The organism is Vibrio genomosp. F10 str. ZF-129 (assembly GCF_000287055.2).
Taxonomy (GTDB): domain Bacteria; phylum Pseudomonadota; class Gammaproteobacteria; order Enterobacterales; family Vibrionaceae; genus Vibrio.
Map to the genome: position 1 here is coordinate 62,792 of NZ_AJYQ02000064.1, position 42,939 is coordinate 105,730.

Genomic DNA, 42,939 nt, shown 5'->3' on the forward strand with positions numbered 1-42,939 from the left:
TTATTCGAAAACAGATGTTTGAGCCTAGGGTTAATTGTGGATCGGTAGCCAGTTGGAGATCAGTATGTTGACATCCCGTGTTCTAACAAAGGTTGCGATTGTAGTTATCTTCACTTCACTAGCACGTCCTCTGTATGCTCAAGAGACTGGAGGCATACGTTCGGTGTCAGCAATGGGTTTAGAACAATCAGAGCAGAGCGCTAATAATTATATGATTGATTTTACGAATCAAGATAATCGTCATCTTTGGCGAGTCAGTAACGACAATGTGATGGGTGGAATTTCAAAAGGCGCGGTGGTCTTAACATCAAAGAAGACTCGATTTTCAGGCACCATTTCTTTAGAGAATAACGGTGGCTTTAGTGCGGTTTTCCATAAAGTTGATGTCATTGATGCAGATCTCACTCAGTTATCACTCGACATAGCAGGAGATGGTCAGCGTTATCAGGTCAGAGTCATTGCTAACCACCGTAAGGGCAGTTTTGGCGAAGAGCGCATTCATTACTTTCATGAATTTGATACTCAAGAGAACAAACGACAAACGCTGACGTTTAATTTGATCGATTTTCAAGCCACTTTTAGAGGAAGAAAAATAGACAATGCCCCCGCTCTCAGTTCGGAAGACATCGAAGAGATTGGGTTCTTATTCAAGAAAAACAGTGAGGATGATTTTACTCTGGATCTGTTTTCAGCCACATTTTCAAACTAATCAACTAATCAACTAATCAACTAATCAACTAATCGCGTTATCAGTTAGACGAGGCCAGCAGTGAACAAAATTAGCCCTAAAACACTATTGAACAGCAAATGGACGCATCTACAAGTGAGCAATAAAGAAAAACACTTTATGGTGACCTTGGTTGAGTTTGATGAAAACCAGAGCGTCATCAAATGTGTTATTGAAGCTGTAATGAACAACAACGAGTACGAAATAGACTGGCGCGAGCTGAAATTAAACAACGAATGGCGTATGGGGTGGAAATAGCCATTTCCCTTAAACGCATACGTTAAAGTGCACACCTTGATAATCAGTTGGCCGACTATTTTTTGGGGGAGGATAACGAGGCGATTTCGAACATCTTATGGTGGTAAACCGTGCTTACATAGGCTTACATTCCTCATGGCCTAGAAATTATATACTCAAGTATTGTTACTATAGATTTAAAGTATGTTTCTCCCGCAAATAATGACTTGGATGTATGGTTGTCAATTATGCATAATGGGTTATAAGGGCAGTTTTTACTGGGAGTCGGCATGGATCTATCTCATACACATGTTTTGATCGTTGAAGATGATAAGCGTTTAAGTCGCATGATGGCTGACATGTTGAAAGCGGAATCTTATCAAGTCAGTTGTGTTTATGATGGGCTACAGGCTATCCAACAAATCAATCAAGTTATCCCTGATATCGTATTGTTGGATATGATGCTGCCAGGGTGCGATGGATTGCAGGTGTTAAAAGAAATCTCTCCTGATTTTTTAGGCATCATTATCATGATCACGGCAAAAAAAGATGAGTTCTTAGAGGTATCAGCTCTAAATCTTGGTGTTCATGATTACATCACCAAACCACTTCGGCCTCATATTTTGTCGGCTCGACTTCGTGCCCTTTCTCGTCTTAACCATAATCACGTTCAAACCGTCAGCGATAAGAATCTGTTAAAAGTGCAAGATCTTACCCTGAATGTTAACTCTCGAGAATTTTGTTTAGCGAATGAAAGTCTTCAGCTTAGTGCAGCAGAATTGGAAATAATGAGTTACTTTATGCATCATCCAGGCGTGGTGTTAAACCGAGATATGCTGGTCAGTGAAGTGCGCAATTTAGAATACGATGGTTTTGACCGTTCGATTGATATGCGCATTAGCTCTTTGAGAAGAAAGCTAAAGGATAGCCAACCTCCTTATAAATACATCAAAACCGTGCGTGCTAAAGGTTACATCTTGGTACAAGAATAATCTTAAAGGTTAATCTAACTATGTTTCGTTCCCTTTTTATCTACCTATCAGCCACCATTGTGTTTGCTATTTTTTTTGCTGCTATTGTTTTAGACCCATTGTACATTCAAGCGATTAAGCAGGATGAGCTAGCCTACACGCGTGGTATTAACCAAGTTGTTTCTGAGGATGTCTTTAACCACCAAGACAAACAAGCTCGCTTAAGTTATTGGGCTGAACGTTTTAGTTACCGCTTTTCTTTAAAGACATACGCTGATATTGATTTACCAGAGCCTTTGTTGAATCAGCTAAAGGGCCGTGAGGTATTTGCTGACATCAGTAGCGGTTGGGCTATTGATAATATCAATCTGTACTATTATCACCCAGGTTGCGATTGCTATCTGATCATGACAAAAAATTACGGTAGCCATGGATTGCTTCATAAATACCTGCTGAGTTTTTTGGGCATCGTTATCCTGTGTATTGCGGTATTTATTTTTTGTTATGTTTATCAACATAAAAAGCAGGTGAGAAAACTCAGCAAGGTATACAAGGCTTATGGGAAAGGTTTATTTAGTGTCCGCGCTGATATTTCAACCGCCGCGCCTTATTCTTTGCTGGCTAATACTTTCAACCAAATGGCGAGCCAAATCGAAGCTCTGTTGCAAGAACAACGTACGCTAGTTCATGGGGTATCTCATGATTTACGTACCCCCATCGCACGTTTGCGCTTCGCACTCGATATGAGTCGAGGGTGCCAAACGGTTGAACAATACCAAGACAAGCTACAGGACATGGATTTAGATTTAGATGAGCTGGATAGCCTGGTCAATGAGTGGCTTTTTTATGCTCAAATGGGCAGCCAACCCGCATTAATAGATCGGGAAAATCTGCAACTCAGCGAATTGTTAAGCAACACCGTTAACAAAGTGAAGGTTTTGTACCCAAGTATTGAAAGCAGTCTAGATTTGCAATCTGGTTGGATAGATGGCGATACGCAACTGTTAAATCGTTGCTTTGAAAATCTCATTATCAACGCGTTTAAGTTCGCTGACAGCCAGATTAAAATTAGCCTGATTAATCGAAATCAGCAACGTGTGGTGTTGATTGAAGATGATGGGTCTGGCATAAAAAAAGAGTCTCAAGAGCAGATAATGCAACCTTTTGTGAAGCTTGATAGTAGCCGAAGTAATGAAGGTTTTGGGTTAGGACTTGCCATCGTTAAAAGCATTTTGGATAAACACCATGCCCAGTTAACCATCAAAGATAGCTCACTGGGCGGTGCGTGTTTTATGGTGATATTTAAAAGCTGTAATAAACACCAAGGCCAGAATACAAAGTAGTATCGGTATCCACCAGAGGGCTATCAGTAATGCCCTCTGAAAATTGAACAATATCTGCCATCATAAACAGTGACCAGTTTTGTGCGAAACTGTAAGTGATATTGATACCCGCACCATAACGTAGCGCAGACCTGCCCTGATAAGATGTTCTCCAAGCTTCTACTTCATTGCTTCTTACTCCGTAATAGTAATCCACTAATTTATCGCTTTCATGCTGTACAAAAATGGAGGGGGTAATTTCCCATGCTTGTAGATTCAAAGGGTACTGGTAAGAGAGTTTCACATCATAACCTTGGTGAGTATCGCTAACATCGTGCATCACATGGAGCCGCACTAGCCCTAAGTATTCGCTTAAGTAGTTCGCTGCAAAACCTGCATCAATACTCGATTCTCGTTCCGTCAACCCTTTGGTATAAGCGCTTAATGTTTCGTCAAATCCCTGTAAACGCAGGGCCGCGGTTGCATCAAACCAAAAAGAGTGTGACAAAGGCATATGATAACTGGCAGAGAGAGTACTGGCTGAGAATGTCTCGCTGTCATAAGAAACAAAAGGAATCGTATAAATCTTACCTTTTGTTTGCTTGTATTCGCTGGCTCCTTTAAAAGCGCCTAGACCAAGGCTAAAAACGCCTTCAGCTTGCGTTGTTACTGGGCTGCTAAGTACGGCAACGAGTAACCATTGACCGCTATTTTTTACGCTTAGTTTCATTGGATTTCCTTATGGTTTAATGGTGATTTGCTACGTGGTCTTTTTGGAAGAGGTACTTTGCGAAGAGTTGGGCCGATTAGAAAATGTTTAAGGTCACTGCTGATAAGCAAGAGAATTGGAATAAGAAATAGCGAGATGAGCGTAGAAAATAACAATCCGTAAGCCATTGATGCAGCAGCAGGAATGAGATACTGAGCTTGTTCAGATTCAGCGCTCAGTAACGGGTACAAACCTGCAAACGTGGTTAACGTGGTTAAAAAAATAGCTCGGAACCGTTCTTGGCAAGCTGAGCATAAGTGACGGATTAGATGGTTATTTCGTGCGTTATTTTTCAGACGGTGTTGATTATAAGCATTCACAATAAGCAGGCTGTCGTTAACCACAACGCCGGATAGAGCAAGCATGCCTAGCCAAGAGTAGAGACTAACGCTTAAACCGAGGTACTGGTGACCAAGAATCGCGCCCACAAGTCCAAAGGGAATGGCGGCCATGATGATCAGAGGCTGACCATAACGCTTGAGCGGCAAGGCTAATAGAACATAAATGGCTAATAGAGCAATAATGAAAGCTTGGGCGAGACCTTGATTAGCGCTTTGTGTCTCGGCTAGTTGCCCCGATCGTTGACTATTAAATTGTGGGTACGACGCCTTTATTTTTTGGACAAACTGGTCTTCAAAATATTGGTAAACCAGCTCTGGCGACGTGACAGATTTATCGATTTCCAATAATAAGTGACGGCTTAGCAACCCATTAACACGTTGAATGGAATTGTTAATGTAGCGAGGTGTTATCTCTGCTACCGCCAGAAGTGGGAAGCTTTTTCCTTGGTCATTGAAAATCAGCATCTGTGAAAAATCACTGCGAGAATCTCGCAAGGCGCGTTCTAACTGCAGAGTCACTTTGATGTTATGGCCATCTCGGTAAAAACGATCCACCTCCAAACCGCCATAAGCCGCGGCCAACTGGTCGGTCAGTGATTTGTGTGTGAAACCTAAGGTGAGTGCTTGTTCTTTTAGAGAAAAGATAAGCTGCGGCATGGGCTTAGCTTGCTGCTCTTTTACATTGCTGATCGCCTCCTGCTGTGTAAACCAATGCTTGGCCTGCGTTGATATTTCTTTGAGTATGTCTTTATTGGGGTGTTGTAGAACGATTGAGGTAGCATTATCGCCCGATCCACTTAAGGAAATCATAACTTCACTGCTTTTTACCCCTTCTAATAGACGGATGGGGGCTCGCCAAGCTTCTGCAATACTCTTGAGGCTGGTACCAGGGCGTTTATCTCTGTCTAGAGGTTGTGCAAAAACGGTGATGCTGCCTTGTTCGTCCATCACTAATAAGCTTTTATCGATCACGTCACCCTTAAGGTTATATTCAGTCCGGTAATCCTGATTAATTTGGTCTCTCACCGCTTCAATGTTGTGTTGCGCTTGTTGGATTAAAGTAAGGGGAGCGTTGTTCTCTAATTCAACAGAGAAAATAATTAGGTCTCCCGGGACATCGGGAAACAGTACGCTGCGGATTTTTCCTTGATAGAGTGCACCCAACACAGCGATGCTCAGTGCAATGAAGCCGGTTAACCAGGCATAACGATAGCGTAAACTTAGGGTGAGAAGCCGAGCATAGATATGATGATTAAACGCATGTAAGAGCGTTTGTGGCAACCATCTGAGTTGTTGAAGATAGGTTTTTATCCGGTTGTTATTGACAGTTTTAGGCACCGTAATGTTACGTAAATGCGCTGGCAAGATAAGCTTTGATTCCAGAAGTGAAAACAGCAACGCGATGATCATTACCCATGCAAAACCGGCAAATAGACGGCCCGTTTCTGAGGGGAAAAAGGTCATAGGGAAGAGCGCTGCTACCGTGGTCAAGACGCCAAAAATAGTCGGTAGCGCGACTTTTTTAGCACCAATGATCGTCGCTTGACATTGATCAGACAGGGGTGATGGGTCTGTGCTTTTTTGTTGATGGGTACTTTTCTGTTTCTGGTAATAAATGCTTTCACCGACAATGACGGCATCGTCAACTAAAATACCTAACACCAGAATAAACCCAAAGGTGGTCACTTCATTGATCGTGTATTGAAAACCGAGAGGCCCAAGCACGATAAAAGCGCCGGAAATGGCAATGGGTAAGCCTAATGCTACCCAGAGTGCTAAGCGTATTTGTAAAAACAAGCTAAGAATAATGAACACCAAAATAAACCCTTGTAGGGCACTGTCTTCAAGCAGGTCTAAGCGTTGTTCTACGTATTGGCTGGCATCAAACCAAAGGGTAATGTGTAGATTATTGGGTAAGCTTTTTTTGAATTGTTCGACAACAAGGTGTGCTTGCTCCGATATTTCCAATACATCGCTTTTTGCAGACATCTTGATGGCAAAAGCACGGCTTAATTGGTTGTTAAAACGCAGTTTACTGTCGTGCTCAACAAAACCATCATTAATGGTCGCGACATCTTCTAGGCGAATCTTTTGTCCATTATCGAAGGTTTGAATGATGAGCTTAGATAACTCTCGTTGATGGGTGGCTAGGTGGCTGGTGTAGAGTAAAATCTGTCCATTGTCTGTTTTTAATAACCCATCTTTATTTCGAGTCGATTGCTGGCGAATGGCATGTGAAACTTGAGCGAAAGTAAGCCCCAATTCACGGACTTTATGTGGGTTGATATTGATTGAAATGGCGTACTTATTCGCGCCATATTCCTCAATTTTGTGGATCTTTGGGTTGGCTAAAAGGGCTCGTTTAAGCTCTTTGCCTATTTTGATTAAACTGTCTTTATCACTATCACCAGATAACTGGACAATTAAGGCATCAAAACTGTCTTCTTTCCTTTGTACCTGTGGTTTTTCTGCAAGCTCAGGCCAGTCATAGATGTTATCCACGGCAGACTTGATGTCATCGAGTAACACTTGCATGGGGTAATCTAGCTGCTTTTTAATGGCAACGTAAGCGCTACTTTGTGACGACGAAGACTGAATATCTTTAATACCCGCAATGCCTTGTAAGCTTTGTTCAATTTTTTGGGTTATTTCAACATCAACTTGTTGTGCATTGCGCCCATCATAAAATGCGGTCACGCTAATTTCATTGGCGGGTAATTTAGGAATGATCTCTCTACGCATATTATTCGCAGACAAGATGCCACCGACTAATAATATAATCATCAATAAATTTGCAGCGATCGGGTGACGAGTAAACCAAGTGATCATGATGACCTCCTATAATTCTGCTTTGAGGCGCACTTGCATGCCCTGAGAATAAGAATTGCTGGGGTACAGAAGAGCATGCTTAGCAACGCTTTCAGCAACAGAGAAGTACACGCGTTTGTTATCTATTAAGTAGTTTTCTAATGAGGATTTACTTAGGCGCTGATGTTGGTCAATCCACCAGACTTCCCCTTTTAACGTCAGTGCACTTTCTGGCAGGCTAACGGTGTGGTGCCAACCTTCAATGGGTAAGTTGGCGTATAAATACTGACCATAAATAGGCGATGCGGTTTCAGCGACTTGCAAGTAGAGTGTTCTTTGCAAGTTACTCGCGTGCTGGCTTACACCAATGATGGTTGCCGACCATTGTTGCTGGCCGTCTAAACTGTCTAAGGTGATCGTTTGTTGCATGAGCTCATGACTTAACAAAGCAAAGTCATTAACGCTTATTTGGACTTTTATCTCTTTATCTTTGGCGGCCAATACACTGGCTACACTACTACCCGCGCTGATAAATTCCCCTAACCGAGCTGAAATTTCCCTTATTTCCCCAGAGAAAGGCAAACGTACCGAGGTGGCGCTCAGGTCTTTCTGGGCGTGTTTTAAGCGTATTTTTGCGAGTGCTAATTGTGCTTGAGCTTGTTTGATCATTAAGCTACCAGGGACAAAGCGTGTGCCCGCATTTTTTAACGCGATCTCTGCGTCAATTAGGCCAGATTGAGCTTGTGCCAACGTGATTTGGTAAGGTAGCGGATCAATTTTCAGCAGTGCCTTGCCTTTCGGTAACAACATGCCTTTTCTAAACGCTTCCGAAATTTCGATGATGGTGCCCGAGACTTGCGGGGTAATTTGGCTGACTTTTACCGGCTCAACAAACGCCAAGCGTTGTAATGTTGGCATCTGCGTAATAGGTTCAATCGCCACTGCTGAAACCAAGGGAACGCTGGTTGAGCTCTTTATGGGAGCAGGAACAATCGTCGATTTTTCTAGGTCATCTAAGACCACCAGCAAAATGAACATTGCCATCGAAAAAGCAAAAATTTGTCTGACTCTTACATGGAAGATAGTTTTGAGCATGCTAATAACGCCTATTGCAGGTTGAGAAACAGCTGAGCTTTGGGGCTACTAAATTCAAATCGGCTTTGTAAATAAGTAGGTTGGTTATTGTCTGCGAGGTCGACAGCACTGATCGCTAATTTTTCTGTAGGAGAACCTAGAAAGTTATAATTTAATGTTTGGTCTGAATTTTGGTCGTGAAAGGCAAAAATAGCGTAATCACCGTAGGGTAATGATTGAAAAGAACACTGCGCTTTTAGGTTATTAATTGCTGTATGGCAAACCGAATAGGAAGGGGATTTATTATTAAATTGGTCAGTGCTGTTCATTAAGTGCAGTTCAATATGGCCTTGATCGTTTCGGGCGCTATTGATGATCACGATGAGTTCCCCAGTCGCTTTATTTTGTTGCTCTTTCTCTGCTGCGTTCAGTATTGCGGAACATAAAACGCAACCCGTCATCCCCACTGTAAAAATCCAATTTCTCATCTTCATCGCTGACTCCCTAAATAATGCGAATTATCTTAGGCAGTCCAATTCAATTGTTCAGTAAGGCTCTGTAAGCCGTGACTTACAGAGCCTTACAAAAGCGGTGGAAGCTTTGCATTACTCTATTTGTTATCGAATTGACGGATAAACGGAGTAAGCATGAAAGCCAGGAATACAGGGTTAGATTTATCGAGAGCAGTGGCTGTTTTTGTGATGATTTTTGTTAACTATAAAGTGGCCATGGAGGTAGAGTTCGGACATCCATTAATGCTGTCATTGAGTGCTCTTTTTGAAGGTCGAGCCGCGGCTTTATTTGTCATTTTGGCGGGCATTGGTATCACTGTCGCGACCAATAAGGCTCGCATAGCAAAGGAGGGTCGTTCATTAAAACAAGCGCGCATACGTTTAGTAAAAAGAGGCATGGCGTTAATCGTGCTTGGGCTCATGTTTAGTTTGGTTTGGCCAGCCGACATTTTGCATTTTTATGGTGCTTATTTTATGTTATCTGCTTTATGTTTTACCCTAACGAACAGGCAGTTAGCCTCCATTGGTGTTTTCTGTATTGTTTTGTTTCCTGTTTTATTGATGATGTTCAATTATGACGAGGGTTGGGATTGGTCGAGTTTAACCTATGTGAACTTTTGGTCCTTCGATGGGTTTCTAAAACAACTGTTCTTTAACGGTTTTCATCCGGTTTTTCCTTGGTTTTCTTTTCTTTTACTCGGTATGTACTTAGGGCGATTAGATTTATTCGATAAGACCCTAAGAAAGAAAATACTGCTTATTTCATTATCGCTATTCATCGCTGTTGAAGTCGGTTTCTTCATGTTACGTGAACAGTTGATGGGGGCGGGTGAATATTTAACCGAATTAGAAATTCAAGAACTCTTGCTGCTGCTCAGTAGGGAAATGATACCTCCGATGCCGCAATACATTATCTCAAGCAGCGCCAGCGCGTTAATAGTTTTAATGGCATGTTTACAGCTTGCTGACTCAGGAAGAAATAGCATAGTCGTTGAATGGATAGCGAAAACCGGACGCCTGGCATTGTCACTTTACATTGGGCATATTGTCGTGGGGTTAGGGTTATTAGACATACTGGGGTTATTTGATAAACAATCACTGACGGTGGTATTTTTCAGTACGTTACTCTTTATCGACTTTAGCATTCTTTTTAGCGTGGTATGGTTAAAACGCTTTGATACCGGCCCACTTGAGTGGCTATTTAGAAAAGTAACGAGTTAAGGGTTCGTTACTTTTGCTTACTGCTCTTTATGATGGCTTTCTTTACGATTTGGCGACTTACCGTAACAGGCGTTCGTTGAGCATTGTTCAGCGGTTACGCCAGGCAGCCTCGACAAAACAGCAGACACCTGATGTCGGTATTTTGCAATAGCCAAATATACCCAGTGACTGACTGTTTTGATGACAGGCCAGTTCAACGGAGCGACCCAAAATCCTTTCCCCACTAGCGTCCATGCGCGGTGGGTGACTTGGAGACCGAGTAACAGTTCGCCTTTGTACGTACCATGTAAAATCTTCATTGCTTTTGAAAAATCAATATTGGGATAACGAGCTGCAAAATTGTCTTGGTGGATATTGACAAGCTCGATGAGATCATCGGAATCGTGTTGTTTCAGGTGGCGCATTTCTGTGGCACACATCGGACAGTGCCCGTCATAAAAAATCGTTAACATGTTCGCTTTCCTAATCGGTATCACCGGTCGAATTATTCTAACTCGTGGTTGCTGTTTTTGCGCCATCGAGCGCAATGGATCGAGGCATGCTGTCTGTCTTCGCGTAACTCAAACGAGAGAGTCGGTGACTGGTATGGTAATTATCTAACCCAGATATGCTGGTGGTTTTGAGTGACTCGATGTCGATGTAACCATCTTCTTGAATCACTGTTTCTGGGCACAGAATGTCGGTGATTTCTCCAATCACAAGTTGAGTATTATTCAATGCAATGGGCACTATCTCTCTTAACGTTAGCGCGTATTTCAGCATGCTCTCTTTAACGAATGGGGCGTCATAGCCGTGGATGTATTGTTCTTGTAATCCTGTTTGTTGGAATTCACTGTGTTCTCTAGAGTACCGAGCCGAGGTTTGATGCGCTTGTATGTAAAACTCTTCGCTAACCTGATTGATGGTGTATTGCTTAGTTTCCAAAATATTGTCAAGCGTATGGCGAGGAACACTGGCTGGTCGAATAATGAAGCCCACTAACGCAGGCGAAGCGCCAAGGTGAATCACTGAACTAAACATAGCAACATTGGTTTGCCCCTGAGTATTAACCGAGCCAATGAGGTTTGCGCTTTTAAAACCTGACAGGCTGTTAATTAAATGGGCTCTGTACCGGTTGTTCATTTCGGTAAGTTGCTGCGTATTAATGTGTTTCACTGCGGTTACTCATATGGCGATTGGTTTGTTACTAATACGTTCCTTGCTCAGATTTAGATCAATCGCTTTGGGTTATTCGTCTTCAGCTATTCGCTTTCAGTTCCTTGCTTTATGTTATGGACCACCAATTCAGTGAAGCCTGTGTTGGCATCTTCTTCGCGTGTGAATGAAAGGTTCGAATAGTGATGAACGATAAGCTCGGCGGTTGTGTCAATAATGTTCCCATCAAGCAAGTGCCCACCTAACACTTGCCCTGTGTTATCCGAGACTGAAATATGAATATGTTGGTGGTCTGGCGTCAGTGTCCCCATGACAGACACGATTTCAAACGGTGCTGTCATTTGGAGTCTTTCTGTTGCACCAGCCAAACGAAGATGGATAGAAGACAAGCAACCCACACATGAGGCGATGCTACCCGCTTGAATGTTGTGTTGGGTGATAAGCCGCTGAATGGCTTGTTTCAAGTCGGTTCCTTGAGTCAACCTAACTGCGATGGGAGTAAGCATAAAATGATTCCATAAGACGGCTTGAATAGCCCTGAAAGTAACTTTAGTTTATTTGTTCAAAGCGAACGTATACACTGCCGATCATATCACTTTAAGACAACCAGATTAATTTAGCGATCACACTATGAATCATGACCAACACGACCAAGATCCAAACTATCAAGAGCCTGATTACGATGACGCCTCTCACGAAGAAGAGTATGACGGTGAAGAAATTGAAATAGAAGCGATCGGGATTGATGTCTCTTCTCATCCCATCGAGCTATATAAAGTGTTTAAAATTGCTAACTTAGTCGGTGGTGGTGGAGAAGCTAAGCACTATATCTCTGAAGGTTATGTGGCCGTTAATGGTGAATTAGAAACCCGTAAACGTCGTAAAATGTACAACGGTGATTTTTTCGAATTCAACCAAGAGTATTATGTGGTGGTGTGTGATGCGCCAGTCACTGAACCTCAAGAGAAAAAAGACAAAAAAGAGAAAGCCGCAGAGCCAAAAGCGAGTAAGACTTCAAATAAGAGCAAGACCCCGGCTAAGAAAAAATCGTCAAAGCCAGCGAAGAAAGAGACCAGTAGCAGCCTTTCAATGAGCAATCGATCCGCCAGTAAAAAAGCAGACAGTAAAAAAACGGACAGCAAAAAAGCAGAGCAACCGACGCAAACCAAAGACGACAAAAGCGGTCGACACTCTATCGATTTCTTCTAAGTATTGAAAATGCCAAGCCTATGACTTCAAAAATAGGCTTGGTTTTCAATGCCAATCTGTATTAATTCAGATGAGATCTGACACATCGAGTCAACCGCACTAAAACGAACGCACTAAAACGAAGAGTTAGGCTGGGTAAGAAACTCGACTTCTTCCTCGGTTGATGTTCGACCGACAATGGCATTCCTATGCGGATAGCGGCCATATTTTTCAATAATATTGCGATGCTTTATTTCGAATTCAACATTCGCGTCAATCCCATTTTCTTTGTATAACTCAACGGCAATATCATGAATCGCCAGTGACTCACTGTGCATGTAGGGCATGTAGAGGAAGCTTCGCTCAATCGCGCTCAGTTCTTGGTCTTGTCCAAGTTCAATGGCGGTTTGTGCCAAGGCTAGGGCTTGTGAGTCAGAGGCAAACGATTTAGCGGTGTCTCGAAACATGTTTCTAGAAAACTGGTCTAACACAATGATTTCAGCCAAACGTCCTCTTGCTGAGGATCGCCACTCGAACAGCTCCCCTTTTACTGCTTGTTCATGAAGAGACAAAAATCGGCTCGTAATCAGAGTATCGATTTGCGTATCTTTTACCCACCATTTAGATGGGCCTAATTCATCAAACCAAAATAATAGAACGTCATTGTATGTCATAGAATATTTCCTAATAGTCCATTAATGAAAGCGGTTAGCTCTCTAGGTTTTTGTCATGTTATCGCTGTTAGCCTTAAACTTTAGATGACTGATGTACTTGACGTTAAAGAGCCAGTATCGCATTAACCATTACATTATTTTGAGTTACTATCAATACAGATCATGACCGCATCGGGGCGCCAGTATTCGAGTTCACAATCCATGATTTCGCCATCTTGCTTGTAGTTGACTCGTGAGATCTTTAGTACAGGTTGCCCTTCTGCAAGGTTTAATGCTTTTGCAACATGGTGAGGAGCAGAGGTAGGGATGACATCAAATCGAGAACGCTGTGTCTCGTAGCCGTATTTTTCACGGTAAATACTGGTCAGAGAATCGGTTAAGTTCTCATCTAGGATATTAGGAAACAGCTCAGAGATGAGGCAGTTCTCTACATAGAGAACGACACGTCCGTCAATAAATCTTAGCCTTTCAATGATCTGAATTGGCGTGATCTTATCGATGGCAAGTGCGTTTGCATAGTCGCCACTGGCCAATTCACTTCTTATACTTATCAGCCGAGTTTCAGCGACGCGGTCTTGATCGCTAATCATATGGTGGAAGTGGCAACGTGAAAGCGGGTTGTAGCGAATTCTTTTGGCTGACACAAACCATCCCCGTCGTTTTTCCCGATAAATTAGCCCTTCGGTTTCCAGCGAGGTAAGCGCATCTTTAATGGTGATCCTTGTGGTTGCAAATAAATCACTCAGCTCTCGTTCTGAAGGCAGCTTTTGCCCAGTTCGTAAAACTTTACTGCGTATTTGCTCGCGGATACTGCCCTTTATTCTCGATATCTGCGTGGGCCGATTGATCCCCTGTGGTGGTGATAGCGAGGGTGATTGAGCAGGTACTTGCACACTGAGTAAGGAATCGGAAGATGAATTTAATTGAGTTGTCATTGACCTAGTCCATTGATTTTATGGGGTCTACGTTAAGTGCAACAGGTAACACTTTCATGACAGGCGTATAGTTAACCTCTCTTCTGCTGCGCTTTCTTTCTGTGAAATCAAAACGTCATATAAATTCAATAAAAGCGTCTTTATAACCAAGCGAATTTGTAACATTCACTTAATAGTATAAAACACGAATTTACTGACCTAGTCCAGAAGGATAGCGACAATGAACACTATGTTTACCTCCGCAACGACATTAGCACTGGCAACAACGCTTGTTTCTGCCCCTGTTTTAGCAAGCGACTCTGATGTACAACAACTTATCAAAGCCGCGCAAAAAGAAGGCGCGGTGTACAGTGTCGGCATGCCAGATAGCTGGGCAAACTGGAAAGATACCTGGCAAGATATCAGTGCTAACTACGGGCTCAAACACCAAGATACCGACATGAGTTCAGCGCAGGAAATCGCAAAGTTTGATGCAGAGAAGAAAAACGCAACTGCGGATATCGGTGATGTTGGGTTTGCCTTCGCTCGCGTTGCGGTTAAGAAAGGGGTGACACAGCCTTACAAACCAACAACATGGAATGACATTCCTGATTGGGCTAAGGATAAAGAAGGGCACTGGGCTCTGGCTTATACCGGAACGATCTCTTTCATCTCAAACAACAACCTTGTGAAAAATGCACCAACATCTTGGGACGATATTCTCAAAGGGGATTACAAAGTCACTGTCGGTGATGTGGGTGTTGCAGCGCAAGCAAACAACGCAGTACTGGCGGCAGCATTTGCCAATGGCGGGGACGAGACGAACTTGGAACCCGCGTTAGAGTTTTTCTCGAAGCTGGCGAAACAAGGCCGACTGTCTTTTACCAACCCAAGCATTGCTAATCTTGAGAAAGGAGAAGTTGAAGTCGCGATTCTATGGGATTTCAATGCGCTCAATTATCGTGATCAAATCAACCGTGACCGATTCTCGGTAAACATTCCACAAGATGGCTCTGTCATTTCTGGCTATACCACCATCATCAACAAATTTGCGAAAAATCCTAATGCTGCAAAGCTGGCGCGTGAACATATCTTCAGCGATAAAGGACAAATTAACCTTGCTGAAGGCTACGCACGTCCTATTCGTTCATCGGTTGTTCTTCCTCAATCGGTACAAGACAAGCTGATACCGAATGATCAGTACAGCAATGTTCACCCAGTTAGCGACTTTACTGCGTGGGAAAAATCCGCACGTAAATTGCCACGTCAATGGCAAGAAAACGTCCTCATTCACCAGCAGTAAGAAGTCACTATGAGCAATAAGGTTATCCTTGTTGTTCTTGATGGACTGAATTATCAAGTAGCCCAAGAATGTATGGGCTACTTAAACGGTTTAATAGAACAGCAAAAATCAACATTATACAAACTGCGGTGCGAGTTACCTTCTCTTTCAAGACCTCTGTATGAGTGCATTTTAACGGGGGTTGTTCCGGTACTTAGCGGTATTGTGAATAACAACATCGCACGCCTTTCGACTCAGGAGTCTGTGTTTAGTCTGGCACATTCACAGGGAAAAGTGACGGCCGCTGCGGCTTATCATTGGGTGAGCGAGCTCTATAACCAAGCCCCTTTTGATGCAGTGCGAGACCGTCATACTAACGACGAATCACTGAATATTCAGCACGGGCATTTTTATCACTGGGATCACTATCCAGATGAAGCGTTATTTCTTGACGCTGAATCACTAAGGCAGCGTCACCAGCCCGATTTCTTATTGGTTCACCCAATGAACATTGATGATGCTGGCCACAAATTCGGATTGGATTCTCCCCAATACCGAAATGCTGCGAGAGCGGCCGATAGCTACCTCTCGAACTATATAGATTCATGGTTAAGCAGCGGCTACCAAATAATGATCACGAGTGATCATGGAATGAACAATGACCGTTCTCATGGCGGTATCTTAACTGAAGAGCGCGAAGTGCCATTGTTTGTGATTGGTGACCGATTTACCTTACCAGCATCACCACAACAGCTCGACATAAAGCAAACAGAACTGTGTGGCATGTGTTGTCAATTACTTAGTCTGGATCATGACAAACTTTACTCACCGGAAGTATTCGTATTATGAGTCACACCGTCCTACCACATCAGCCACATTCTACTGAGCTTAAAGGAACGACAAGAAAAACAACATTATGGCGAAAATTAAAACCTGCGTTGTGGTTTGTTCCGTTTGCACTGTTCTTTTACTTATTTCAATTGGCTCCCATGGTTTGGGTACTCATCAATAGCTTTATTTATGAAGAGTCGTTTGGCTTTGAAAACTATTTTGATGTGTTTGATTCAAGTTTCATGCTGCAAGCGTTCGGTAACAGTCTTTGGCTATCTATCTGGTCGAGTGCTATTGGGTTAGCCGTTTCTGCCCTTTTGGTGACCTCATTAAGAAGAGTCGATAGCAAAATTCGCGATGGTGTCATTGCCTTTACCAATATGAGCAGCAACTTTTCTGGTGTTCCCCTCGCTTTTTCGTTCATCATTGTTTTGGGCATGAATGGCGCCGTCACTTTGCTGCTCAAGCAATACGGCTTGATTGATGATTTCAATCTTTATGGCCAATGGGGGTTGCTGGTTATCTATGTCTATTTTCAAATCCCGTTGGGCGTGCTGCTGCTTTATCCTGCCTTCGATGCATTAAGTGATGATTGGCAAGCCGCATCAGCACTGCTTGGAGCGAAAACATGGCAGTACTGGGTTCAAGTTGCGTTACCTGTTCTTTCCCCAGCGCTACTGGGCACGTTGATCATTCTGATTGCTAACGCTATGGGTGCCTATGCCAGTGTGTACGCTCTGACCGGCGGTAATTACAATGTCATCACGGTACGAATAGCGAGTCTGGTGTCAGGTGATCTCTTCCTAGAGCCAAATCTAGCAGCGGCCATCTCGGCCATACTCATTGCTATTCTAGCGTTTATCACGGTGATCAATCAGTGGTTACTTTCAAGGAGTTATCATGCTGCAAAGTAATGCGAATATGCTCTACCACAAGAGCGTGGTTTACTCCATCGTTGGCATCATGCTAATCCCGATTATAGCGACACTTGTGTACTCACTGTCATCGAGTTGGGGCGCCACCATTCTACCTGACGGTTTTACTTTCGATTGGTATTTGAAGCTGATCTCCGATCCGCGTTTTTTGGCAGCATTTGGGCGATCTCTGTTTGTGTGTTTTTCTGCGTTGGCCTTGAGTGTCGTGTTAGTCTTGCCTACGATATTTGTGGTTTTTTACTATTTCCCCAAACTGGATAAGCTACTCAATATTCTGATTTTATTACCATTCGCTGTACCGCCTGTAGTCTCATCGGTTGGGCTTTTACAACTCTATGCGGACAGCAGTGTGCCTCTTGTTGGAACACCATGGATTCTGATTGGCACTTATTTCACTATTGCACTGCCTTTCATGTATCGAGCGATTGCGAATAGCTTTGAAGCGATAAATCTTAACGACCTGATGGATGCTGCCCACTTGTTAGGAGCCAGTACCCCAAAAGCTTTTTTGTTGGTGGTTGTCCCCAATCTTAAAAAGGGGTTACTTGCATCACTGTTTCTCTCGTTCTCATTCTTACTCGGTGAATTTGTCTTTGCCAATATTCTTGTAGGAACACGCTTTGAAACATTACAAATCTATCTCTATAACATGCGCCAAACCAGCGGGCATTTCACTTCAGCATTAGTGATGACTTACTTTTTATTTATTTTTTTACTGACATGGCTCGCGAGCCGATTAAACAGAAAACAGGGTGAGGAACAGCAATGAGTTATGTCGGCGTTAATCAACTTACAAAACGATTCGGAGACAACATTGTCTTTGAAGGGATTGATTTTTCGGTGGAAAAGGGTGAATTCATCACATTGCTTGGCCCTAGCGGCTGTGGCAAATCGACATTGTTACGAAGCCTAGCCGGTCTTAATTCAGTCGAAGGGGGAGAGATATGGGTTGAGGGTGAAAACATTACCGATCTTGCCCCTCAGCAACGTGGCATCGGTATGGTGTTTCAGTCTTATGCTCTGTTCCCAAACATGACCGTTGAGGGCAATATCGCTTTTGGTTTAAAGATGAAACACATGGGCAAAGCAGATATCACCAAAGAAGTCGCTCATGTCATAGAGCTTGTCGAATTAAAAGGTAAAGAAAAACAGTATCCTCATCAGCTGTCAGGGGGGCAACGTCAGCGTGTTGCCTTAGCGAGAGCCTTAGTAGTAAAACCGAGAATATTGCTATTGGATGAGCCTTTATCGGCGCTCGATGCAAAAATCCGCAAGCACTTACGACAGCAGATAAGAGACATTCAAAAAGAGTTAAACTTGACCACTATTTTTGTAACCCACGATCAAGAAGAAGCGATGATCATGTCGGACCGAATTTTCTTGATGAATCAAGGTGAGATTGTCCAGCAGGGCGCGCCAGAATCGATCTATACCCATCCAGCCAACGAATTTGTGGCCGGATTTATGGGGCATTACAACTTGGTCGATGCGACGACGGCCAAAAGTCTCTTCGATCTAGACGTAGAACAGAAAGTCGCGATTCGTCCAGAATCTATTTACGTCAAAGAATCGGGAAGAAAATATGGCTCGCATATTTCAGCGCCGCAACGAGCGACGGTCAAAAATCATCAGTTGCTTGGCAATATTATCCGTTACCAAGTTGATGTAAATCGTTGTGAGCTGACGGTCGATCTTCTTAATCGGTCATCGGAACGATTATTTGCCGATGGAAGCCAGTTAGAGCTACTGTTTAATCTTAACGAGATTCAACCTGTGAGGGCTTAAGGTGTCGAAATCTTTGTATGTGTTTGATATGGATGAAACGCTATTTTCTGCAGATTGTTCTATGTTGTGGAATGCGTTTCTTGTAGAGCAAGGAATTGTTTCTTCAGATGATTTTATTAAAGAAGACCAGCGTTTGATGGCGCTCTATTCGGCAGGGGAACTGGACATGGAAGACTACCTTGCCTTTGCTATGTCGCCACTACTCGATATGGATAAATCGGAGGTGAATGAATTGGTTGAGAAATGTGTGACCGAACAAGTTATGCCGCGCTTTTATCCCCAAGCTAAAGCACTTATAGAACAACTGAATAATAAGGGGATAAAAACCATTGTCATTTCTGCCACGGTCAACTTCATTGTGAAAGCAGTGGCGAAGCGAATTGGTGTGAATACGGCGATGGGCATTGATTTAGTGGTGAAGGGGCAGTGCTATACCAGAGAGATTGAAGGCATTCCCACCTATCGTCAAGGTAAGGTTGAACGCCTCAATCAATGGCTTCTAGAACAAGAGACATCCTATGATGATATCCATTTCTACACTGATTCAATCAATGACCTACCGTTATGTGAGCGTGCCGATAGGGTCTATCTGGTCAATCCATGCCCTCAGTTATTAGCGCACGCTGGACGTCCCAATTGGCAGACGTTGAACTGGACACTGTAAGCCGAAGGCAAAATAAGCGTCGCATACTAATCACAGGGATCGTGATAGGCGAAATCAAATCAGTTGCAAGTTATAGCAACACAACAGAGTAACCCCACTATTGGTTGAGCTTAGCAATGCGTTGTTTTCGGTACGAACGCGGCGACTCTCCAAAGTACTTTTTAAATCGATGGCTAAACGCGTAGGGATCTTTATACCCGAGTCGTTGAGCAATCATACTGATACTCCACTCTTTGTGGTGGAGTAGCTCAGCGGCTTTTTCCATACGTAAATGAATCAGGCGCTCTTGAGGTGTTTGACCAAATAATGCTTTGGTTAAGCGATTAAGCTGCTCTTCACTTAAAAAGCATTGTTTCGCTATCTGTTTCACGCTCCAAGCGAGGTGAAGTTGAGATTCGATCAGGTTAAACACACTTTGCACACGCAGTGTTGAGTTCGAAGGTGACGCTTCCATTCGGCTTAATAATCGAGCAATTTCACTGCTGAGCAACTTTCGGTAACTCGAACGACCGGATATCTCATGGTGAAGTAAGCTCATTAGCGACCACACCTGTTCGCACTGATGAAAGGGCACAACGGCCTGACCGCCAGCAATGACCGACTTCCATTTGTCATTGGGAGAGAGCAATAGCCACACCATTTTCCAATCATTACTCTTGTTACTGAGTTCAAAACGGTAGGGTAACCCTGCCGGTAAAATAACCAATGAATTCGGTGGGATGGTTTGGCGCTGGTTAGCCAAGGTCAGCAACCCTTCACCTTCAAGCGTGAACAGAAGTGTGTGCACGTCTACACGCTCTCTTTCGACAATATAACCATCCACTAACTTAGCCATCCCCGCCATGAAAAAACCGATCGGCTCAAATTCAGGAACTTCGGAAAGACCAAGAAAACGCTCTCGGCATTTATCTGAGAGATAAACCTGATCCTGCCAACTGTTTTTAGTGTGATCTTGATCAATGACGGATTCAAACAGGTTTTGGCTACTTTCTAACATGTTTTATTTTTCCTTAGAACTGTATATTCCTTACTCAGAATGAGGAATAACTATGAACCATACCACGACCACTACAAATCACTCCACTTCATTACCAAGCAACATGATGTCTACCATGGCGAAGCTTGCTTTTCCGGTGGCAATCCAAAGCGCACTCGTTGCTGTTTTGTCGTTAGCTGACGTTTTGATGGTGAGTGATCTGGGTATGGAAGCGACAGCCGCTGTGGGAATTGCCTCAAAATGGCTGTTTGTCGCGATTATGATCGCAGCGGGCGTTGGCTCGGCGAATGGAATATTAGTGGCGCAATATTGGGGAAGAAGTGACCGTTCTTCGGCTAAAACCGTGACCATGATGGCGCTCAAATATGGTGCAAAGCTGATTGTGCCTGCGACGGTGATCATTACTCTGTTTTCAAGCTCAATTATGCTGTTGCAAACGACGGATGTGAGTGTGATCGAATTGGGCTCTGAATATTTATGGTATGCATTGCCCGTGTTACTGCTCACTCACATCATTATCGTAATCGAATCAAGCTTACGTTCTAGTGGCAATGCGATGCTACCATTGATTCTGGCGGCGATCACGATTGCGATTAATATTGCATTGAATTATTTATTAATTAACGGCGGCTTTGGCATACCAGCGTTGGGAGTAGCAGGCGCTGCGTTGGCGACCAGCATATCCAGAGCATTGCAAGTGGCGATGTTTGTTTTCATCTTATATCGTCGCCGCCATTGGTTATTAACCGCAGAGACACTGGAGTGTGGCGCTCGACTGATGAACTCATTTAAGTCGTTAGCGGTTCCTACTATGTACAATGCCGTATTGTGGGCAATGGGGACGCTAAGCTACCAAATGATATTTGGGCACATGGGCACCACAGAATTAGCTGTGTTCAGCATGTTAGGGCCTTTTGAACTGCTTTGTTACTCGGCGTTTTTTGGAATTTCTACAGCCTGCTCGGTACTTTTAGGTCAGAGCCTTGGGCGTGATGATTTTCAACAAGCCGTAGCTATGACTCAGTTTTTTATCAAGTTTGTTTTGAGTGTCGGTTTGGCGGTGAGTTTGGCCATCACTTTAGGAAAAGAACAGGTCATATTGTGGTTGAACCTAGATGATCCATCGTTATACGCACTGGCTTCTCCGGCACTGGGTTTATTTGCGATGATCATCTGGCTGAGAATGCTAAACATGGTGATCATCAACGGTATATTACGTGCGGGTGGTGAAAACAAGTTTTGCTTAAGAATGGACTTTATTTCGATGTGGATGATCGGTATTCCGTTAACCACGATCGGGGCTTTTGTGTTTGACCTGCCGTTTGCCTCTGTGTTTGCATTGATGCTGGTGGAAGAAGTAGTGAAGTTTGGTCTGTGTTTCCAACGATACTTACGACGCACATGGGTAAACAACTTAACCATCAGTGCGTAATACAGTTAGCGTGCAATAAAGTTAGTACTTAATGTTCAAAAGCTTGCTGGAAAGATGAATAAAGCGGTGGTCGTCGTTATTCACGACATTAGCTTTGCCGACTGCTATTCCGACATCATCATAGCGTTGAAGAAAGGTAAAGTCGTCGCCATTGGCCTAATAGAAGAGGTGATTCAGGCGGATGTGCTCGCGGATATATACGAAACATCGTTTAACATTGTGGAAGTCAATGGCCAACGGATGTGCACGTATTATTAAAATGGACTTCATCGACTTACTAACGATTATTCTTTGTCAAAGCTGTCGACGATAATCGCTCCCATTGATGCTGGCATTGTAATCACAATGATCCGATTCATAGCAACGCCAGGATCGACGAAAAGAGGCAATTTATCAATACAATACAACACCAAGGCAACGACGAAAGCCGCCATGACATAGGCGGTCACAATACGAAAAAGAAAGACGATTTTTCTGTTCTTGATATCTCGCTGAAATACGCTTTCATAGGTATATAAGGCTAAAAATATTACCGACAATGAAAAGAGCATCAGTAAGTTTTTGAAAGGTAGGATTTCACCTAGTCGCCACGCTTCTTCGGAAAAAGAAATCGGGACAGCAAGCGCGAATGCGCCAACAAAAATCTGGCTGGCATCTTCTAGATTAAAGTTCAATTTCATATGTTTATACCTCAAATTTCCCAAGAGCCTACCTAATCAGTAAAGCCGGTAGTGCATTCTGACTATGATTTTGTTGGTATGAGATGGTTACTTAAACCTACCGTTTATCATTCTTACAAGACGAGTACTCTTAAAAGACGAGTACTCGTAAAAGACTAGCACTCACATGATTTCGCCAGTACTGCATTAATCTTCAACCCTCTTTTCACCGCATTTTTTACAAACAAGATGACGTTCAAATTCATCCATAGAAGCCACAAATGCACCGAGAGCACTGCCTTTAATAAAACCGGCGAAAAATTCTTTAATTTTGCTGTTTTTTTGGCCTTTAAATGCACTCTGCTTTCTGACCAGAACAACGACATGATCGGTATCCGCACTGCACTTGGTGCAGTGATGCTTTTCTACTTTATGGGACATATTTTCTCCATCCAAGAGGTCAATGCTTTAGCGCCTGAACATTACTATAGTAAATCATTTCCATATAAAAATCAGCGCATTGTCAGCCTGATAACCTAACGTTCATCACGAAGTGTAGGACCGACTAAGCTCACTTTTCTCATGAAGTTTTATTGGTGTATTTCAAAATTCGTCGTTCTCTCAACACAAGAAAAAACCGGAACAGCTATACGGGGGATTGAATAGCGGGAAACATCTAAACAGGATGAGCGAGAATGTTAAAAAGGGTAGTGATTGAACACATCTTCAATCATCTCATTGAGTGGTGCCTGGCCGTTATGGGTTTTCGCGTAGGTCCTTAGCCCAGTTATTTGAATTTGCACATGACGTGCTAGTTGAGCTGTACTTTTTTGTGCGTCAACTTCACCGATTTCTTGAGCTTCAATAATGAGCTTTTCTATCGCTTTTTCCATTTCAATGACCGATTTTCTCGCTTCATCTAACAGCTCTTTGTTTTCATCTGTCAGTTCAGCCACTGTTTTGGCGAGCATGCAAAGGCTACTTGGTGAGCCGCTCAGCGTATCAAGAATGAGTTGACGCATGAATAATTTAAGCGCTGCGATAGGGGTTTCACTCTCTTCTCGGCAGTGTGCTAATCGCGCTAAACCATTCTGTTTATAATGACGTAACGCTTCTTTAAACAGTTCGTCTTTACTGCCGAAAGCCGCGTAAATGCTACCAGGGCGCATATCAATCACATCTTGCAAATTACGCATAGAAGTCGCGTGAAAACCTTTTTCCCAATAGAGAGCCATCGCTTTGTTTACGACGTCTTGGCGATCAAATTTTGCGGTCTTGGCCATAGGAGAGAACGAAAAGTAATAATTGAACGATGGTTCAAATTATAGGTTTGATCTCAATTGAGGTAAAGAAGAATGTCTACTTCGTTAAACTAAAAGTCAGAATTTCATTAATAATCAATGAGTAAAACCAATGCTGTAAATAATTGAGCGATCGTTCAATTATTTAGTTGAACGATCGTTCTAATTGGTTTAGAGTTTCGTCATACCGCATAAAAACTGAGCGGACAACGAGCATACTTATTTTTATAACGTTGTTTTATAAATGGCGAAAGCATATAAACGAAAGGGACACAACAATGACAGATTTTACAAAACATACACTCGAGACCGCGCCACAAGGTTCAAAGCCAGTATTGGAAGGGGCGATCAAAAATATGGGTAGAATTCCTGGATTATGGTCTGTCATGGCAGAGTCACCAGAAACATTACAAGCCTATAGTCAACTGCATCAGCATTTCATGAATACGTCGTTTGATGCTGAGGAGCTAACCGTTGTATGGCAAACGATCAATGTGGAGCATGAATGCCACTACTGTGTTCCAGCACATACAGGGATCGCACACTCTATGAATGTTAATCCAGAGCTTATTGAAGCGTTAAGAAATGAAGAACCTTTGCCTACGGCCAAACTTCAGGCGCTTAGAGACTTCACACTGAGCATGGTTAGAAGGCGAGGAAATGTAACTGAGAACGATCTAGACGCATTTTTTAGCGCAGGATACGAACAGAAACAAGTACTTGAAATCATTCTTGGTCTATCTCAAAAAGTGATCAGCAATTATGTTAATCATATTGCTGGTACACCAGTTGATGAAGTCTTTGAGAAGTTTGCTTGGACCAAAAAGGTGTAATTCAAATTACGCAGTAAGCCGACTATATCGTCGACATTGAAGAGCCTGTTATTGACTATGATGGCTATAACAGGCGAGTCATATTTTTGTATCGAACAGAGAATTCAGAGAACCCAGAGAATCATTGATTGGAATTCAATGGCAAACGTGAGTACCACATGAATGAGCGTTTAATCTCCAATCCAACTTAATCGTAAAAAGGCGCGGTATCAACATCGAGAGAAGACGGGGATATCGCTTTTTCAATCACCAATTTACTGCTTTTTAGGTCGATAAAGCCCACATCGCAAAAGCGGTTGTATTTATTGGAATAAAAGCATTTTACTTCTGGCTTGAGCGGTTGAGTTGGGTTTGATGTCCACACAATACCGACTCGGCCATCAGAAAGCTCCACCAAAGAACCGACAGGGTAGACGCCGATGCAGTTGATGAATTTATACACTAAATCAGGATCGAGGTGGAATGGCGTCAATTTCAGTATGATCTTAAATGCTTCAGACGAACTCATGCCTTTTTTGTAACAACGATCGGCGGTTAAGGCGTCATAAATATCAATAATGCAAACCATTCGAGCATGTAAAGGTATCTCATCACCTTTTAAGCCGTGAGGATAGCCGTTTCCATCCAGCTTTTCATGGTGCATTAAACAAACGTCTCGGCTGATATCACTCAGACCTTCAATGTGTACAATCATTTTATCTGCAAACACCTGATGAAGTTTCATATGTTCAAACTCTTCAGGGGTTAATTTAGCGGGTTTGTGCAACACTTCATCTTTCACTTTGGTTTTGCCAATGTCATGAATGATGCCACCGACGGCCATTTGTTTGAGCGTGTTTTTGTCTAAACCCAAGTGTTTACCAAACGTCACCAATAAGCAGGCAACATTGACCGAGTGTTCTAATAGGTAGGCGTCTTTTTTCCTCAATGCCGATACGCACCGCAACGCATCGGAATCAATTAGTACCGATTCGATCATGTTATCAGCCCAGTCATCAATTTCGTCAAGCTCGATGATTTTGCCTTCAAAGGTGTGGGACATGAGCCGATTGGCTAACCCTTTTGCTTCCGCGATGAGCTTTTTGGCTTTTTGTTGGTTTGCATGTCGACTGGTTGGCTTTTTAGCCGTTTTATGTGCATTGGAAGAGATCGCTGCTGGTTTAGGCGTGGGCGCTGCTTCTTCGGTTGATTCAGCTTCTGGTTTTACTGGTTTAAAAATGCAGTTTTTTTCTGACAGTTTAGAGTCCACCCAAACGAACTTTACTTCGCTTTTTTTAAGCTGATCGATGGCGGATTGTGAGGAAACTCGCCCCGCGTGCGCTAAATTGACGCATTCGGTATGTTCTATCGCCGTTACAAACATGCCAACGGTCAATGTGTCGATAGAAATTTTAATGGAATCTTGAATCTTATACTGCATTCTGGCGTTATCTGTATGTTTATGTGCTCCTCTTACAGTGTAACAGCAATATGGATAACCGATAAAAATTCTGGTTACATTTGTTACAACTATCAATAGTTAAATTCGAACAATCACACGTTCACGATAGGCGTATATCTATTAGCGCTGTTGATGGAAGAGTATTGAGCTTTTTCCTTGGTACGAGATGCTAGGTTTATAGCTATTAGGAAGTACTGAGCGGCTTCGATGATGCTCTCCAATCGTTGGGACTAAAAAGGCCGTTTGAGAAGATAGCAGCTCAAACGTCCTTTCGATTTATTTTCGTTGAAGCTTTACTTGAAGCCGTACTTTAAGCGACAAGCTTATCACTCAAAGATAGGTGTTTACTTGTTTAGCTGCTCTTTAGCGGCTTCTACTTTTGAAAAGTCTAACCCTAGTTCAGTAACGGCTTCTTTAATCAGCGCTGGATTCTGCATGACCTGGCCCATTAATGCCTGAAGTTTTTCTTGAGGTAAACCCAGTTGGCTAATGGTTGTCATCGCTGCCAAAGGGTTTTGAGTCAGCACTTCAAACAGCGCACTGATCTGTGCATCGTCAATATTATTTTCTCGTAACATCGCAAGAATCGGGTTCATTACATTACCTTTGAATACTCAATCAATTAGGTGGACAGTCTATCATTTGCCTTAAACTGAGTGAATGGGTTTACCTGAATGAAACTTAAAATCCTCATCTTCACTTGAGATCAGTTCCGCTTCGGCTTGAGCAAAAACGGCGATTCTATCGGTAATGTCCGTGCTAGAAATACTTTGAGCCAGCTTTAGGTAGTCTTGGTAGTGTCTTGCTTCTGATCGCAACAAAGAAATATAGAACTTGCCCAATTCATCGTCTAAGTAAGGCGCTAGCATCGCAAACCGTTCGCAAGAACGCGCCTCGATAAAGGCACCTATAATGAGCTTGTCAACGAGTGCTTCGGGCTCGTAGGTTCTTACCTGCTTCATCATCCCTTTGGCATATCGAGACGCTGATATAGGTTCGTAAGGGATGTTCTCTTTTTCCATAATTTCGAGCACTTGGTAGAAATGGTGTAGCTCTTCTCGAATCAACATGATGAGCTTATCGATCATGTCTAACCCATAGTTACAATTAGGCTTAGGCTGAATCATCTTCGAGACATTGCTCTTTCCTTTTAACGTGCTGAGATTACCGATTCGCTTGTACGCAAACTCTTCATAGGGTTTGAGTAGCTCAGTCAGTTGTTGTTTGCCTTCTTCGTCAACTGCGTATCGTTTCAGTAAGAACATGGCACTTTGAGCGGCTTTGAGCTCACACAACAAATGATCCCGGAGTATGACCGGTAAATTGGTGCTTTTCTTGGCTTGCTCAACCCACTCTATAGGGGTTGGGCATTTTAGAAAGGATTGAATCGGGGCTAAGAGTTCTTCGTACATGGTGTTGTTCTTTTCGATGATATTGCTGCGATTTTATCATGAAGTGACAAACGCTATTTAGTTAAATCTTCAATGATGGGGCATTGGCTATTATTATCCCCTGGGCATGCAGAAACCCAGCTTTCTAATTGATTCTTAATTTCGGTTAATTCGCTGATTTTTAGTTCTATTTCGTCAAGTTTCTCTTTGGTTTTTTCCTTGACTTCACTGCTTTTTCTATTTGGGTTTTGAGCTAACTGGACCAGCTCTTTACACTCGATAAGTGAAAATCCAGCGTTTTTGGCTCTGGCAATTAGGCTGAGCTCTTGAACGTTCTTTGCTGAATACTCTCTGTAGCCAGCTAGGCTTCGAATCGGTGGGGTAATGATGCCTTTGTCTTCATATAAGCGGATAGACTTGCTCGATAGCCCCGTGAGTTTGGAAACTGTGCCTATGTTCATGCTGAACCTCTATTCGTATCTATGTGATTCTTGAGCATTAAAATTAATTGCTCTCATTTTTATTGTAACTCACACTTTTCTTCCAGTAATAAAAATTTGAACGAACAATACCGATTGGTTCACTGCGTTTATTAGCCTAATACTGTGCTCTATATTTCCGATGTTGAATATGTTTTAACGATATCGATAGTGCAACTAGGCCAAGCTCGATGCGAGTTACTCATGTTCTTGGGTTGAATGTACGATTTGTACATTACGTGACCATATAATTCGATATGAAAATAAATAATAACATTGACCTAGATCAAGCAAATAGATTTGTATGACAATAATTGTTTAAAACAAAGTTGAAAGATTAAAAAATTATTGAATAATAGGCCTATACAAAATTGAAGTATTTGCTTCATCTCTTAGGTTTAAACAGGATGCATATTAAATGTCGAATTCGTTTGTTTTAGTCATCAATTCTGGAAGTTCATCTTTAAAGTTTGCTGTTATTGATGCAAATAGCGGCGATAACATCGTCACTGGACTTGGTGAGTGTTTTGGAATGCCAGAAGCTGTGATCAGCTGGAAACACAACGGTGAAAAAACAGAAGAAGCGATTACAGCACCTGACAATCACCATCAGCACGCTATTGACCGTATTGTAACACTGATTGAGACGCTAGGTTTTAATCAAGATTTAGTGGCTGTTGGGCACCGCATCGTCCACGGCGGAGAAAAGTTCACTTCTACTGTCCGTATTGATGAAGAAGTCCTCGCTGAAATTGAGAGCTTGTCTGATCTTGCTCCGCTCCACAACCCTGCAGGTGCTATTGGTATTGAAGCCGCTATGAAAGCGTTCCCTGAGCTTCCTCAGTTTGCTGTGTTTGATACTGCTTTCCACCAAACCATGCCTCAAAAAGCGTTTACTGGTGCCATTGCCAAAGAACTTTACACTGACTTCGGCGTACGTCGCTACGGTTTCCACGGAACCAGTCATTACTTCGTCAGCCGTGAAGCGGCGAAAATGCTCAACAAGCCAGTGGAAGAGTCTAATTTCATCTCTGTTCACTTGGGTAATGGCGCATCGGTATGTGCGATTAAAGACGGTAACAGTGTTGATACGTCAATGGGCTTCACGCCACTTTCTGGCCTAATGATGGGCACTCGTTGTGGCGATTTAGACCCAGGTATTATCGAGTACCTACTGAAGAAAGGTTGGTCACAAGAACAAGTCTTCAATTCCCTTAATAAGGAATCTGGCTTCCTCGGAGTGTCTGGCCTTACGAGCGATGCTCGTGGCATTTTAGAAGCGATGGAAGAAGGCCATGAAGGCGCGAAACTGGCGTTTGAGGTATTTACTTACCGCGTAGCAAAGTACGTTGCTTCTTACCTAGCCACACTTGATTCTTTAGATGGCATTATCTTCACTGGTGGTATCGGCGAGAACTCTCTACCAATCCGTCGTGAAATACTCAACAACCTTAAAATTCTTGGCTTTGTTGAAGATGTCGCGGGCAACGAAGCCGCTCGTTTCGGCGCTGAAGGTGTGATTGCCAAATCAGAGATGCTGGGTGCGGTAGCGATGGTTATCCCAACTAATGAAGAGTTCGTTATCGCTCAACAGTCGGTAGAACTTCTGTAATAGATTCTAAGAAAATCAGATAACGAAAAGCGAGCCAAGTGGCTCGCTTGTTTGTTTTATATGTTTGGTTCAACCATCACGAACGATGTTTTTTTCATCTAGCAGATCTTCGAGTCGACGAGGCTCGAGCTGACTCATTTCTGCCCCGAAATGAGTTTAGAGGATTGCACTTCGAAGTATAACCCCCTTAGTTTGACCAAAATTCCTAATCTAAATATGTGAGCAAATTCGTCAGTCTTCTACAGGTTTGTTAGTGATAAATTTGGTATTTACACTCTATAGTACTCTTAACCCTGTATGAAATGGTATCTTTGCTAAAGTTGGATAGCGATAAAAACATCCAATGTGGCTAATACATAACGGCCTACCGATTTGCTAGACCGTTTTATGTGTTAGTCATGGACCTTTCTAGTTACCGAATGGTTCTCTCTAACTCTTCGATATGAGCTACAATCTGTTTTGATAGTGGCTCGATGTTTTGGTATAGCTGATGTGCTTTATCACTGTCACCAGACTCGTCGGCATCCATTATTTTGACGATAGTTTCATGCAGCTCTGCATGAGGTTGCTCCATCGCCTTAAAGGCATGGTTGCTGCCATATTGTTTAATACCATCCTTGTAGTACCAACGTCCTAATGCACACTCTCTGTGTGAACAGGCTTGCTCACGAGTTAAAACGTTTGTATCACCATCGAGAAAAGAGCGTACCCGAGTCTTCCATGCTAAGTGACCTTGTTTAACCGTGACAAAATCAAGGGTGGCTGCCTCTGATAGATCTAGTTCATTGAGCTGAGCCTGAAGATCCATTGCACGAGAGTTCACCAACATAGCATGCTGCTGCAGGTTCTCACCCTGGCTTTCCGTTAGGCTAGCCTGCGAGCTAATACTTTCAATGTTATCAGCCATCTCTGCGACCACAGTACTTTGCTGACCAGCTGCTGTTGCAATCTCTGCGCTCATGGCATTGATTTTCTCCATACCTGACGTAATATCGGCAAACTTTTCTCGGGTTAAAGTCACTTTATCTAGCGTGATTACTGCTGATAGGCTATTTTTTTCTATGGTATTGGCCGAGTTATGAATTCCACTTGATACCAGCTCTAACATAGAACGGATCTCTGCAGTCGCATCCTGAGTTCGGCTTGCCAAGCTTCGCACCTCATCAGCAACTACAGCAAACCCACGCCCTTGCTCACCGGCTCGAGCTGCCTCAATTGCGGCGTTTAGTGCTAGCAAATTGGTCTGTTCGGCAATATCACTGATGGTATTTGTGATACTAGTAATTTTTTCACTTTCTTTAGATAGTTCATTGATCGCTTGGGATGTTTGTGACATTTCATCGGCAAATACTTGCATTTGTAGCAATGTATCTGAAATAAGAGCGTCACCACCTTCAACCACTTGAGTCAGTTGCGTGGTTGTATCTGCCGTGCTCTGCACATTGCTCGAGACACCGTCAACCGTTACCGTCATCTCACTCATACCAGTGGCGACTTGGGTCGTATGACTGCTCTGCTCACGCATCGCATATAAAACATCATGACTGGTTGCAGAGAGCTTATCTGCTGTAGATAGCAACTTGCTGACAGATTCCGAGGTCTGCATAAAAATGCCTTTATAGCGTCCTTGAACCATTTTCATTGAGGTTAGCACCATAGACAGTTCGTCCTTTCCCTCAACCTCTATATTTTTCGTAAAGTCACCAGCGGCAAGGTAATGATTATGCTCTATGATGTAAGTAAACTTTGAAAACACCCTTTTTTGGTTGGTAAAAAGCATCACAAGCACAACCACCACAGAGACCAAGGCAATGAGTTGTAGCATTGGCTGATCTGAAAGTAGACCAATCAAGCTTGCGCACAAAACTAGAACGGTGCTTAGTATATGGTTGATGGCCCGAGTCGTCAGCCGTCTAAACCAACGAGGTTGAGGCAAAGTCTTCGACGAGTCTTGCTTCATCGATTTATACAGTAATTCAGCCTCATTAATCTGGCTTTCGCTTGGTTTACTCCTAACCGACTGATAACCGACGGTAGCACCATTTTTGACGATCGGAATGACAAAGGCATCCACCCAATAGTGGTCACCATTTTTGCAGCGGTTCTTTACCATCCCCCGCCACGCCTGACCTGACTTTACCGTTTTCCATAGATCAGTGAATGCAGCTGGCGGCATATCTGGATGACGAACGATGTTGTGATCTTGGCCAATCAACTCCTCATAAGTAAACCCGCTGATCGCGACAAACGCATCGTTGACATATTTAATCTTGCCCTGTAGATCGGTGATCGATACAAGGTCTTCATTACTAGTAAACTTTTGTTCCCGTTGTGTTACGGGCTGATTGTTTCTCATAAAGCTCCCTTTCTATTCCTTGAAATGTAACTTTGTTTTTTATAACTGTAGCAAAAAATACAGTGGAAGTTTCCTTGCGTGGTAGTTATCTTGATACAGATTAATCATTTACTGCTAAATCGAATATCCAGAATAACAAAACCAACATCACCATTACTACCCGACCCAGTAGTCGGTTGAGCTACTGTAATTTACTTTAAAAACAGATGGTTAAAAGCGAGCTTAGTGCTCGCTTTTTTTGTGCTCATATTGTTGGATAGACCATCGCAAAGCACGCGAATGGCGAGCACTCATCGCTCACTACATTGACTTCTGCTATTCATTTTTTTGCTATAAGTTAGCGAGGTTAGTGTTGGATTGTTTCTGTCCCGTTACTGGTTAGGGTAAATACTCATTCGCACTTTGTTAATACGATTTTGCCTTACTAAAGGTAATATTTTTCTGTATAGAGAAGTATTTTGATTAGATGATCAACAGAACCAATGGTTTGTGATTAATGATGATTCTGTAAATGGTTATCGAAACTTTTTAGCCGAACGTGCTTTCTCCTGAACGGAGTTCACCATCTTCGTAAACGTACGATCTTTCGCTCTTCTCTCCGCCAATGTCGCACTGTTGTAGGCTTCTTCGCGCAGCAGTTTTTTGTAGTTATCTAACCGCCTAGAGGATAGCTCTCCGCTTTCTACTGCCTCTCTAACCGCACAACTTGGTTCATTCTCATGCAGGCAGTCACTAAAACGACATTGAGATGCGAGGGATTCAATATCGGCAAAGGTAAGTTGAATCCCTTCTTTGACATTGCTCAGTTGTAACTCTCGCATTCCTGGCGTGTCCATCAACAGACCACCTCTGGGTAACCATTTAATCGCACGATGGGTAGTGGTATGGCGACCTTTGCTGTCTTGTTCGCGAATATGCCTAGTTTCCATTTCATGGCGGCCAAGTAAGCTATTGACCAGTGTTGATTTCCCTACACCCGAGGAGCCGAGAAACGCAATTGTCTTGCCTTTCTGGCAGTAACTTTCCAATACAGAAACATCTTGGCTATCCAATGCGTTAACACAATGAATACTTAACAGCGGATCAAGCTTTTGAACTTGCTGGCGAATATCATCAGGATCAGGGTGTAAATCGGCTTTTGTTAGCACAATCACAGGTTGAGCGCCCGCTTCATTAGCCAAAGCCAAATAGCGCTCAATCCGATTTAAACTGAAATCCTCATTTAATGAACTCACTATAAAAACACGATCAATGTTGGCCGCGATCAACTGACGTTTAAGAGCGCTCCCAGCCGCCTTACGTTGAAACAAGGATTGTCTTTCGAGTACACGTATTATTCGCTCGTGATCGAACACGACCCAATCGCCCACGCATACTGCGTCGAGCTTAGGCGGGAGATTTAATCGTAAAGTCCCATTGTCCCCCATCAGAACAACGTCAGATTTATGATGTTCGACAATTCGACCTAGCGAGCCGTTCTCTAACTCTTTTAAAGAAAGTTGCTGCTGGAAAAAAGGCCGCATACCTAACTCAAGTAATGAAGGAATTCTCATGTGTAACCACCTACCTATAACATGGATTGTCGATTGCGGGTAAGCATATTGGTTTGCCCACAATGTGAGGGATCACTTCACCGAGCCAAGATTGTGCAATAACCATATAAAAGTCCTCATCTTTGGTTGGTAAAGTAAGAGCGCTTTCTACCAGTTTCGCCATTAATGCGCCTTCTTTTTTACCTTCTGAATCTGAAAATGTGTCATTGAACAGTGTAATGATTTCTTGAGTTTGTTCTTGTTTGTACAATCGGTATTTCATCTGTCTATCTCTAGCTTACTAGCTCTAAAATAAAGTACTGATAGGTAAAATCTTTTGCGGCACATCGTTCGTAAATCGAAATCTCTTTCTTAATGTCCAATAACGCCTGGGATGCCGGCATAACAGCTTGTAATTCGTGAACTCTGTCTTTCAACGGTAGCCAGTAGTTCTGCCAGGCATCGACACCTAATGAAAAGTGCTCGACCACGTGGTAGCCATGCTTTTTGAACAAGGCTAGCCGTTTAGGGATCGACTGGATATCGGGATAGTCTGCCAGCCAAAACTGTGTAGCCTCTTCGTCGGGAGAGTCAGTGAGCCAAACCACATCACTCACCATCAAGACGCCATTGTCTTTTAACAGAGGCTTCCATTGTTTTAGTGCGTTCTCCATTCCCATAACGTACACACAGCCTTCCGCCCAAATGGCATCAAAAGACTTTGCCTGAAATGGCAATTCCGTCATGGATGCATAAACAGGAGAAATGCGCTCGTGTAACTGTGCGTTTTGGATTTTTTTATCGAGCTGTTCGATGGCAACAGGCTCATTATCCACGGCTGTAATGTGTGCGTTACTGTTGTCAGCTAGCAGTAATGTTGAGGTGCCAGTGCCACAACCAATGTCTAAAATATCGGTCATGGTCTGAGGCGACATTAATGAAATCGCTTTTAAAGAGTCCTTATTACTCCCTGGCCCCCACCTTTCTAATGTTGCAAAGATCTTCATAAAGTCTTTCATGTAACTATCGTGTTCGTTCATATCTTTTGATAACCACTTTAATCTGAGCGCTTCTTTTTCACTGTAACCCTGAGTACTTAACCAGTTTAAGTAAGCGCTAGGCGCACTTTGACTCAGAGAATGGTGTAACTCTCTTTGTGAACGTTCTCCAAGTAATGCCAGTAGCAACTCACGAGCGTGAATTTTTTTATCAATCTCATGGTTGAGTTGTGTTAGCCGATTTTCCAATAAGCTTCTACTTAACTTCGCGTCCAAGCATTGTTCGCACTCTTTCAATGAGAGACCTGCGCTTTGAAGTTGTTGTATCAACATCAGTCGCTGCAAATCGTTTTCGCTGTAATAGCGATATCCATTGTCAAGGCGCTGTCCTTTAATCAACCCTAACTTCTCGTAATAGAGTAGGGTGGTGCGAGAGAGACTTGCCTTCGCCGCCAACTCCGAAATCAAATACATGTTAGATTCGACCTAAGTGTTCTTAGTATCTGGATAGTATGAACTATAGAGTGATAGACAGGTCAAGTGAGCTTGTTCAAATCTTTCATCCATAATGGCAGAAATGAGGTGAGTTCTGAGTTATTAGTCGGTAGTTGGTAGTTGGTAGCCAGTTTTCAATACCAGAGCTTATTTATGAATAGCTAAATTAGCAAATTGTCCAAATTCCTGTTGGCAGATGCAATACGAATATATACCCAACTAACAAAGAATTCGTTATTGCCCAGCAGTCGGTAGAGCTTCTGTAATAGATAATTAAATCAAACCGTTAAAAGCGTGCTTTGTGCTCGCGTTTTTGGTTCTTTATGTTGGACTGTTTCGGTGCCATTTCTCGTTAAAGGATTTCATCGTTATCCCAATCCCAGCCAATGTTGGCAATATCACGGGATACTTTGTGTAAATACCAGCCGATCAAAGCGACAATAGAAAGGATTAAAACTATAAAGGTTAAAGCATATCCTACCCTTAGAGTTTGTATGAGACGTAACGACTAGGCTTACCATGGCAATTGAGTGCCATCGTAGACAAAAAATGAACCTGAATGCTTAAGTTTTAAATTGTCGATAACATTAAGCATGCCTGTAACACTCTCTTTTACTGTTACCTTGCCTTCCTTTCCGCCCATATCGGTTTGTACCCAACCAGGATGAATTGCCATAGTCTTCACGCCCTCATCGGACAGTTCACAGGCCAGAGATTTAATTATTTGGTTGAGAGCGGCTTTTGATGCGCGATAACTGTATCGACCACCAGAGCGGTTGTCATCGATGCTAGCGAGTATCGAGGTCATCCCGATGATGGTTCTATCTTCGCCAGCAAGAATATTATTAAGTAAAGCTTGCGTGATTAACATGGGCGCAATGGTGTTGACCTTTAATACATTTATCCACTCTTTTTGCCCCATGTTGCCTAGGCTTTCACATTCATCTCCGCTCACTCCTGCGTTATGAATAAGTACATCAATGGCGGTATCTGCAAATTTTTCTGTCAAAGCGAGAATATGGGATTCATTACTCACGTCCAACGTATGAATACCAATCGTTGGATAAGTTTGTGCCAAAAGAGACAACGCCTGAGCGGTGTTAATGTCACGACAGCATGCAATCACACGCCATCCACGCAGAGCGTATTGTTTAACCAGTTCGAGTCCTAAGCCTCGATTGGCGCCAGTGATAAAAACCGTTTTCATTGTGAGGTTCCTAAGTTGATTCTAAGTAAGAATGAGTTGGCCAATGCAGTGCACTGACCAACTTGTAACCATTGTCGTGATGCTTACTTTACAAGTACGTTTGCTTGTTCCCACTGACTTTCTGCACGTTTATCTAGGTGTCCACTGATTCGAGTAAGAATGAGCGCAACGAGCACGATCACTGCACCAATCCAAGGCGTATGCATTAAGCCCATTTCTGACACAATCATACCGCCGCCCCAAGAACCAAGGGCAATGCCCACGTTAAACGCCGCAATATTCAAACCAGAGGCGACATCGACCGCATCGGGGGTGAATTTTTCAGCCAGTTTGACCACATACACTTGCAGGCCAGGAACATTACCGAATGCAAAGGCGCCCCAAACTAAAATGGTTGCTACCGCGGCGATAGGGTTAACGGCAGTAAAGTTAAATATCACTAGGACAGTAGCGAGCCCTGAAAAAATAATCGTTAGCGCTTTAATTGGCCCCATCTTATCGGCCATTTTGCCGCCCCAAATATTACCAATCGCCACGGATACACCGTAGACCAACATGATTAGGCTGATTGCATTGGCGCTGAACCCTGTTTCCTGTTGCAAGATTGGCGCAAGGAAAGTGAAAGCGGTAAATGTGCCGCCGTAACCCAGTGCCGTGATCGCATACACCAGTAGTAGCCTTGGTTGAGTGAGCACTTTTAGCTGCGATGACAGTTTCGCTGCGGCTGGCTGTTTTAGGTTGCTTGGTACTAAGAAAGTACTGCCAATCAACGCAATCAGTCCTAATATCGCAACAATCAGAAAAGTCGATTGCCAACCAAAGGTTTGACCGATGTAAGTACCGAGCGGCACACCTGTTACTAATGCCACGGTCAATCCGGTGAACATAATCGCAATCGCGCTGGCGGCTTTTTCTTTGGGTACAAGTCCTGTGGCAATAGTAGAGCCAATAGAGAAAAACACACCATGGGCTAAACCAGTTAAAATGCGAGCAACGACAAGGGTGTTGTAACCAGGTGCTTGCCATGCCAATAAATTACCTGCCACAAACAGTGACATAACAGTAATGAGTACGTGCTTACGGTTCCACTTTCCCGTTAGCGCAGTTAAAACAGGTGCGCCAATGGCAACACCTAATGCATAAAGGCTCACAAGTAGCCCTGCGGATGGCAGTGAGACATTTAAGTCAGAAGCCATAGTCGGGAGTAGCCCCACGATCACAAACTCCGTTGTTCCGATAGCAAAGGCGCTGAGCGTCAATGCGAGAAGTGCTAATGGCATATCGTTTACTCTCTTATATTAGGTTTTAGTACACTGCAGCGAATGTGCTTATCCACGTGTCGCTGTCTCGTGATTTGATGAGAGGATTGTGTACGAAGATGATATTGTAAAAAACAGCTTGTTTAACAAATTATATTTGTTATAAATGCAATAATGCACATTGACCGTTGGAAACAGGAAAGAAAGCATGCGCACAAAATCGGACGATTTAGAAATTCTACTTACTGTCGTTGATACTGGCGGGTTTACGGCGGCAGCAGATAATCTAGATATACAGGTGGCACGAGTATCACGAGCGGTGAGTAAGGTTGAAGGCCAACTTGGTGTAACGATATTAAACCGAACCACAAGACGGATCGAGTTAACCGATGAAGGGCGGCAATTTGTTGAGTCGGTGCGAATAGGCCTGATGCAATTACAACAAGCGGAAGAAGATATTATTTCCCGTGGGGAATTGCCCAAAGGCCGTTTACGTGTCGACGCGGCTAGTCCGTTTGTGTTTCATCAACTAGTGCCATTGGTGCAATCATTTAATCAAGCCTATCCCGATATTGAGTTGGAGCTGACCTCTAATGAAGGTTTTGTAGATTTACTAGAAAAGAAAACCGATATTGCTATTCGTATCGGTGCATTAAATGATTCAACCTTACACGCTAGATCTCTTGGCCGAAGTTTACTTCACATTGTTGCTTCACCTGATTATTTATCAAAGCGCGGCTTTCCAAGTAAGAGTAGTGATTTGGAACATCACGATACCATTGGCTTTTCAGCACCAAAAACACTCAATGAATGGCCTTTGAAAGGATTTTCAGGGCTTACTCCAACGCTGATCTCAAGTAACGGTGAAACAGTGAGACAGCTCGCGTTGATGGGAAATGGAATCGCCTGTCTATCGGGCTTTATGGTGAAAAAAGACATTGCGGAAGGAAGATTAATTGTGTTGTTAGAAGGTGAAAAAATCGGCAACTCAGGCAGAGAGCAAATCAATGCGGTTTACTACAAGTCTTCTTCTGTTGCCAAGCGGATTTCTGCTTTTATCGATTTTATTCAGCCGAAACTGGATCTGTAAATCGTGTACAGCGAGGTAACTTTGTACCCCGCTTAGGATATTTCTTCTGACATCTTGGACAAAACAGTTACCTATAAAAGCCGATGAGACATCGACATCCAAAAAGATCATTGCTTGAGCATGCTTAGACTATTGCATTTATAACAAATATAATTTGTCTTTGTTGCTATAAATGCTTGGTGATTTATTTGCTAGTATGCCCCTATCAAATGAAGAGGGCTCAATTATGTCACTATCACTGTTTCAACCATTCACACTGGGTGGTCTCACACTCAAAAACCGCATTGTCATGCCACCGATGACACGCTCCAGAGCAAGTCAACCTGGGGATGTTGCTAATGAAATGATGGCGACCTATTACGCTCAGAGAGCCAGTGCAGGTTTAATTGTCTCCGAAGGCACACAAATTTCACCAAATGCAAAAGGCTATGCGTGGACGCCAGGTATTTATACACCTGAGCAGATTGCAGGCTGGCGTAAAGTAACTCAAGCAGTGCATGCAGAAAATGGCGCAATTTTCGCTCAGCTCTGGCATGTGGGCAGAGTCACTCACACAGATAACATCGGTGGTGAGCAACCGATTTCTTCATCAGCGTTAAAAGCAGAAAACGTAAAAGTATTCGTTGATAATGGCAGTGATGAACCAGGTTTTGTTGATGTCGTGCAGCCTAGAGCAATGACAAAAGCAGATATTCAACAAGTCATCGCAGATTATCGTCAAGCGGCATTGAATGCGATTGAAGCAGGTTTTGATGGCATTGAACTGCATGCGGCGAATGGTTATTTGATCAACCAATTCATTGACTCCGAAGCTAACAACCGCAGTGATGAATACGGCGGTAGCCTGGAAAATCGTCTTCGTTTTCTTGATGAAGTCGTTGCAGCAATGGTGGACGCAATTGGCGATAACCGCGTTGGTGTGCGCTTGGCACCTTTAACAACCTTAAATGGTACTGTTGATGCTAACCCTATCGAGACTTATACCGCTGCTGCTGCGTTACTCAATAAACATCATATCGTGTACCTACATATTGCTGAAGTCGATTGGGATGACGCCCCTGATACGCCAGTCTCTTTCAAACGTGCCTTACGTGAAGCTTATCAAGGTACTTTGATTTACGCAGGTCGTTATAATGCGGAAAAAGCAAAGCAAGCTATTGATGACGGACTGGCAGACATGATCGGCTTTGGTCGGCCTTTTGTGGCGAATCCCGATCTGCCTGAACGACTCCTTCACGGCTACCCGTTCGCAGAGCACGATCCAAACACCTTGTTTGGTGGCGGCGAAAAAGGGCTGATTGATTATCCAACGTATAAAGCTTAAGGGGGAAGTATGTTTAAGGTATTTAAAGGTCATGAACTTGAGACTAGAAACCGTATCGCTATGGCGCCGATGACTCGCTCGCGCACGTCTCAACCAGGTGATGTGCCAAACGAGATGATGGCAACCTACTACCGTCAGCGTGCCAGCTCTGGTTTGATTGTCACAGAAGGCGCTCCTGTCTCAGCGGTAGGTCGGGGCTACTCTATGACGCCAGGTATTTACACAGAAGAACACATTGAAGGCTGGAAGAAAGTGACTCAGGCTGTTCATGAGGAAGGGGGGAAGATATTTATCCAACTTTGGCATGTGGGGCGACGCAGTCATTCCGATATTTCAGGTTCACAACCCCTAGCACCATCAGCGATAAAAATTCCAGATCAGGTCTTCGGCCCATTACCTGAAGGCGGGTTTGGCATGGTGGAAACCCAGCAGCCAAAAGCAATGAGTGCAGATGAAATCCAAGCAACCATTGCCGACTTTGCTCAAGCTGCAAGAAATGCTGTTGAAGCAGGGTTTGATGGTGTTGAAGTTCATGCTGCGCATGGTTACTTGTTTGATACCTTTTTACGTTTAGAAAGCAACCAAAGAAGTGATCAATATGGTGGCAGCCAAGAGAATCGCATGCGCTTTTTGGTTGATACGTTGCAAGCACTTACCGACGAAATTGGTGGGGAAAGAGTTGCGGTTCGTCTGTCTCCTCATATCGGAGAGGGTTTTGCTGGGGATGATGTTGAAATTGTTCCGCTAACGTTAGCATTGCTGGAAAAACTACAACTGATGAACCTTGCGTATGTGCATTTTTCAGAAAACATATCACGCTATGTAGAGGTGCCTGAAGAGTTTCGCCAGCAAGTACGCCGAATATACTCTAATCCAATCATGGTTGCAGGAAAGTTGACCAAGCAATCTGCCCAACAGTTGCTAGATAAGCAGTATGCTGATTTCGTTGCCTTTGGTACTCCTTTTGTAACGAACCCTGATTTAGTCGCCCGATTTGCTCATGATTTACCATTGGCCGAGTTTGATGCCGATGCTAGGTTGACCTTGTATGGGGGCGGAGCCGAAGGCTACGTCGATTATCCAACTTATCAAGCCTAATACACCAGGTACCAAGGACGATAACTCTTTGGTGCCTGACCTTTTCATTAAGCGAGTGGAAGTGATATGGAACCCTATCGAATTTGGCAATATCAAACTGAGAAACACAGTCTTGTTTTAGGTAAGGCTGAAAGAGCAGCTTTAGATGACAGCGAAATCTTAGTACAAAACAAAGCGATTGGTATTAACCCTGTGGATTGGAAATTTATTAAAGCCAATCCTTTAAATTGGCCGAATGGCCATGTTCCATGGTGTTGATGGTGCAGGCGTCGTCGTACAAGTAGGTTCTAAAGTTGATCCCAGTCTAATTGGCCGTCGAGTGGCATATCATGGTTCACTAAATCGCCATGGTAGCTTCGCTGAATATACTGTTTTGAACGTTGAGCGAGTGATGACACTACCTGAGAGCCTATCTTTTGAACTTGCCGCGGCACTGCCTTGTCCGATGCTAACTGCGTGGCAAGCATTTGAAAAAATTCCATTAACCCGACAAAGAGAAGTGCTTGTCGTTGGTTTTGGCGCGGTGAATAATTTGTTATCCCAGATCCTTGTCAGAGCGGGTTATATCGTTGATGTTGTCTCCGCGAGTCTGAGCGAAGAGCGAGCCAAAAGCTTAGGTATTCGCCAAGTTTATCGGGAGCAATCTCAAATCGACATGAAATACTTCGCCATTTTTGATGCGGTGAGTGGGGAAAATGCCGCCCATTTAGTGCCGCTGTTAAGAGCGAATGGACATATTGTCTGCATTCAAGATCGTATTGCTAAACCCATTGACCCTCCATTTACGCGCACTATTTCTTACCACGAAATAGCCCTTGGAGCGTTACATAATTTTGGTGATAAAGATGATTGGCATACATTAATGCAAAATGGTGAAGCGCTGCTTGAGCGTATTGAAAATGGGAGTGTTGAAGTTAGTATTCCTGTCACTTTTAAATTCGAGCAGATGCTTGATGCGTTGAAACACAGTGAAACCACAAAACGAAAAACCGTGATTACATTGAGTTAGACTGCGCAATTTATCCTTTTGCTGGGAGTCACATAGCGCTTACTTCCTACACTTTGCTTGGATAGTTGTTCTAATTGCTGATATTGAGTAAGACTCATCTTTGCAACGTCGTTTAAAATTGTGGTCTAAATAATTTTGACCACACTCTTACTAGCAGATGCGATACTAATAGCAATCCAACCAACGAAGAATTCGTGATTGCTCAACAGTCGGTAGAACTACTGTAATTTACTTTAAAAACAGATGGTTAAAAGCGAGCTTAGTGCTCGCTTTTTTTGTGCTCATATGTTGGATAGACCATCGCTAAGTGGCCTTATAGCGAGATAGTCAAAACTCATTCTATTGACTTCGGCAAATCATTTTGTAGCTTCAAACTAGTGATGTTAGGGCTGGCTTGTGATGCCCCAAAAACGCCTAGAATTGAACTTGCAAGGTTTCAGATACAAAAAGTAATAGATGCGACGATCTAGCCCCATCGCCCTCAATGAAATTAAGACTATTGCTTGAATGTAGTGCGCCACTGAATCGGCGATACATGAAAAGCCGATTTAAAGTGCTTTCTGAATACACTGTCAGAGCCAAAACCCGCTTGCTCTGCAACTTGAGGAACAGATAACTTAGTGGTTTCTAGTAGGCGTTGGCTGAGCACCAAGCGTTTATTTTGCAACCATTCACCAAATGTACAGCCATAGGTAGCTTTAAACTGGCGTGTGAAGGTTCTTTTGCTCATCGCACAGCGCTCAGCGACTGCATCTAGTGAGTGAGGCAGATGGACGTTTTGTTCGACATGCTCAATCACAAGGCTAATACTTGTCTCTGTAAGAGGTTTTATGTTGACTGGTGCTGGTATGTATTGCTGCTGTCCACCAGTACGAGATGGCGCAGTCACCATCTTACGTGCGAGATCATTCGCAAGCTCACTACCACACAAACGGCGCACTATATGTAGACAACAATCGAGTGAAGCAGCTACTCCAGCAGAGGTAATGATAGTCTCATGTTCAACAAATAGAGGG

44 protein-coding genes and 1 pseudogene are annotated in these 42,939 nt (G+C 43.2%); 21 read left to right on the forward strand and 24 right to left on the reverse strand.

The features are described 5' to 3' along the window. The first annotated feature begins 64 nt into the window (after positions 1–64). The 4 genes from A1QO_RS06715 (at position 65) to A1QO_RS06730 (ending at position 3,278) form a co-directional block, all read left to right on the forward strand. On the forward strand, positions 65–709 hold the full coding sequence (locus A1QO_RS06715) for a CIA30 family protein (protein WP_017041834.1): 645 nt from the start codon (positions 65–67) through the stop codon (positions 707–709). 60 nt (positions 710–769) lie between these two features. Next, positions 770–985, forward strand: coding sequence for a TIGR02450 family Trp-rich protein (locus A1QO_RS06720; RefSeq protein WP_026026931.1), 216 nt, complete (start codon positions 770–772; stop codon positions 983–985). 269 nt (positions 986–1,254) lie between these two features. After that, a complete protein-coding gene (locus tag A1QO_RS06725; RefSeq protein WP_017035652.1) occupies positions 1,255–1,956 on the forward strand; it encodes a response regulator transcription factor in 702 nt (233 codons plus the stop codon). 20 nt (positions 1,957–1,976) lie between these two features. Continuing rightward, positions 1,977–3,278, forward strand: coding sequence for an ATP-binding protein (locus A1QO_RS06730; protein WP_017035651.1), 1,302 nt, complete (start codon positions 1,977–1,979; stop codon positions 3,276–3,278). On the opposite strand, the gene A1QO_RS06735 is transcribed toward A1QO_RS06730, so the two are convergent. The 4 genes from A1QO_RS06735 to A1QO_RS06750 are packed head-to-tail and all read right to left on the reverse strand — an operon-like array spanning position 3,238 to position 8,743. Then, positions 3,238–3,987, reverse strand: a complete 750-nt coding sequence (locus tag A1QO_RS06735; protein ID WP_017035650.1) for a MipA/OmpV family protein — start codon at positions 3,985–3,987, stop codon at positions 3,238–3,240. The genes A1QO_RS06730 and A1QO_RS06735 overlap by 41 nt on opposite strands. Continuing rightward, positions 3,984–7,196 (reverse strand): efflux RND transporter permease subunit, encoded by a 3,213-nt coding sequence (locus tag A1QO_RS06740; RefSeq protein ID WP_017041835.1) that lies wholly within the window; start codon positions 7,194–7,196, stop codon positions 3,984–3,986. Before A1QO_RS06740 ends, A1QO_RS06735 begins: the two co-directional genes overlap by 4 nt. Before the next feature lie 9 nt (positions 7,197–7,205). Next, the gene (locus A1QO_RS06745) at positions 7,206–8,270 is read right to left on the reverse strand and encodes an efflux RND transporter periplasmic adaptor subunit (protein WP_017040076.1); all 1,065 of its coding nucleotides are present in this window, start codon (positions 8,268–8,270) and stop codon (positions 7,206–7,208) included. An 11-nt stretch (positions 8,271–8,281) separates the two neighbouring features. Then, positions 8,282–8,743 (reverse strand): DUF2141 domain-containing protein, encoded by a 462-nt coding sequence (locus tag A1QO_RS06750; RefSeq protein ID WP_017035647.1) that lies wholly within the window; start codon positions 8,741–8,743, stop codon positions 8,282–8,284. A gap of 153 nt (positions 8,744–8,896) precedes the next feature. Here A1QO_RS06750 and A1QO_RS06755 point away from each other — a divergent pair, with 153 nt between their 5' ends. Continuing rightward, positions 8,897–9,982 carry a DUF418 domain-containing protein gene (locus A1QO_RS06755; protein WP_017035646.1) on the forward strand — a complete coding sequence of 362 codons (1,086 nt, stop codon included), beginning with the start codon at positions 8,897–8,899 and terminating at the stop codon, positions 9,980–9,982. Between the two features lie 17 nt (positions 9,983–9,999). On the opposite strand, the gene A1QO_RS06760 is transcribed toward A1QO_RS06755, so the two are convergent. The 3 genes from A1QO_RS06760 to A1QO_RS06770 form a co-directional block, all read right to left on the reverse strand. Continuing rightward, positions 10,000–10,434 (reverse strand): thiol-disulfide oxidoreductase DCC family protein, encoded by a 435-nt coding sequence (locus tag A1QO_RS06760; RefSeq protein ID WP_017041837.1) that lies wholly within the window; start codon positions 10,432–10,434, stop codon positions 10,000–10,002. Positions 10,435–10,471: 37 nt separating this feature from the next. Further along, positions 10,472–11,137: a flavin reductase family protein gene (locus tag A1QO_RS06765; protein WP_017041838.1), complete on the reverse strand. Its 666-nt coding sequence runs from the start codon at positions 11,135–11,137 to the stop codon at positions 10,472–10,474. Between the two features lie 86 nt (positions 11,138–11,223). Beyond that, positions 11,224–11,643, reverse strand: coding sequence for a PPC domain-containing DNA-binding protein (locus A1QO_RS06770; protein ID WP_017041839.1), 420 nt, complete (start codon positions 11,641–11,643; stop codon positions 11,224–11,226). Positions 11,644–11,767: 124 nt separating this feature from the next. Here A1QO_RS06770 and A1QO_RS06775 point away from each other — a divergent pair, with 124 nt between their 5' ends. Continuing rightward, complete coding sequence (locus A1QO_RS06775; protein ID WP_017041840.1) at positions 11,768–12,346, forward strand: RNA-binding S4 domain-containing protein; 579 nt, start codon at positions 11,768–11,770, stop codon at positions 12,344–12,346. 113 nt (positions 12,347–12,459) lie between these two features. On the opposite strand, the gene A1QO_RS06780 is transcribed toward A1QO_RS06775, so the two are convergent. Both A1QO_RS06780 and A1QO_RS06785 read right to left on the reverse strand, forming a co-directional pair. Then, entirely contained in the window at positions 12,460–12,999 is a 540-nt protein-coding gene (locus A1QO_RS06780; protein WP_017035641.1) for a DUF924 family protein, read from the reverse strand. 134 nt (positions 13,000–13,133) lie between these two features. Then, positions 13,134–13,934, reverse strand: coding sequence for a UTRA domain-containing protein (locus A1QO_RS06785; RefSeq protein ID WP_017040073.1), 801 nt, complete (start codon positions 13,932–13,934; stop codon positions 13,134–13,136). Positions 13,935–14,154: 220 nt separating this feature from the next. Here A1QO_RS06785 and A1QO_RS06790 point away from each other — a divergent pair, with 220 nt between their 5' ends. Genes A1QO_RS06790 through A1QO_RS06815 form a run of 6 tightly spaced genes read left to right on the forward strand, consistent with a single transcriptional unit; the run spans position 14,155 to position 19,410 of the window. Continuing rightward, complete coding sequence (locus tag A1QO_RS06790; protein ID WP_017035639.1) at positions 14,155–15,216, forward strand: ABC transporter substrate-binding protein; 1,062 nt, start codon at positions 14,155–14,157, stop codon at positions 15,214–15,216. A gap of 9 nt (positions 15,217–15,225) precedes the next feature. Then, positions 15,226–16,044 carry an alkaline phosphatase family protein gene (locus tag A1QO_RS06795; protein ID WP_017035638.1) on the forward strand — a complete coding sequence of 273 codons (819 nt, stop codon included), beginning with the start codon at positions 15,226–15,228 and terminating at the stop codon, positions 16,042–16,044. After that, positions 16,041–16,940, forward strand: coding sequence for an ABC transporter permease (locus tag A1QO_RS06800; RefSeq protein ID WP_017041841.1), 900 nt, complete (start codon positions 16,041–16,043; stop codon positions 16,938–16,940). Before A1QO_RS06795 ends, A1QO_RS06800 begins: the two co-directional genes overlap by 4 nt. Further along, on the forward strand, positions 16,927–17,730 hold the full coding sequence (locus A1QO_RS06805) for an ABC transporter permease (RefSeq protein WP_017039037.1): 804 nt from the start codon (positions 16,927–16,929) through the stop codon (positions 17,728–17,730). Before A1QO_RS06800 ends, A1QO_RS06805 begins: the two co-directional genes overlap by 14 nt. Continuing rightward, a complete protein-coding gene (locus tag A1QO_RS06810; RefSeq protein ID WP_017035635.1) occupies positions 17,727–18,746 on the forward strand; it encodes an ABC transporter ATP-binding protein in 1,020 nt (339 codons plus the stop codon). The genes A1QO_RS06805 and A1QO_RS06810 overlap by 4 nt, the downstream gene beginning before the upstream one ends. A 1-nt stretch (position 18,747) precedes the next feature. Beyond that, positions 18,748–19,410 (forward strand): HAD family hydrolase, encoded by a 663-nt coding sequence (locus tag A1QO_RS06815; protein WP_026027099.1) that lies wholly within the window; start codon positions 18,748–18,750, stop codon positions 19,408–19,410. 97 nt (positions 19,411–19,507) lie between these two features. Here the strand turns inward: A1QO_RS06815 and A1QO_RS06820 are convergent, their stop codons facing one another. Beyond that, positions 19,508–20,407 carry an AraC family transcriptional regulator gene (locus tag A1QO_RS06820; RefSeq protein ID WP_017035633.1) on the reverse strand — a complete coding sequence of 300 codons (900 nt, stop codon included), beginning with the start codon at positions 20,405–20,407 and terminating at the stop codon, positions 19,508–19,510. Positions 20,408–20,459: 52 nt separating this feature from the next. Between A1QO_RS06820 and A1QO_RS06825 the strand changes: the two genes are divergently transcribed. Together A1QO_RS06825 and A1QO_RS06830 are read left to right on the forward strand one after the other, a co-directional pair. Continuing rightward, positions 20,460–21,839 carry an MATE family efflux transporter gene (locus tag A1QO_RS06825; RefSeq protein ID WP_017041843.1) on the forward strand — a complete coding sequence of 460 codons (1,380 nt, stop codon included), beginning with the start codon at positions 20,460–20,462 and terminating at the stop codon, positions 21,837–21,839. Positions 21,840–21,875: 36 nt separating this feature from the next. Continuing rightward, positions 21,876–22,097: pseudogene (locus A1QO_RS06830) on the forward strand (siderophore ABC transporter ATP-binding protein); the annotation flags it as partial. A 26-nt stretch (positions 22,098–22,123) separates the two neighbouring features. Here the strand turns inward: A1QO_RS06830 and A1QO_RS06835 are convergent. The 3 genes from A1QO_RS06835 to A1QO_RS06845 form a co-directional block, all read right to left on the reverse strand. Further along, positions 22,124–22,519 carry a DUF2391 family protein gene (locus tag A1QO_RS06835; RefSeq protein ID WP_017035630.1) on the reverse strand — a complete coding sequence of 132 codons (396 nt, stop codon included), beginning with the start codon at positions 22,517–22,519 and terminating at the stop codon, positions 22,124–22,126. Between the two features lie 186 nt (positions 22,520–22,705). Then, entirely contained in the window at positions 22,706–22,939 is a 234-nt protein-coding gene (locus A1QO_RS06840) for a hypothetical protein (RefSeq protein ID WP_017041844.1), read from the reverse strand. Positions 22,940–23,196: 257 nt separating this feature from the next. Then, positions 23,197–23,781 carry a TetR/AcrR family transcriptional regulator gene (locus tag A1QO_RS06845; RefSeq protein WP_017041845.1) on the reverse strand — a complete coding sequence of 195 codons (585 nt, stop codon included), beginning with the start codon at positions 23,779–23,781 and terminating at the stop codon, positions 23,197–23,199. Positions 23,782–24,077: 296 nt separating this feature from the next. Between A1QO_RS06845 and A1QO_RS06850 the strand changes: the two genes are divergently transcribed. Then, complete coding sequence (locus tag A1QO_RS06850; protein WP_017036910.1) at positions 24,078–24,632, forward strand: carboxymuconolactone decarboxylase family protein; 555 nt, start codon at positions 24,078–24,080, stop codon at positions 24,630–24,632. Positions 24,633–24,819: 187 nt separating this feature from the next. On the opposite strand, the gene A1QO_RS06855 is transcribed toward A1QO_RS06850, so the two are convergent. From A1QO_RS06855 to cueR, 4 genes are all read right to left on the reverse strand, one after another. Beyond that, on the reverse strand, positions 24,820–26,052 hold the full coding sequence (locus A1QO_RS06855) for an HD-GYP domain-containing protein (RefSeq protein WP_017041846.1): 1,233 nt from the start codon (positions 26,050–26,052) through the stop codon (positions 24,820–24,822). Between the two features lie 365 nt (positions 26,053–26,417). Then, the gene (locus A1QO_RS06860; RefSeq protein WP_017035625.1) at positions 26,418–26,669 is read right to left on the reverse strand and encodes a DUF2999 family protein; all 252 of its coding nucleotides are present in this window, start codon (positions 26,667–26,669) and stop codon (positions 26,418–26,420) included. Between the two features lie 51 nt (positions 26,670–26,720). Beyond that, positions 26,721–27,485, reverse strand: a complete 765-nt coding sequence (gene miaE / locus A1QO_RS06865; protein ID WP_017036912.1) for a tRNA isopentenyl-2-thiomethyl-A-37 hydroxylase MiaE — start codon at positions 27,483–27,485, stop codon at positions 26,721–26,723. Between the two features lie 53 nt (positions 27,486–27,538). Then, on the reverse strand, positions 27,539–27,925 hold the full coding sequence (gene cueR, locus A1QO_RS06870; protein ID WP_017036913.1) for a Cu(I)-responsive transcriptional regulator: 387 nt from the start codon (positions 27,923–27,925) through the stop codon (positions 27,539–27,541). Positions 27,926–28,361: 436 nt separating this feature from the next. Here cueR and A1QO_RS06875 point away from each other — a divergent pair, with 436 nt between their 5' ends. Beyond that, positions 28,362–29,555 carry an acetate/propionate family kinase gene (locus A1QO_RS06875; protein ID WP_017036915.1) on the forward strand — a complete coding sequence of 398 codons (1,194 nt, stop codon included), beginning with the start codon at positions 28,362–28,364 and terminating at the stop codon, positions 29,553–29,555. 412 nt (positions 29,556–29,967) lie between these two features. Here A1QO_RS06875 and A1QO_RS06880 read toward each other — a convergent pair whose 3' ends face one another. From A1QO_RS06880 to A1QO_RS06905, 6 genes are all read right to left on the reverse strand, one after another. Then, on the reverse strand, positions 29,968–31,911 hold the full coding sequence (locus A1QO_RS06880) for a methyl-accepting chemotaxis protein (RefSeq protein ID WP_017039752.1): 1,944 nt from the start codon (positions 31,909–31,911) through the stop codon (positions 29,968–29,970). A gap of 515 nt (positions 31,912–32,426) precedes the next feature. Next, entirely contained in the window at positions 32,427–33,464 is a 1,038-nt protein-coding gene (gene rsgA, locus A1QO_RS06885) for a ribosome small subunit-dependent GTPase A (RefSeq protein ID WP_017041847.1), read from the reverse strand. 10 nt (positions 33,465–33,474) lie between these two features. Continuing rightward, a complete protein-coding gene (locus A1QO_RS06890; RefSeq protein ID WP_017041848.1) occupies positions 33,475–33,726 on the reverse strand; it encodes a hypothetical protein in 252 nt (83 codons plus the stop codon). 10 nt (positions 33,727–33,736) lie between these two features. Continuing rightward, the gene (locus A1QO_RS06895) at positions 33,737–34,915 is read right to left on the reverse strand and encodes a MerR family transcriptional regulator (protein WP_017041849.1); all 1,179 of its coding nucleotides are present in this window, start codon (positions 34,913–34,915) and stop codon (positions 33,737–33,739) included. Between the two features lie 535 nt (positions 34,916–35,450). Continuing rightward, complete coding sequence (locus A1QO_RS06900; protein ID WP_017041850.1) at positions 35,451–36,143, reverse strand: SDR family oxidoreductase; 693 nt, start codon at positions 36,141–36,143, stop codon at positions 35,451–35,453. Between the two features lie 83 nt (positions 36,144–36,226). Then, positions 36,227–37,423: an MFS transporter gene (locus A1QO_RS06905; RefSeq protein WP_017037459.1), complete on the reverse strand. Its 1,197-nt coding sequence runs from the start codon at positions 37,421–37,423 to the stop codon at positions 36,227–36,229. Between the two features lie 187 nt (positions 37,424–37,610). On the opposite strand from A1QO_RS06905, the gene A1QO_RS06910 reads away from it, so the two are divergent. From A1QO_RS06910 to A1QO_RS06925, 5 genes are all read left to right on the forward strand, one after another. Continuing rightward, entirely contained in the window at positions 37,611–38,492 is an 882-nt protein-coding gene (locus tag A1QO_RS06910) for a LysR family transcriptional regulator (protein WP_017033942.1), read from the forward strand. Positions 38,493–38,718: 226 nt separating this feature from the next. Next, the gene (locus tag A1QO_RS06915) at positions 38,719–39,816 is read left to right on the forward strand and encodes an alkene reductase (RefSeq protein WP_026027100.1); all 1,098 of its coding nucleotides are present in this window, start codon (positions 38,719–38,721) and stop codon (positions 39,814–39,816) included. 9 nt (positions 39,817–39,825) lie between these two features. Beyond that, positions 39,826–40,914: an alkene reductase gene (locus tag A1QO_RS06920; protein ID WP_017040168.1), complete on the forward strand. Its 1,089-nt coding sequence runs from the start codon at positions 39,826–39,828 to the stop codon at positions 40,912–40,914. A 66-nt stretch (positions 40,915–40,980) separates the two neighbouring features. Further along, entirely contained in the window at positions 40,981–41,172 is a 192-nt protein-coding gene (locus A1QO_RS20590) for a hypothetical protein (protein ID WP_241790419.1), read from the forward strand. Continuing rightward, positions 41,156–41,923: a zinc-binding dehydrogenase gene (locus A1QO_RS06925; RefSeq protein WP_241790420.1), complete on the forward strand. Its 768-nt coding sequence runs from the start codon at positions 41,156–41,158 to the stop codon at positions 41,921–41,923. Before A1QO_RS20590 ends, A1QO_RS06925 begins: the two co-directional genes overlap by 17 nt. Before the next feature lie 496 nt (positions 41,924–42,419). On the opposite strand, the gene A1QO_RS06930 is transcribed toward A1QO_RS06925, so the two are convergent. Beyond that, on the reverse strand, positions 42,420–42,939 hold a 520-nt coding region (locus tag A1QO_RS06930), incomplete at its 5' end, for a GlxA family transcriptional regulator (protein ID WP_017041852.1).

Bases quoted from the DNA above. Each gene is read 5' to 3' on its own strand.
- A1QO_RS06770 (WP_017041839.1), bottom strand. From the start codon at position 11,643: ATGCTTACTCCCATCGCAGTTAGGTTGACTCAAGGAACCGACTTGAAA.
- A1QO_RS06845 (WP_017041845.1), bottom strand. From the start codon at position 23,781: ATGGCCAAGACCGCAAAATTTGATCGCCAAGACGTCGTAAACAAAGCG.
- rsgA (WP_017041847.1), bottom strand. From the start codon at position 33,464: ATGAGAATTCCTTCATTACTTGAGTTAGGTATGCGGCCTTTTTTCCAG.
- A1QO_RS06755 (WP_017035646.1), top strand. From the start codon at position 8,897: ATGAAAGCCAGGAATACAGGGTTAGATTTATCGAGAGCAGTGGCTGTT.
- A1QO_RS06805 (WP_017039037.1), top strand. From the start codon at position 16,927: ATGCTGCAAAGTAATGCGAATATGCTCTACCACAAGAGCGTGGTTTAC.
- A1QO_RS06750 (WP_017035647.1), bottom strand. From the start codon at position 8,743: ATGAAGATGAGAAATTGGATTTTTACAGTGGGGATGACGGGTTGCGTT.
- A1QO_RS06740 (WP_017041835.1), bottom strand. From the start codon at position 7,196: ATGATCACTTGGTTTACTCGTCACCCGATCGCTGCAAATTTATTGATG.
- A1QO_RS06880 (WP_017039752.1), bottom strand. From the start codon at position 31,911: ATGAGAAACAATCAGCCCGTAACACAACGGGAACAAAAGTTTACTAGT.
- A1QO_RS06800 (WP_017041841.1), top strand. From the start codon at position 16,041: ATGAGTCACACCGTCCTACCACATCAGCCACATTCTACTGAGCTTAAA.
- A1QO_RS06915 (WP_026027100.1), top strand. From the start codon at position 38,719: ATGTCACTATCACTGTTTCAACCATTCACACTGGGTGGTCTCACACTC.
- A1QO_RS06795 (WP_017035638.1), top strand. From the start codon at position 15,226: ATGAGCAATAAGGTTATCCTTGTTGTTCTTGATGGACTGAATTATCAA.
- A1QO_RS06810 (WP_017035635.1), top strand. From the start codon at position 17,727: ATGAGTTATGTCGGCGTTAATCAACTTACAAAACGATTCGGAGACAAC.
- A1QO_RS06855 (WP_017041846.1), bottom strand. From the start codon at position 26,052: ATGCAGTATAAGATTCAAGATTCCATTAAAATTTCTATCGACACATTG.
- A1QO_RS06745 (WP_017040076.1), bottom strand. From the start codon at position 8,270: ATGCTCAAAACTATCTTCCATGTAAGAGTCAGACAAATTTTTGCTTTT.
- A1QO_RS06835 (WP_017035630.1), bottom strand. From the start codon at position 22,519: ATGAAATTGAACTTTAATCTAGAAGATGCCAGCCAGATTTTTGTTGGC.
- miaE (WP_017036912.1), bottom strand. From the start codon at position 27,485: ATGTACGAAGAACTCTTAGCCCCGATTCAATCCTTTCTAAAATGCCCA.
- A1QO_RS06925 (WP_241790420.1), top strand. From the start codon at position 41,156: ATGTTCCATGGTGTTGATGGTGCAGGCGTCGTCGTACAAGTAGGTTCT.
- A1QO_RS06825 (WP_017041843.1), top strand. From the start codon at position 20,460: ATGAACCATACCACGACCACTACAAATCACTCCACTTCATTACCAAGC.
- A1QO_RS06725 (WP_017035652.1), top strand. From the start codon at position 1,255: ATGGATCTATCTCATACACATGTTTTGATCGTTGAAGATGATAAGCGT.
- A1QO_RS06910 (WP_017033942.1), top strand. From the start codon at position 37,611: ATGCGCACAAAATCGGACGATTTAGAAATTCTACTTACTGTCGTTGAT.
- A1QO_RS06780 (WP_017035641.1), bottom strand. From the start codon at position 12,999: ATGACATACAATGACGTTCTATTATTTTGGTTTGATGAATTAGGCCCA.
- A1QO_RS06920 (WP_017040168.1), top strand. From the start codon at position 39,826: ATGTTTAAGGTATTTAAAGGTCATGAACTTGAGACTAGAAACCGTATC.
- A1QO_RS06785 (WP_017040073.1), bottom strand. From the start codon at position 13,934: ATGACAACTCAATTAAATTCATCTTCCGATTCCTTACTCAGTGTGCAA.
- A1QO_RS06905 (WP_017037459.1), bottom strand. From the start codon at position 37,423: ATGCCATTAGCACTTCTCGCATTGACGCTCAGCGCCTTTGCTATCGGA.
- A1QO_RS06890 (WP_017041848.1), bottom strand. From the start codon at position 33,726: ATGAAATACCGATTGTACAAACAAGAACAAACTCAAGAAATCATTACA.
- A1QO_RS06715 (WP_017041834.1), top strand. From the start codon at position 65: ATGTTGACATCCCGTGTTCTAACAAAGGTTGCGATTGTAGTTATCTTC.
- cueR (WP_017036913.1), bottom strand. From the start codon at position 27,925: ATGAACATAGGCACAGTTTCCAAACTCACGGGGCTATCGAGCAAGTCT.
- A1QO_RS06820 (WP_017035633.1), bottom strand. From the start codon at position 20,407: ATGTTAGAAAGTAGCCAAAACCTGTTTGAATCCGTCATTGATCAAGAT.
- A1QO_RS06860 (WP_017035625.1), bottom strand. From the start codon at position 26,669: ATGAACCCGATTCTTGCGATGTTACGAGAAAATAATATTGACGATGCA.
- A1QO_RS06735 (WP_017035650.1), bottom strand. From the start codon at position 3,987: ATGAAACTAAGCGTAAAAAATAGCGGTCAATGGTTACTCGTTGCCGTA.
- A1QO_RS06840 (WP_017041844.1), bottom strand. From the start codon at position 22,939: ATGTCCCATAAAGTAGAAAAGCATCACTGCACCAAGTGCAGTGCGGAT.
- A1QO_RS06790 (WP_017035639.1), top strand. From the start codon at position 14,155: ATGAACACTATGTTTACCTCCGCAACGACATTAGCACTGGCAACAACG.
- A1QO_RS06900 (WP_017041850.1), bottom strand. From the start codon at position 36,143: ATGAAAACGGTTTTTATCACTGGCGCCAATCGAGGCTTAGGACTCGAA.
- A1QO_RS06850 (WP_017036910.1), top strand. From the start codon at position 24,078: ATGACAGATTTTACAAAACATACACTCGAGACCGCGCCACAAGGTTCA.
- A1QO_RS06760 (WP_017041837.1), bottom strand. From the start codon at position 10,434: ATGTTAACGATTTTTTATGACGGGCACTGTCCGATGTGTGCCACAGAA.
- A1QO_RS06875 (WP_017036915.1), top strand. From the start codon at position 28,362: ATGTCGAATTCGTTTGTTTTAGTCATCAATTCTGGAAGTTCATCTTTA.
- A1QO_RS06775 (WP_017041840.1), top strand. From the start codon at position 11,768: ATGAATCATGACCAACACGACCAAGATCCAAACTATCAAGAGCCTGAT.
- A1QO_RS06730 (WP_017035651.1), top strand. From the start codon at position 1,977: ATGTTTCGTTCCCTTTTTATCTACCTATCAGCCACCATTGTGTTTGCT.
- A1QO_RS06895 (WP_017041849.1), bottom strand. From the start codon at position 34,915: ATGTATTTGATTTCGGAGTTGGCGGCGAAGGCAAGTCTCTCTCGCACC.
- A1QO_RS20590 (WP_241790419.1), top strand. From the start codon at position 40,981: ATGGAACCCTATCGAATTTGGCAATATCAAACTGAGAAACACAGTCTT.